At 68.5% G+C, this 57671-nt stretch carries 46 protein-coding genes (2 of these 46 only partly in view); 19 read left to right on the top strand and 27 right to left on the bottom strand.

Annotated features, from left to right (window positions below):
• From garR to ACP59X_RS17980, 4 genes are all read left to right on the top strand, one after another.
• On the top strand, positions 1-923 hold the 3' portion of the coding sequence (gene garR, locus ACP59X_RS17995; RefSeq protein WP_428561034.1) for a 2-hydroxy-3-oxopropionate reductase. 52 nt of this gene lie to the left of the window's left edge; 923 of the gene's 975 nt are visible here — the last part of the coding sequence; its start codon lies beyond the left edge, outside the window; the stop codon is at positions 921-923.
• A gap of 100 nt (positions 924-1023) precedes the next feature.
• Positions 1024-1506 (top strand): SH3 domain-containing protein, encoded by a 483-nt coding sequence (locus ACP59X_RS17990; protein ID WP_428561032.1) that lies wholly within the window; start codon positions 1024-1026, stop codon positions 1504-1506.
• Positions 1503-2420 carry a M48 family metalloprotease gene (locus tag ACP59X_RS17985; RefSeq protein ID WP_428561030.1) on the top strand — a complete coding sequence of 306 codons (918 nt, stop codon included), beginning with the start codon at positions 1503-1505 and terminating at the stop codon, positions 2418-2420. Before ACP59X_RS17990 ends, ACP59X_RS17985 begins: the two co-directional genes overlap by 4 nt.
• Positions 2421-2574: 154 nt before the next feature.
• Positions 2575-4806, top strand: coding sequence for a CHASE2 domain-containing protein (locus ACP59X_RS17980; RefSeq protein ID WP_428561027.1), 2232 nt, complete (start codon positions 2575-2577; stop codon positions 4804-4806).
• A 3-nt stretch (positions 4807-4809) separates the two neighbouring features.
• Here the strand turns inward: ACP59X_RS17980 and ACP59X_RS17975 are convergent, their stop codons facing one another.
• Both ACP59X_RS17975 and ACP59X_RS17970 read right to left on the bottom strand, forming a co-directional pair.
• On the bottom strand, positions 4810-5337 hold the full coding sequence (locus tag ACP59X_RS17975; RefSeq protein ID WP_428569954.1) for a hypothetical protein: 528 nt from the start codon (positions 5335-5337) through the stop codon (positions 4810-4812).
• Positions 5338-5487: 150 nt separating this feature from the next.
• Positions 5488-6105, bottom strand: a complete 618-nt coding sequence (locus tag ACP59X_RS17970; protein ID WP_428561025.1) for a hypothetical protein — start codon at positions 6103-6105, stop codon at positions 5488-5490.
• Positions 6106-6304: 199 nt separating this feature from the next.
• Between ACP59X_RS17970 and ACP59X_RS17965 the strand changes: the two genes are divergently transcribed.
• From ACP59X_RS17965 to ACP59X_RS17945, 5 genes are all read left to right on the top strand, one after another.
• The gene (locus ACP59X_RS17965; protein ID WP_428561023.1) at positions 6305-6508 is read left to right on the top strand and encodes a hypothetical protein; all 204 of its coding nucleotides are present in this window, start codon (positions 6305-6307) and stop codon (positions 6506-6508) included.
• Positions 6509-6787: 279 nt separating this feature from the next.
• A complete protein-coding gene (locus ACP59X_RS17960; RefSeq protein WP_428561021.1) occupies positions 6788-8488 on the top strand; it encodes an SAM-dependent methyltransferase in 1701 nt (566 codons plus the stop codon).
• A 143-nt stretch (positions 8489-8631) separates the two neighbouring features.
• Entirely contained in the window at positions 8632-9876 is a 1245-nt protein-coding gene (locus tag ACP59X_RS17955; protein ID WP_428561019.1) for an MdtA/MuxA family multidrug efflux RND transporter periplasmic adaptor subunit, read from the top strand.
• On the top strand, positions 9873-12962 hold the full coding sequence (locus ACP59X_RS17950; RefSeq protein WP_428561017.1) for a multidrug efflux RND transporter permease subunit: 3090 nt from the start codon (positions 9873-9875) through the stop codon (positions 12960-12962). Before ACP59X_RS17955 ends, ACP59X_RS17950 begins: the two co-directional genes overlap by 4 nt.
• 3 nt (positions 12963-12965) lie before the next feature.
• Positions 12966-16085 (top strand): efflux RND transporter permease subunit, encoded by a 3120-nt coding sequence (locus tag ACP59X_RS17945; RefSeq protein ID WP_428561014.1) that lies wholly within the window; start codon positions 12966-12968, stop codon positions 16083-16085.
• A gap of 170 nt (positions 16086-16255) precedes the next feature.
• Here ACP59X_RS17945 and ACP59X_RS17940 read toward each other — a convergent pair whose 3' ends face one another.
• From ACP59X_RS17940 to ACP59X_RS17915, 6 genes are all read right to left on the bottom strand, one after another.
• Complete coding sequence (locus ACP59X_RS17940; RefSeq protein ID WP_428561011.1) at positions 16256-17881, bottom strand: serine hydrolase; 1626 nt, start codon at positions 17879-17881, stop codon at positions 16256-16258.
• A 166-nt stretch (positions 17882-18047) separates the two neighbouring features.
• Complete coding sequence (locus tag ACP59X_RS17935; RefSeq protein ID WP_428561009.1) at positions 18048-19247, bottom strand: serine hydrolase domain-containing protein; 1200 nt, start codon at positions 19245-19247, stop codon at positions 18048-18050.
• A gap of 76 nt (positions 19248-19323) precedes the next feature.
• Positions 19324-20253, bottom strand: coding sequence for an SAM-dependent methyltransferase (locus ACP59X_RS17930; protein WP_428561007.1), 930 nt, complete (start codon positions 20251-20253; stop codon positions 19324-19326).
• 48 nt (positions 20254-20301) lie between these two features.
• Positions 20302-21879, bottom strand: a complete 1578-nt coding sequence (locus tag ACP59X_RS17925; protein ID WP_428561005.1) for a SpoIIE family protein phosphatase — start codon at positions 21877-21879, stop codon at positions 20302-20304.
• 8 nt (positions 21880-21887) lie between these two features.
• Positions 21888-22223, bottom strand: a complete 336-nt coding sequence (locus tag ACP59X_RS17920) for an STAS domain-containing protein (protein WP_428561003.1) — start codon at positions 22221-22223, stop codon at positions 21888-21890.
• Positions 22224-22393: 170 nt separating this feature from the next.
• A complete protein-coding gene (locus ACP59X_RS17915; RefSeq protein ID WP_428561000.1) occupies positions 22394-23836 on the bottom strand; it encodes an aminotransferase-like domain-containing protein in 1443 nt (480 codons plus the stop codon).
• A gap of 128 nt (positions 23837-23964) precedes the next feature.
• Here ACP59X_RS17915 and ACP59X_RS17910 point away from each other — a divergent pair, with 128 nt between their 5' ends.
• The 3 genes from ACP59X_RS17910 (at position 23965) to ACP59X_RS17900 (ending at position 28343) form a co-directional block, all read left to right on the top strand.
• Complete coding sequence (locus tag ACP59X_RS17910; RefSeq protein ID WP_428560998.1) at positions 23965-24327, top strand: DUF2917 domain-containing protein; 363 nt, start codon at positions 23965-23967, stop codon at positions 24325-24327.
• 493 nt (positions 24328-24820) lie between these two features.
• Positions 24821-26905 carry a methyl-accepting chemotaxis protein gene (locus ACP59X_RS17905; RefSeq protein WP_428560996.1) on the top strand — a complete coding sequence of 695 codons (2085 nt, stop codon included), beginning with the start codon at positions 24821-24823 and terminating at the stop codon, positions 26903-26905.
• Between the two features lie 100 nt (positions 26906-27005).
• Positions 27006-28343: an ATP-dependent 6-phosphofructokinase gene (locus ACP59X_RS17900; RefSeq protein ID WP_428560994.1), complete on the top strand. Its 1338-nt coding sequence runs from the start codon at positions 27006-27008 to the stop codon at positions 28341-28343.
• 107 nt (positions 28344-28450) lie between these two features.
• On the opposite strand, the gene ACP59X_RS17895 is transcribed toward ACP59X_RS17900, so the two are convergent.
• Both ACP59X_RS17895 and ACP59X_RS17890 read right to left on the bottom strand, forming a co-directional pair.
• Positions 28451-28606: a hypothetical protein gene (locus tag ACP59X_RS17895; protein ID WP_428560992.1), complete on the bottom strand. Its 156-nt coding sequence runs from the start codon at positions 28604-28606 to the stop codon at positions 28451-28453.
• 23 nt (positions 28607-28629) lie between these two features.
• Positions 28630-29154 (bottom strand): shikimate kinase, encoded by a 525-nt coding sequence (locus ACP59X_RS17890; protein WP_428560989.1) that lies wholly within the window; start codon positions 29152-29154, stop codon positions 28630-28632.
• Positions 29155-29341: 187 nt separating this feature from the next.
• Between ACP59X_RS17890 and ACP59X_RS17885 the strand changes: the two genes are divergently transcribed.
• Positions 29342-29905, top strand: coding sequence for an RNA polymerase sigma factor (locus tag ACP59X_RS17885; protein ID WP_428560986.1), 564 nt, complete (start codon positions 29342-29344; stop codon positions 29903-29905).
• Positions 29898-30302 carry a hypothetical protein gene (locus ACP59X_RS17880; RefSeq protein ID WP_428560984.1) on the top strand — a complete coding sequence of 135 codons (405 nt, stop codon included), beginning with the start codon at positions 29898-29900 and terminating at the stop codon, positions 30300-30302. The genes ACP59X_RS17885 and ACP59X_RS17880 overlap by 8 nt, the downstream gene beginning before the upstream one ends.
• A 34-nt stretch (positions 30303-30336) precedes the next feature.
• Here the strand turns inward: ACP59X_RS17880 and ACP59X_RS17875 are convergent, their stop codons facing one another.
• Entirely contained in the window at positions 30337-32880 is a 2544-nt protein-coding gene (locus tag ACP59X_RS17875) for an ABC transporter permease (protein ID WP_428560981.1), read from the bottom strand.
• A 205-nt stretch (positions 32881-33085) separates the two neighbouring features.
• Between ACP59X_RS17875 and ACP59X_RS17870 the strand changes: the two genes are divergently transcribed.
• The 3 genes from ACP59X_RS17870 to ACP59X_RS17860 all read left to right on the top strand — a co-directional run bounded on the left by ACP59X_RS17870 (position 33086) and on the right by ACP59X_RS17860 (position 37250).
• Positions 33086-35113 carry a methyl-accepting chemotaxis protein gene (locus ACP59X_RS17870; RefSeq protein ID WP_428569952.1) on the top strand — a complete coding sequence of 676 codons (2028 nt, stop codon included), beginning with the start codon at positions 33086-33088 and terminating at the stop codon, positions 35111-35113.
• 159 nt (positions 35114-35272) lie between these two features.
• The gene (locus ACP59X_RS17865) at positions 35273-36397 is read left to right on the top strand and encodes an aminotransferase class V-fold PLP-dependent enzyme (protein WP_428560978.1); all 1125 of its coding nucleotides are present in this window, start codon (positions 35273-35275) and stop codon (positions 36395-36397) included.
• Between the two features lie 22 nt (positions 36398-36419).
• Positions 36420-37250 carry a nucleotide-binding protein gene (locus ACP59X_RS17860; protein WP_428560976.1) on the top strand — a complete coding sequence of 277 codons (831 nt, stop codon included), beginning with the start codon at positions 36420-36422 and terminating at the stop codon, positions 37248-37250.
• A 78-nt stretch (positions 37251-37328) separates the two neighbouring features.
• On the opposite strand, the gene ACP59X_RS17855 is transcribed toward ACP59X_RS17860, so the two are convergent.
• Positions 37329-37880 carry a helix-turn-helix domain-containing protein gene (locus ACP59X_RS17855; RefSeq protein WP_428560974.1) on the bottom strand — a complete coding sequence of 184 codons (552 nt, stop codon included), beginning with the start codon at positions 37878-37880 and terminating at the stop codon, positions 37329-37331.
• A 297-nt stretch (positions 37881-38177) separates the two neighbouring features.
• Here ACP59X_RS17855 and ACP59X_RS17850 point away from each other — a divergent pair, with 297 nt between their 5' ends.
• Complete coding sequence (locus ACP59X_RS17850; RefSeq protein ID WP_428560972.1) at positions 38178-38960, top strand: hypothetical protein; 783 nt, start codon at positions 38178-38180, stop codon at positions 38958-38960.
• Here the strand turns inward: ACP59X_RS17850 and ACP59X_RS17845 are convergent.
• From ACP59X_RS17845 to ACP59X_RS17800, 10 genes are all read right to left on the bottom strand, one after another.
• Complete coding sequence (locus ACP59X_RS17845; RefSeq protein WP_428560970.1) at positions 38957-39718, bottom strand: NADH-quinone oxidoreductase subunit B family protein; 762 nt, start codon at positions 39716-39718, stop codon at positions 38957-38959. The two genes, ACP59X_RS17850 and ACP59X_RS17845, sit on opposite strands and share 4 nt — an antisense overlap.
• Positions 39719-39727: 9 nt before the next feature.
• Positions 39728-41206, bottom strand: a complete 1479-nt coding sequence (locus ACP59X_RS17840) for a hydrogenase large subunit (RefSeq protein WP_428560968.1) — start codon at positions 41204-41206, stop codon at positions 39728-39730.
• Positions 41207-41209: 3 nt separating this feature from the next.
• Entirely contained in the window at positions 41210-42685 is a 1476-nt protein-coding gene (locus ACP59X_RS17835; protein ID WP_428569948.1) for a proton-conducting transporter transmembrane domain-containing protein, read from the bottom strand.
• A gap of 10 nt (positions 42686-42695) precedes the next feature.
• A complete protein-coding gene (locus tag ACP59X_RS17830) occupies positions 42696-43337 on the bottom strand; it encodes a hydrogenase-4 component E (RefSeq protein ID WP_428560966.1) in 642 nt (213 codons plus the stop codon).
• 2 nt (positions 43338-43339) lie between these two features.
• On the bottom strand, positions 43340-44239 hold the full coding sequence (locus ACP59X_RS17825; protein WP_428560964.1) for a respiratory chain complex I subunit 1 family protein: 900 nt from the start codon (positions 44237-44239) through the stop codon (positions 43340-43342).
• A gap of 3 nt (positions 44240-44242) precedes the next feature.
• Complete coding sequence (locus ACP59X_RS17820; RefSeq protein ID WP_428560962.1) at positions 44243-46237, bottom strand: proton-conducting transporter transmembrane domain-containing protein; 1995 nt, start codon at positions 46235-46237, stop codon at positions 44243-44245.
• A 364-nt stretch (positions 46238-46601) separates the two neighbouring features.
• Positions 46602-48134 carry a methyl-accepting chemotaxis protein gene (locus tag ACP59X_RS17815; protein WP_428560960.1) on the bottom strand — a complete coding sequence of 511 codons (1533 nt, stop codon included), beginning with the start codon at positions 48132-48134 and terminating at the stop codon, positions 46602-46604.
• Positions 48135-48442: 308 nt separating this feature from the next.
• Positions 48443-50584 (bottom strand): glycoside hydrolase family 44 protein, encoded by a 2142-nt coding sequence (locus tag ACP59X_RS17810; RefSeq protein ID WP_428560958.1) that lies wholly within the window; start codon positions 50582-50584, stop codon positions 48443-48445.
• A 487-nt stretch (positions 50585-51071) separates the two neighbouring features.
• Positions 51072-51338, bottom strand: coding sequence for a DksA/TraR family C4-type zinc finger protein (locus ACP59X_RS17805; RefSeq protein WP_428560955.1), 267 nt, complete (start codon positions 51336-51338; stop codon positions 51072-51074).
• Positions 51339-51529: 191 nt separating this feature from the next.
• Positions 51530-51967: a DUF6941 family protein gene (locus tag ACP59X_RS17800; RefSeq protein WP_428560953.1), complete on the bottom strand. Its 438-nt coding sequence runs from the start codon at positions 51965-51967 to the stop codon at positions 51530-51532.
• 374 nt (positions 51968-52341) lie between these two features.
• On the opposite strand from ACP59X_RS17800, the gene ACP59X_RS17795 reads away from it, so the two are divergent.
• Positions 52342-53550, top strand: a complete 1209-nt coding sequence (locus ACP59X_RS17795) for an IS256 family transposase (RefSeq protein ID WP_428558936.1) — start codon at positions 52342-52344, stop codon at positions 53548-53550.
• 819 nt (positions 53551-54369) lie between these two features.
• Here ACP59X_RS17795 and ACP59X_RS17790 read toward each other — a convergent pair.
• The 5 genes from ACP59X_RS17790 to ACP59X_RS17770 all read right to left on the bottom strand — a co-directional run.
• A complete protein-coding gene (locus tag ACP59X_RS17790; RefSeq protein WP_428560951.1) occupies positions 54370-54561 on the bottom strand; it encodes a hypothetical protein in 192 nt (63 codons plus the stop codon).
• Positions 54562-54630: 69 nt separating this feature from the next.
• Positions 54631-54918, bottom strand: coding sequence for an immunity protein (locus tag ACP59X_RS17785; RefSeq protein WP_428560949.1), 288 nt, complete (start codon positions 54916-54918; stop codon positions 54631-54633).
• A 478-nt stretch (positions 54919-55396) separates the two neighbouring features.
• Positions 55397-56383, bottom strand: a complete 987-nt coding sequence (locus ACP59X_RS17780) for an ABC transporter substrate-binding protein (RefSeq protein WP_428560947.1) — start codon at positions 56381-56383, stop codon at positions 55397-55399.
• 26 nt (positions 56384-56409) lie between these two features.
• Positions 56410-57204 carry an ABC transporter ATP-binding protein gene (locus tag ACP59X_RS17775; protein WP_428560945.1) on the bottom strand — a complete coding sequence of 265 codons (795 nt, stop codon included), beginning with the start codon at positions 57202-57204 and terminating at the stop codon, positions 56410-56412.
• Positions 57194-57671: the 3' portion of an ABC transporter permease gene (locus ACP59X_RS17770; protein WP_428560943.1), read on the bottom strand. It continues 335 nt past the right edge of the window; the window shows 478 of its 813 coding nt (coding positions 336-813); the start codon falls outside the window, past its right edge; the stop codon is at positions 57194-57196. Before ACP59X_RS17770 ends, ACP59X_RS17775 begins: the two co-directional genes overlap by 11 nt.

The raw sequence follows: 57671 nt of genomic DNA, 5'->3' as shown, positions 1-57671 counted from the left end.
CTGGTCGCCGAAGGCTTTCTTACAGAGGTATCCCTATGAAAAAAATCGGGTTCATCGGCCTTGGCATCATGGGCAAGCCCATGTGCCGCAATTTGCTCAAGGCGGGCTACGAGCTGACGGTGTTCAGCCGCACGGCCGAAAACGTCGCGGCGGTCACGAGTCATGGGGCGATCGCCGCCCCGTCGCCGGCCGCCGTGGCCAAGGCCTGCGAACTGGTCATCACCATGGTGCCGGATTCGCCGCAGGTGCGCGAGGTGGTCCTTGGTGAAAACGGCGTCCTCCACGGCGCCGCCCCCGGCCTGTACGTGGTGGACATGAGCTCCATCGCCCCCCTGGCCAGCCGGGAGATTGGGGCCGAACTGGCCAAGGCCGGCGTGCGCTTTCTCGACGCGCCGGTCAGCGGCGGCGAGCCCAAGGCCATCGAGGGGACGCTCACGGTCATGGCCGGCGGCGACGCGGCCGATTTCGAGGCCGTCAAGCCCGTGCTGTCGGCCATGGCCGCCTCGGTCACCCGGGTGGGCGAGGTCGGGGCCGGCAACGTGGCCAAGCTGGCCAACCAGGTCGTGGTGGCCATAAACATCGCGGCCATGTCCGAGGCACTGGTGCTCGCGGCCAAGGCCGGGGTCGAGCCCGAGCTCGTCTACCAGGCCATTCGCGGCGGCCTGGCCGGCAGCACGGTCCTCGACGCCAAGGCGCCGCTGGTCATGGACCGCAAGTTCGATCCGGGCTTCCGCATCAGGCTCCACGTCAAGGACCTGGCCAACGTCATGCAAACGGCCAATAATTTGCATGTGCCCCTGCCACTTACGGCCTCGGTCATGGAGGTCATGCAGGCCATGCTGGCCGATGGCTGCGGCGAGGACGATCACGGCAGCATCATTCGCTATTTCGAGAAGCTGGCCCATGTGACCGTTTCGCGCTGATCGGCGTTTTGACGAATAGTGGTCAAACACACGGCCGCGCCCGCCCGTTTGCGGGGCGCGCGTCTGCGGCGGCGCGCCCCGCGCCGCAAAGGAGATCGTCGTGGGCATACGCAAATCGGTCGTGGCCCTGGCCCTGGCCGTCAGTCTCGGTTGTGCCGTGGCCCTGGCCGCCAAGGTCATGAACGTGTCGGTACGCGACGGCCAGGTGCGGCAGACGCCGTCGTTTTTCGGCAGCATCGTCGGCAAGGCGACCTACGGCCAGAGCGTGACCGTGGCCGAGGAGCAGGGTGACTGGGCCAAGGTGACGCTGCCCGGCGGCGTGTCGGGCTGGATGCACCGCACGGCCTTGACCGAAAACAAGGTCGCCCTGTCCGGCGGAGCGGCCGGCACGGGCAATGTGTCCGGCAAGGAAATGGCGCTGGCCGGCAAGGGCTTTTCCGCCGCGGTCGAGGCCGACTACCGTCGCAGCCACGGCGGCGACTACGCCGCCATCGACGCCATGGAGCGCGTCAGCTACGATCCGGCGACACTGCTGGCCTTCCTCAAGCAGGGCGGCGTCACGCCCAAGGGAGGCGCCCGATGAAGCCGCGCTTCCTGCTTGCCCTGGCCTGGCTGGCCGTTGGCGGACTGTTCCTGTTTGGCTGCAACAATCCCGATGCCGTCTCCCGGGTCATCGGTTCCTTCGGCGCCAGCCTCGGCGGCGCGCCTGTGGGCGACTACGCCGCCTCGGCCGCCAAAAGCGTGCAGGCCGTGGCCCATGCCGCCGAGGATTTCACCCCCGAACAGGAATACTACATCGGCCGGGCCGTGGGCGCCTCGCTTTTGGGCAAGTACCGGCCGCTTAAGGACGCCAAGGCCAATGCCTACGTCAACGAGGTGGGCCAGGCCCTGGCCATGTTTTCCGACATGCCGCAGACCTACGGCGGCTACCATTTCCTGATTCTCGATTCCGCCGACATCAACGCCTTTGCCGCGCCGGGCGGGCTCATCTTCGTCACCCGCGGCATGCTGCGCTGCTGCGCCGGGGAAAACGCCCTGGCCGCCGTGCTGGCTCACGAGATAGGCCATGTCCAGGGCAAGGACGCTATGCGGGCCATCAAACGCTCGCGCACCACCGAAGCCCTGGCCATCATCGGCGGTGAGGCCGTCAAACAGGTCGGTGGTGCGGAACTGAGCCGGCTGACCGACATCTTCGCCGACTCCATCGGCGACATCATGTCCACCATGGTCAACAACGGCTATTCCCGCACTCTGGAATACCAGGCCGACAAGACCGCCATCGCCATCCTCACGCGTACCGGCTACGACCCGGCCGGGCTGCCGGACATGCTGGCCGAGATGCAAAAGCGCCTCACCCCGGGCGGCGCGGATTTCGCCAAGACCCACCCGGCGCCCCAGGATCGTATCACCGAACTGGCCAGCCTGGCCCGCGTGGCCGAGGTCAAGGAGCCCGCGGCGCGTATGGCGAGGTTCAAGGCGGCCTTGGGGAACATATAAGGGCGAAGAGGGAAGATGCCTCCGGCGGCCGGGGGGCATGATGCCCCCCGGACCCCCTCGTCTGTTCGGGCGCGATTGTCCCGGCCTCGCCGAGCGAGGCCGGGACAATCGCGCCCGAACAAGGGCCGTCGCCCTTCGGGCGAAGGGAAGAAGTATGCGCACATCATTCGTGCCCCCTTCCAGGGGGTCCGGGGGGGATGATCCCCCCCGGCGGGGAGGTCCAGGAGGGGCGGCGCCCCTCCTGGCCGCCGGAGGCCTCTTCCGCAAACGCCTTCTCCACGGCCTCATCGCCGGCCTGTCCGGCCTGTTCGTGGCCTGGCTGCTGTCGCTGACCGGCATCATCATTTCCTTCGAGGCCCGGACCTTCGACTGGCGGGCCAGGCTGCTTGCCCCCAAGGGGCCGCCGGTGGACGCCGTGCGCCTGATCCTCCTCGACCAGCCGAGCCTCGATTGGGGGGCCAGGGAAAACGGCCTGTCCTGGCCCTGGCCCCGCGAGGTCTACGGCGTGATCCTCGATTTCTGCCGTCGGGCCGGGGCGAAAGCCGTGGCCTTCGACGTGCTCTACACCGAGCCCTCGGCCTACGGCGTGGCCGACGACAAGGCCCTGGCCACGGCCGGCCAGGCCCTGGGCCGGTTCGTGCTGCCGATGTTTTTAGGCAAGGAGTCGGGCCAGGCCACGGCCTGGCCGGCGGACATGCCGGCCGATCCCCTGTCGATCCGGGGCCTCGACGCCTGGCTGTCCGGTGTCGACCCGGCCGAGGCCCCGGTCTTTCCCAAGGCGGCCTTTCCCGTGCCCGAGGTGGCGGCCGGGGCGGCACTGCTCGGCAACGTCAGCCAGGAGCCGCAGTTCGACGGCGTTTACCGCAAGGTCGGGCTTTTCGGCGTCTTTAACGGCCGGGCCGTGCCGTCGTTGTCCCTGGCCGCCAGGCTGCTGGCCGAGCCGGGCATGAAAGCGGCCATCGCCGGCCGGACGTTGCGCCTGGGGCCGGTGAACGTCCCCTTGGACGAGGCGGGGCTGGCCATTCCCCGCTGGCGGCGCTCGGCGGATTTCATGGCCGTGTCGGCGGCGGCGGTCATCCAAAGCGAACTGGCCCTGCGCGAGGGGGGGACGCCCGTCATCGATCCGGCCGTGCTGACCGGCCGCTACGTGCTGTTCGGGTTTTCGGCGCCGGGGCTGCTGGACATGCGCCCGTCGCCCGTGGCCGGGGTGACGTCCGGGGTGGAAATCCACGCCCAGGCCTTGCAGAGCTTGTTAACCGATGATTTCCTGCGGGTGCTGCCCCACTGGTCGGGCTGGCTCCTGGCCGCGGGCCTGGCCGTGGCCGGAGCCTTGGCCGCATCCCTGGCCCCGGGCGCGGCGGCCTCGGCCGTGGCGATCCTGGTTTTCCTGCCGCTGCCGCTCGGGCTGGCCCTTGGCGGCTATGCGCTCGGCTGGTGGCTGCCGCTGGCCCTGCCGCAAGCGGCCGTGGCCGGGGGCCTCGGCGTGGCCGTGCTCATCGGCTACGCCACCGAAGGCCGCCAGAAGCGCTTCATCAAGTCGGCCTTTCGCCAGTACCTGAGCCCGGACGTCATCGAGGCGCTGATCGCCCATCCCGAGCGCATGACGCTCGGCGGCGAACTGCGTGAACTGACGATCTTTTTTTCCGACCTCCAGGGATTTACCGGCATCTCCGAGGGGCTTTCGCCCCAGGAGCTGACGGCGCTTCTCAACAAATACCTCACGGCCATGACCTCCATCATCCTGGAGGAGGGGGGGACGGTGGACAAGTACGAGGGCGACGCCATCATCGCCTTCTGGAACGCCCCTCTCGACCAAGCCGACCATGCCGTGCGTGGCGTGCGGGCGGCGCTGCGCTGCCAGGACAGGCTCACCGAGCTGCGGCCGCTGTTCCGGGAGCTGTCCGGCCACGACCTTTTCATGCGCGTGGGGCTCAACACCGGCCAGGCCGTGGTCGGCAACATGGGTTCGGATTCGCGTTTCGACTACACCATGCTCGGCGACGCCGTGAACCTGGCCTCGCGCCTGGAGGGCGTCAACAAGCAGTTCGGCACGTTCACCATGATGTCGGCGGCCACGCGGGCGGCCGTGGGGGAGGAAATCGCCGCGCGGCGCATCGCCTGCGTGGCGGTAGTCGGCCGGGGCGAGCCGGTGGAGGTCTTCGAGCCGCTGTGGCCCGAGGCGGCGGCCGGCCTGGCCGCGCCCCACGCCGCTTTCGCCGCCGCGTTGGGCGCCTTTACGGCTGGGGATTTCAACACGGCCTTGGCGGGGTTTTCGGCCCTGGCCGCAAACGACGCGGCGGCCGCGTCCTATGAAAAACGCTGCCGCCGCCTGCTGGAAAACCCGCCCGAAACCTGGGACGGGGTCTGTGTCATGACCTCGAAATAGCGCCTAGACGCCTTCCTTGAGCCATTCGGCGAAATCGGACAATTCGCCCTGCCAGCCCTGGCCCAGCCGGACGTTGAGGAACTGGGCATACAGGGCGTCGAAAAAGCCGGCGCATTTCTCGATCAGGTAGAGCTTCTCCAGGACCTTGGCGTCCGGGTCCTCGCCTTCCTCGCTGCGCGTCTCCATCTTGGGCGTGCGCAGGGCGTTTAGGGTGAAGTCGTCGGCCTTGACCGTGACGGTCCAGGTCTCGCCGTCCTGTTCGAAGCGAATGAGCGAGCGGTCCACGCGCTTGCCGCTTTTGAGCCCCAGCCGGGCCTCGGCGAACTGGGCGTGGGGACCGGACACGGTGGCCGTCTCGGCGTCCTCGCCCTCGCCGCCGCGCACCGAGATCTTCTGCTCCAGGTAGACGTTGACCTCGCCGCCGTCGGGCAGCTTGAACAGCCAGCCGCTTTTTTCGCTCTTAAACCAGAGCCAGGTCAGGAAATCCTGCCCCAGCACCGGATTTTTCGCTTCCGCCATATTGATATCCATCATTTGCTCCCGCGTCTCGCGTGATGGGCCGGGCACGTCCGGCCCTTACCCGTCCAGGGGGTCCGGGGGGATGATCCCCCCCGGTGGGGTGGTCCAGGAGGGGCGACGCCCCTCCTGGCCGCCGGAGGCATTCTCTCCCCAACCCTCGCGCTACCCGGCGAACTGGCTGGGTTCCACGTGCTCCAGGGCCAGGGCGCGTTCCACGCCGAGGAGGCGTTCGGCCAAAAATGCCGGGGTCTGCGGTTCGAGGTGCAGTTCGAAGGTCATGGTGAAGAGGTCTTCGAAGAGCGTTTGCACCTTGCCGTTGGTGGAGGCCAGCCAGATGACCTGGTCCAGGGTGTTCCACACGGCCTCGAACACGGCCGGGATGGGCAGGGCCCGGGACAGGAGCGAGAGTTTGACGCGCTCGGCGATCTCTTTCTTGCGGTCCTTGGAGATGAAATTCTTGCCCGAGGCCTGATTGTGTTCCTTTTCCTGGTCGATGGCCAGGCGCAGGTACTTCTTGAAAACCGCCGGCGAGACGCGCCGGGTGTCCAGGCGCAGGGAGAAGGCCAGGTAGTGGCCTTTTTCCGGCGGCGCGCCGCGCCACTCGGCGTCCAGGTAGTCCTCGAAGGCCACCCAGCCGAAGGAACGTTCGTCGGCGGTGGTATCGATGTCGTTAAACGCGTATTTTTTCAGGCGATCCGGTGCTTCGCGCAGGATGTCCGGCTTGACTTCCCCCACGATCCGGTAGCGGGTGAACCCGCCGCTTGCTGCCAAAAGTCCCAAGGCGTCCTCCTTTGCCGGCGGCGGTGCCGGCCGGCGCGTGGCCTGGCCGGGGTGATAGATCAAATCCCGCCGCCGCGCCAGGGGCGGGGCGGGGGGTGAAAGGGCCGGGCAGATGGTTTTGATGGCAACATATTGGCAAAAAAGGCCGTTTTCCCTTGGCCCGGCTTATGCAATGACTTTGGAAACGGAGGTGACGACCATGGCCGTTATCCGCTTGGGCCACTCGGATGGCAGGATGCGCATCGGTTCGTTCACCCGCAAGGCCACCACGTCCTCCGGGTGCAACGAACCCTTCAAGAACGCCTACTGGTGCCCGAAACGAAAGTGGTTCGCCAAGGAGCCCTGTCCCTTTGTCAACCGTTTCGAATGCATGAGTTTCGCCCGTTTCAGCGGGGCCATCTGACGGGCCGCCGCCCGACCGGAAGGGGCCGTCCCCTTCCGGCCCCCTGACGGGGTGCGCCGCCCCCGTTGTTCTCGCGACACGTTCCACTCTTTTTTCCGCTGTCCGCCGCCCGCTGGCGTCACCGTCTTTTTCCAGGCAAACCCGGGGCGTACGGGCGTCACCTTTCGGACGTTTTCGAAAGGCCGGGCCACAAAATTGTCTTCCCGCCCGGGGATGATTATTCTGCTTGAGCCTGACGCCACGTCAGGGTTTAGGGTGGCCCGAAAGGAGGGCCGAACCATGTCGCTTCGTATCGGCGAACTCGCCAAACGCGCGGGTATCAGCGTGCGCGCCCTGCACCATTACGATGCCCTGGGGCTGCTGCGCCCGTCGCAGCGCTCCGAGGGCGGCTACCGGCTCTACGGCCAGGCCGACGTCATGCGGCTGCACACCATTTTGACGCTCAAATCCTTCGGTTGTTCCCTGGACGAGATCCGCCGCGCCCTGGACCAGGGCCAAACGGCCTTGCCGGGGATCCTGGCCCGGCAGGTGGCGGCCCTGGACGAGACCGCAAGGCAGGCGCAGGCCCTGCGCGACCGCATCGCCCGGCTGCTGGCCCGCATGGAGCGCCACGAGGCCACGGGCATGGGCGATTGGCTGGAGGCCCTGGGCATGATGCATGTGCTGCGCGGCTACCTGACCGAGGACGAGCTGTCGCGGCTGCGCCGGGCCGGGGGAAGGCAGGGCTGGCGGGAGGTGGCGGCGCGCATCGAGGCGGCCATGGCCGACGGTCAGGCTCCGGATTCGCCTCTGGGCCGGGAGCTGGCCGGGCTTGTCCGCCACATGGCCCGGGAAACCACCGGCGGCGATCCGGTGCTGGCCGTCAAGCTGCGGGGCATGGTGCAGCGCGAGGAGCGCGTGCGCGCGGCCACGGGGTTTCGCCTCGAATCCCTGGCCTGGGCCCAGGCGGCCTTGGCCGCCGCCGGCCCGGACAGTGGCCCGGACAGTGGCCCGGACAGTGGCCCGGACAGTGGCCCGGACAGTGGCCCGGACAGTGGCCCGGACAGTGGCCCGGACAGTGGCCCGGACAGTGGCCCGGACAGTGGCCCGGCCGCGCCCCCTGGCGCTGCCGCCAACGGCGCGACCGCGGCCGGACCCACGGGCACGGCGCTCGGCGTGGCCACCCTGCGCGCCGCCCACCAGTTCCTGGACGATCCGCCGGTGTTCGTCGATCCCCTGGCCCTGGCCATGGTCGGGCCGGGACGCGAAGCGGCCATCCGCAACGACCCGGCCCGGTTCGACGCCGGACCCTTGCGCGGGTTGCGGGCCTCGGTCGCGGTGCGCAGCCGCTTCGCCGAGGACGCCTGGGCGCAGGCCCACAGCCGGGGGTTGCGCCAACTCGTGCTCCTTTGCGCCGGCTACGACACCTTCGCCTGCCGCACGCCCGACCGGGAAAGCCGCCTCTTCGAAGTCGACCATCCGGCGACCCAGGCCAAAAAGCGCGCCCGACTGGCCGCGGCCGGGCTGTGCCCGCCGCAAAACTGCGCCTTCGTGCCCGTGGACCTCACGGTTGATTCCCTGGTCGAGGCCCTGGCGGCGGCCGGGTTTGCCCGCGAGGAGCCGGCATTTTTTTCGTGGCTCGGCGTGACCATGTACCTGCCCGAGGCGACGGTGTACGCAACCGTGGCCGGCCTGTCCGCCCTGGCCCCCGGGACAGAGCTCGTTTTCGACTATCCCGTTTCGCCGCAACTCCTGTCGCCGACCGAGCGAGGGGGGCGCGAGGCGGTCATGGCCCGGGCGGCGAAAAAGGGCGAACCGTGGCTTTCGGCCTTCGAGCCGGCGACGCTCGCCGGTCGGCTGGCCGCCCTGGGCTTTGCGGTGGTCGAGGACCTGGGTGGGCCGGAGCTCACGGCCCGCTACCTGTCCGGCCGGCGCGACGGCCTGCGCAAGTCCGGGGTCACGCGGCTGTTGCGGGTGCGGCTCGAGGCGGGCGGGAGCTGACGGTTTGGAAAGCGGGCCGGAGAACCCTGGCCGGCGGCGCGGGCCTGATGTAACCTTTCGCCCGCCGGAAACGACGTGGGACTCGCGACGCCGTCTCCGGCATTTGTTTTCCGGTCCCGTCAACCATGACAAGGAAGTCCGTCATGTCGCCCGACAAGAATATTCCGGCCCCACGCGGGGCCATTGGCACCTACGCCGTCGTGGCCTTGCTCCTTTTGGCCGGCGGCGCGCTCTGGTTTTTCGTCGAAAGCGACGGCCGGGCTCAGCCCAAGGGGCCGCCGCCGGGCATGCCCATGGTGGTTTCCGTTTCCGTGACCCGGGCGAAGCTGGGGGTGGCCCCGGTGACGCTGACCGGCATCGGCACGGTCACGCCGCTGAAAACCGTCACGGTCAAAAGCCGGGTGGACGGCGAGTTGACCGAGGTGCGCTTCCAGGAAGGTCAGCTCGTCAAGGAAGGCGAGTTGCTGGCCCAGATCGATCCGCGCCCGTTCGCCGCCCAACTCGACCAGTACCAGGGCCAGTTGGCCAAGGACACGGCCCTGCTGGAAAACGCCAAGGCCGATCTGGCCCGCTACGACAACCTGGTCAAAAAGGACATGCTGGCCGGCCAGACCAAGGACACCCAGGCTTCGCTCGTGCGCCAGTACGAAGGCGCCGTGCGCTCGGACAAGGCGCAAATCGACAACGCCAGGCTGCAAATCGAATACAGCCGCATCACCGCCCCCATCACCGGCCGGGTGGGGCTGCGCAAGCTCGACCCCGGCAACATGGTCAAGAGCTCGGACGATGCGGGGCTTTGCGTCATCACCCAGATGTCGCCCATAAGCGTCATCTTCACTCTGCCCGAGGACGATCTGCCCCGGGTGCGCAAGCGGCTTCTGGCCGGCGAAACCCTCGCCGTGGCCGCCTTCGACCGCACCCTGACCGAAAAGCTGGCCCAGGGCACGCTTGCCACCACCGACAACCAGATCGACACGGCCACGGGCACGGTCAGGCTGCGGGCGCTTTTCGACAACGCCGACGAGGCCCTGTTCCCCAACCAGTTCGTCAACGCCGAACTGCTGCTGGAGCGGCGCGAGAACGTGGTGCTTTTGCCGGCCGCGGCCGTCATGCGCGGCCCCAAGGGTGCCCATGTCTTCGTGGTGGGCGAGGGGGATACCGTGTCCATGCGCCCGGTGACCACCGGGCTGGCCGTGGGCACGGACCTGGTGGTCGATACCGGGCTGGCCTCGGGCGAGGCCGTGGTGGTCGAGGGCGCCGACCGGCTGCGCGACGGCGCCAAGGTGGCCGTGCGCCAGCCCGGCAAGCCGGCCACCGAAAAGGCGGCCAGCGACACGCCGGCGGCCGAAAAACCGGCGACCGACAAGGCGGCGGCCAACAAGTCATGAACCTGTCACGCCCCTTCATCCTGCGCCCCGTGGCCACGACCCTGGTCATGACGGCGGTCATCCTGGCCGGGGCCATCGCCTATTTCCAACTGCCGGTCTCGGCCCTGCCGCAAGTGGACTACCCCACCATCCAGGTGCGCACCTTCTACCCCGGGGCCAGCCCAGACGTCATGGCCTCGGCCGTGACCGCGCCGCTGGAGCGCCAGTTCGGCCAGATGCCGGGGCTGACGCAAATGACTTCCGTCAGCTCCTCCGGGGCTTCGGTCATCACCTTGCAGTTCGCCCTGAACCTGTCCCTGGACGTGGCCGAGCAGGAGGTCCAGGCCTCCATCAACACGGCCTACAGCCTGTTGCCCGACGACCTGCCCACGCCGCCGGTCTACAGCAAGGTCAACCCGGCCGACGCGCCCATCCTGTCCCTGGCCCTGGCCTCGGACGCCATGCCCCTCACCGAGGTCCAGGACCTGGCCGACACCCGCCTGGCCCAGAAGATCTCCCAGCTTTCCGGCGTGGGCCTGGTGAGCGTGTCCGGCGGCCAGCGCCCGGCCGTGCGCATCGACGCCAACCCCACCGCCCTGGCCGCCTACGGCATCACCCTGGAAGAGGTCCGCACGGCCATCGCCGCGGCCAACGTCAACCAGGCCAAGGGCGGTTTCGACGGCCCGCGCCAGTCCTCCATCCTCGGCGCCAACGACCAGCTTTTGACCAGCCAGGAATACCGGCCGCTGATCGTGGCCTACAAAAACGACCGGCCCGTGCGACTGTCCGACGTGGCCACGGTGTCCGACGGGGCCGAGGACGTGCGCCAGGCCGCCTGGGTGAACGGCAATCCGGCCATCGTGCTCAACATCCAGCGCCAGCCCGGGGCCAACGTCATCGACGTGGTGGACCGGGTCAAGGCCATCCTGCCGAGCCTGCGGGTCTCGCTGCCGGCGGCCGTGACGCTGGCCGTCCTGGCCGACCGCACCGTCACCATCCGCGCCTCCATCGACGACGTGCAAATCGAGCTGGCCCTGGCCGTGCTCCTCGTCGTCGGCGTCATCTTCGTCTTTTTGCGCGACGGCCGGGCCACGCTCATTCCGGCCGTGGCCGTGCCGCTGTCGCTGGTCGGCACCTTCGGCGTCATGTATCTGCTGGGCTACGGCCTCAACAACCTCACGCTCATGGCCCTGACCATCTCCACGGGCTTTGTCGTGGACGACGCCATCGTCATGATCGAAAACGTGGCCCGCCACGTGGAGGAGGGGGCCTCGCCCCTGGAGGCGGCCCTGGCCGGCGCCGGCCAGATCGGCTTCACCATCCTGTCCCTGACGGTTTCGCTGGTGGCCGTGCTCATTCCGCTGCTGTTCATGGGCGACGTGGTGGGGCGGCTTTTCCGGGAATTCGCCGTGACGCTGGGCGTGGCCATCCTGCTGTCCGCCGGCGTGTCGCTGACGCTGACCCCCATGATGTGCGCCCGCATGCTCGGCCATGCCGGCCTGGCCGGCAAAAGCTGGTTTTTCCGGGCCACCCAAGGGCTTTTCGACCGGGCCATCGCCGGCTACGGCCGCAGCCTGACGGTCGTCCTGCGCCACCAGGGCCTGACGCTGCTGGTGGCCGTGGCCACGGTCGTGGCCACGGTGCTGCTCTACATCGCCGTGCCCAAGGGCTTTTTCCCGGTCCAGGACACGGGCCAGCTCTCGGGCGTGACCCAGGCTCCGGCCACGGTCTCGTTCGCCGCCATGAGCGAGCGCCAGAAGGAACTGGCCGACCTGCTTGCCACCGACCCGGCCGTGGTTTCGGTGGCCTCCTCTGTCGGCGTGGACGGCATCAATCCCAGCCTCAATACCGGCCGGCTGTCCGTGACCCTTGTGCCCAAGGCCAAGCGCGACGCCGATGCCGCCGCCGTGGCCCGCCGGCTCCAGGAACTGGGCGCCGGCGTGGCCGGCATCAGCCTGACCCTGCAGCCCGTGCAGGACCTGACCGTGGACGCCCGGGCCGGCCGGGCCCAGTACCAGTACGCCCTGGGCACGCCCAGTTCCGCCGAACTGGCCCTGTGGACGCCGCGCTTCGTGGCCGCCCTGGCCAAGCGGCCCGAGGTGCGCAACGTCGGCGACAACATGGTCACCGACGGCCTGCGCTTAAACGTGGCCATCGACCGGGTGGCCGCCGCCCGCTACGGCCTCACCCCGGCCGATATCGACAACATCCTCTACGACGCCTTCGGCCAGCGGCAGGTCTCGACCATGTTCACGGAACTGAGCCAATACCGGGTGGTGCTGGGGTTGTCGCCGGATATGGCCGACGGCGCGGCCGCGCTTTCGCGCATCCGCCTGCCCGGCAACGGCGGGTCCCAGGTGCCGCTGTCGGCCGTGGCCACGGTGACCGAGGGCGTGGGGCCGCTGGTGATCAACCGCCAGGGCCAGTTCCCGGCCGCGGTCGTCTCCTTCGACACCGCCCCGGGCTATTCCCTGGGCGATGCCGTGGAGGCCGTTGCCGCCGTCTCGGCCGGCCTCGGCATGCCCGAGAGCATCGTCGGCGGCTTCCAGGGCGCGGCCAAGGCCTTCATGGATTCGCTACGCAACGAACCGCTCCTTATTCTCGCCGCCCTGGTCACGGTCTACATCGTGCTCGGCGTCATGTACGAAAGCTTCATCCACCCGGTGACGATCCTGTCGACCCTGCCCTCGGCCGGCATCGGCGGCTTGTGGGCGCTGCTCCTTTTCCACGAGGACCTGGGCGTCATGGCCGTCATCGGCATCATCCTGCTCATTGGTATCGTCAAGAAAAACGGCATCATGATGGTGGATTTCGCGCTGAGTGCCGAGCGCGAGCAGGGCAAGGCCCCGGGCGAGGCCATCTACGAGGCCTGCCTGCTGCGTTTCCGGCCCATCATGATGACCACCTTCGCCGCGCTTTTAGGCGCCTTGCCCCTGGCCCTGGGCTCGGGCGTGGGCTCGGAGCTGCGCCGGCCGCTGGGCATCGTCATCGTCGGCGGGCTCATCGTCAGCCAGGTGCTCACGCTGTATACCACGCCCGTCATCTACCTCTTCTTCGAGCGCCTGGCCCGCCGCCGGGCGGGGGCCGGCCGGCCGGCCAAGGCCTAGCGTATGGCCAGTTTGCCTGAAATCTGCATCCGCCGGCCCGTGGGCACGACGCTTCTCACCCTGGCCCTGGTGCTGGCCGGGGCCATCGCCTTTCGCCTCTTGCCGGCCGCCGCCCTGCCGCAGGTGGATTTTCCCACCATCTCCGTCCAGGCCCAGCTGCCCGGGGCCGAGCCGCAGACCATGGCCACCTCCGTGGCCGCGCCCCTGGAACGCCAGTTCGCCCGCATCGCCGGCGTGACGGAAATGACCTCCCAGAGCAACCGGGGCTCCACGCGCATCAACCTGCAATTCGACCTCGACCGCGACATCAACGGCGCCGCCCGCGACGTCCAGTCGGCCATCAGCGCCGCCCGGGGCTACCTGCCCTCGACCCTGCGCCAGAACCCGACCTACCGGAAAATGAACCCGGCCGACGCGCCCGTCCTGGTCCTGGCGCTGACCTCGGAAACCGTGTCCCGGACCCAGATGTACGACGTGGCTTCCACCGTGCTCCAGCAGAAGCTTTCCCAGGTCGACGGCGTGGGCCAGGTGTTCGTGGGCGGCGGGGCGCTGCCGGCCGTGCGGGTCAATGTCGATACGGCCGCCCTGGCCGCCAAAGGCCTGAGCCTCACCGATGTCAGCACGATGCTGACCAAGACCACGGTCAACCTGCCCAAGGGCCGCCTGGAAGCCGGGGACCGCTCCTTCGAGGTGGAGACCAACGACCAGTTGCACGAGGCCTGGGAATACCAGCCGCTGATCCTGGCCTATAAAAACGGCGCGCCCGTGCGTCTCACCGACGTGGCCACCATCACGCCCTCGGTGGAGGATACCCGCACGGCCGGGCTCGTGAACGGCAAGCCGTCGGTCATGATCATCGTCTTCCGCCAGCCCGGGGCCAACATCATCGAGACCGTGGACAACGTGAAGGCGACCATTCCCCAGCTCGCGGCCGCCTTGCCGGCCGACGTGGGCATCTCCGTGGAGATGGACCGCAGTCCGCCCATCCGGGCCTCGCTGGCCGACGTGGAGCGCACGCTGCTGCTGTCGTGCCTGCTGGTCATCCTGGTGGTCTTCGTGTTCCTCGGCAGCCTGCGGGCCACCTGCATCCCGGCCGTGGCCACGGTGGCGTCGCTCGTTGGGACCTTCGCGGTCATGTACCTGCTGGGCTATTCGCTCGACAACCTGTCGCTGATGGCCCTGACCATCGCCACGGGCTTCGTCGTGGACGACGCCATCGTGGTGCTGGAAAACGTCTCGCGCCACATGGAGCAGGGCATGGCGCCGTACGAGGCCTCCATCGTCGGCTCCCGCGAGGTGGCCTTCACGGTCGTGTCCATGAGCGTCTCGCTGGTGGCGGTCTTCATCCCCATCTTGTTCATGGGCGGCATGGTCGGCCGGCTGTTCCGGGAATTCGCCATGGTGCTGTCCATTGCCGTCATGATTTCCCTGGTGCTGTCCCTTTCGGCCACGCCCATGATGTGCGCCGCCCTGTTGCGGGCGGGCAAAAACCATGGCCCGGGCGCCCGGCCGGGGCTTGGCGCCCGGGCCTACGCCGGGCTGCTGCGCGGCTATGACCGCAGCCTGCGCCTGGCCCTGGCCCACCCGCGCCTGATGCTGCTGGCCACCGTCGGCGCCCTGGCCGGGGCGGTCTGGTTCTATGTCGCCATCCCCAAGGGCTTTTTTCCGGAACAGGACACCGGCCGGGTCATGGGCTTCATCCAGGCCGCGCCGGACATCTCCTTCCAGGCCATGGAGAAAAAGATGGCGGCCATCGTGGGGATCATCGGCGCCGACCCCGACGTGACCTCGGTCACGGGCTTTACCGGCGGCGGCGGCGGGCCTGGCGGCGGCGGCACCAACACCGCCCAGATGTTCATCACGCTCAAGCCCGCCAAGCAGCGCCCGCCCATGGCCGTGACGCTCACGCGGCTGCGCAAGGCCCTTGCCGCCGTGCCCGGCGCGCCGGCCTTCCTCATGCCGGCCCAGGAACTGCGCCTGGGCGGCCGGCCGGGCAAGGCGCTGTACCAGTACACGCTGCTCTCCGACAGCTACGCCGACCTCGTCGCCGGCGCGCCCAGGGTCGAGCAGGCCCTGGGCAAGCTGCCCCTGCTCACCGACGTTAGCGCCGACCAGCAGGACAAGGGGCTCATGACCTCCATCGACATCGACCGGGATACGGCCTCGCGCCTGGGTGTGAGCACGGCCGCCGTGGACGCCGCCCTCTACAACGCCTTCGGCCAGCGCCTGGTCGGCGTGTCCTACACCGACCAGAACCAGTACCACGTGGTCCTCGAGGGGACGGCGCGCCTGCTCGAAGGCCCCGAAGGGCTGCGGGACATCTATGTCGCCGGCAAGGGCGGCAAGCAGGTGCCGCTGTCCGCCGTGGCCACCATCCGCCAGAGCGAAGCCGCGCTGTCCGTCAACCACCAGGGCCAGTTTCCGGCCGCCACCATCTCGTTTAACCTCTCGCCCGGGGCGTCGCTGTCCCAGGCGGCCACGGCCATCGAGGCCGCGGTGGCCACGCTCGGGCTGCCCACCTCCGTGCGCGGCTCCTTTGCCGGCACGGCCCAAGCCTTCGAGGCCACCACCCGGACCCAGCCGTTGCTGCTTCTGGCCGCGCTGGTCGCGGTCTACATCGTGCTCGGCATCCTCTACGAGAGCACCATCCACCCGCTGACCATCCTGTCGACCCTGCCGTCGGCCGGCCTCGGGGCCGTGGCGGCGCTGATGGCCTGCAAGCTCGATTTGACCATCATCGCCATCATCGGCGTGATCCTCCTGATCGGCATCGTCAAGAAAAACGGCATCATGATGGTGGATTTCGCCCTGACGGCCGAACGCGAGCGGGGGCTTGGCCCGGGCGAGGCCATCCACGAGGCCTGCCTCAAGCGTTTTCGGCCCATCATGATGACCACGCTGGCCGCCTTTCTCGGCGCGCTGCCCCTGGCGATCGGGCATGGCGAGGGCGGCGAGCTGCGCCGGCCGCTGGGCATCGCCATTTGCGGCGGGCTGCTCGTCAGCCAAGCCATGACGCTGTATACCACGCCCGTCATCTACCTCTCCCTCGACCGGCTGCGGCTGTGGGGCGCCACCCGGCGCAACCGGCGCCGGGCCAAGCGGGCTGCGGCCGCGGCCTCGTAAGTCGGGAAATCCCCCAGACAGGGGAATAATCCCCGGGCGGCCGGGAAGCGATCGGGTGTCCCGGGGGGGCGGGCGGCGAAGGCTGCGGCCGGCCCGGCCGTGGATGCTGCTGCCTTGCCACGGCCGGGCCGGGGGAGCGGCGGAACGCGTGCCGGTCCGCCGCCTCGGGTTCAGGAATCGCCGAGCAAAAGCCCCACCGGCGCCACGGGCCCGATGCGGGTGAAGACCGCGCCCTGGGGGAAGCCCATGACCGCGCCGAGCGTCATGGTCGCCGGCCCGGATTCGGGGAAGGCGAAGGTGAAGGGCAGGGTCAGGTTGGCGGCCGTGGGGTAGTCCCTGGGATAGGCGTAAAACCCGCTGTCGCCGGCGAGGAGGTCCGTCGTGTAGCCGTCCGGCCCCAGGGCGATGCGCAGGCCGCCGCCAGCCAGGCTGACGGTGAAGGCGCCGTAGGCCGGGTGGACGTAGGTGCCGCAGTATTGCTCCAAGGGGGGGGCGGCCCTGGCCGCGCCGGCCGGGGCGGCCTGGGGCGATGGCGCCTCGGCCTGGAGGGCGGCCAGGCGGGCCATGTTTTCCTCGAGCTGCCCGGCCGTGACGTTGCGGTTCATGTACAGGTCGTAGAAGTGGAAGACGATCTTGTCGGCCGTGGTCGGGCGGGCGTTGAGGGATTGCACGCCGGTGAAGTTGCCGCCGATGTTGGTGAGCACCACGACGGCGGCCTTGCTTCCCGGAATGAGCCCCATGCTCGCCTTGAAGCCCTGCAACGACCCGCCGTGCTGCAGGAAGGGCTGGGGCGAAAAGCCGAAATACATCCAGCCGCCGCCGTAGGAGACCGGCCCCCAGTAGTCGATGTCCTGCCCCTGGGCATAGTCCACCACCAGGGCCAGGGGGGCCTGCAGGAAGCGCATTTGCGCCGTGGACACGAGTTGCGTGCCGCCGAAACTGCCCAGGGACAGCTGGAGCCGCAGCCAGTTGGCGATGTCGTTGACGCTCGAGCGGATGGCCCCGGCGCCCAGGGCGTAGTCGGCCATGGCGTTGCCCGACCAGTCGGCGGGAATGGTCCACAGTCCGCCGTCGGCCAGCATCATGTGGCCCAGGGACACGTTTTGCAGAGAGTTCTTGGCGGCCTGGGTGGTGACGGTGCGGGTCATGCCGAGGGGCGTGAAGAAGGTCTCCCGCAGGGCCTCGCCCCAGCTTTGGCCGGTGAGGGGCTCGGCCAGCAGCGAAGCGGCCATGTACATGGCGTTCTGGTAGGCGAAGGCGGTGCGAAAGCTCGTGATGGGCTTTTCGTAGCGCAGGGCCGGCACGATGCGCTGCGGCGGGTAGTTGAGCACCATCATGCCCAGCAGGGACTGCATGGCCAGGCCGGAGTGGTGGACGAGCAGGTCCTGCACCTGGAACTGGCCGGACACCCAGGCGTCGTACATGGCAAAGGACGGCAGGCGGCTTCGGGCCAGGTCGGCCCAGGCCAGCCTGCCCTTGTCGACCTGGACGGCCAGGAGGGCGGCGGCGAAGGCCTTGGAGCAGGAGCCGATTTCGAAGACGGTGTCGGCGTCGACGGCCGCCGCGCCGACTTCCTGGCTGACGTTGCCGAAGCCGCCGGCATAGACCACCTGGTCGTCCACGACCACGGCCATGGCCATGCCGGGGATCTGGGCGGCCTGTCGCCAGGCCTCGGCGTCGGCGACGAGTTGGCTGAGCCAATCGGCCCGGGCCGGCCCGGGCGTCACGAGCCAGGCGAACAGGGCCAGGCCGAGCCACCAGGCACCGGCGCGCCAAAAGCGAGTGCGAAACGCCATGTTGCATCCCTCCTTCGGTCGGTTCGCACAGAGCCGTCGCTACGTCCCGGTTGCGCCGGCCGGTCGTCCGGTTCGGTCGCGGGGAGTCGGGGCCCTGCCCGTTCGTGCCGCATGGCACCCCTTCGTCTCGGCCCGGGAACGGGGAGCCGGGGCCGATGGCGGCGGTTTACGCGTCGAACAACAGGCCGTTGACCGCCGGCACGGCGGTCGGGGCCGGGAAATCCAGGTACGGCACGAGGGCCGTAAGGACGTTTTTGACCAGGGCCGTGGCGTCGACGCCCGCCGGGGCGTAGTCGAAACGGTTGGCCCCGATGAACAGGGTGCGCCAGGCCCGGGGGTAGTGCAGCAGGAAGGTCCGGGTGCCGCCGTTGCCGCCGCCGTGGGACCAGCAGGGCTGGCCGAAGAACTCGTCCGCGGTCCAGACTTCCGTGCCGCAGCCGTAGCCGACCTGGCCGGGGATGATGTCGGCGGCCTTGCCCGTGGGCGTGGTCATGACCGCCAGCGAGGCGGCCGAAAGCAGTTTTCCGGTGAAAAGCGCCCGCCCCCAGGCCAGCATGTCCGCCGCCGTGGACACCCCGGACCCGGCCGTCCAGTCCCAGGACATGTTCCAGTCGGTCATGACCCGGAAATCCCCGTCAGCCACCAGGCAGTAGCCGCCGGTCAGGGGGGCGGCGAGGGCGCCGGTGCGGCTGACGGCCGTGCGGGCAAGCCCGAGCGGCCTGAAGAAGCGCTGGGCAATGGCCGCCTCGAAGGTCTGGCCGGTGCGTTTTTCCGCGATCAGCCCGAGCAGGTAATAGCCGGTGTTGGAGTAGCCCCACTGGGCGCCGGGCGCGAAGGCCGGGCCGTGGGCGTTGGAGATGGCCAAGATCTCGGCCGCGGTCCAGTCCTTGGTGAAGTTTCCCGGGGAGAGGATGTCGAGGTCCGTGGATTCCTCGTGGTCGTAGACGCCGGCGGTGTGGTTGAGCAGCTGGGCCACGGTGATGGACGCGGCGTTGGGCACGCCGCAGTCCGGCAAAAGCGCGGCCAGGATGTCCCCGGTGGACAGCAGGCCTTCCTCGCACAGGCGCAGGATCAGCGCCGCGGTCATGTTCTTGGTGATGCTGGCCAGGCGTATCTGGTCGCCGGGCTCCATGGCCCGGGGGGCGGCCAGGTCGGCCTTGCCGGCCGCGCCCAGGAAGTTGCCGCGCGGGGTGAGCGCCCCGAAGACGAGGCCGGGCAGCCCGTCGTCGGACACGGCCGCGTCGAGCACGGCCTGGATGGCCGCCACGGGCAGGCTCCCCGCTTCGGCCAGGCCGCCCCTGCCGGCCGCGGCCCACGGCGAAAGGCCGGCCACTGCGGCGGCAACCAGGAATTGGCGTCGGTTCATGGCCCAATCCTCCCGGCGGTCTGCCGGCACGACGGCACGGCGGGCGGAACGTTACGGCGATGATCCCAGTATGACGTTAATCATTGTCGGCCGCAAGGAGTTCGCCCGCGGCCAGGCGCACGAAGGTCAGTTCGTGTTTGTTGTGGGACAGGTGCAGCAGCCGGCTGTCCGGCACGGCCCGGAACCTGTCCAGCAGCGCGAAATCCGTTTCCCCCTGGAGTTTGACCGTCAGCACGAAGCGGCGGCACTCGCCGAGTTCCAGCCAGCGGGAAAGCCAGTCGAAAAGCCGGTCAGGATAGCAGATCACGTCGGAAAAAAGCCAGTCCACCGCCCCGGCGTGGCGGGGGTCCAGGCCGAAGGCGCTGCCCTGGCACCAGGAGACGAGCGGATCGGCGGCGACGTTTCGGGCCAGCGGCGCCTTGTCGATGCAAAACACCCGCGCCCCAAGGCCCGCCAACACGAACGACCAGCCGCCCGGGCTGCCGCCCATGTCCAGGCACAGCTGCCCCGGCGACGGGGCGAAGCGCAGGCGGGTGAAGAGTTCCCACAGCTTGAGGTAGGCCCGGCTCGGCGGCCCGTCGCGGTCCTCGGCGAAGCGGTACGCGCCGTCCGGCACGGGTTCGCTGGTCGTGGGCGAGGCCAGAAGCAGGTTTTCCTCCCACAAGGTGAAGGCGCCGAGGGGAGCGTGCGGCAGGGGCTGGCCGAAAACCAGCGGCCTGGCCGCGACCTTGGGCAGTTTGTCGGCCACGAGCGTCGCCCGGCGGAAATGGCCGCTGGGTACCACCGACCAGTTGCGCTGGATGGCCTTGAGGGTTTTGGCGGCCTGGCCGATGGAGTCCATGGGAAGAAACGCCGGGTCGGTCCAGACGTTGGCGGCGAAGGCCGGCCGGCGGGGGGGGCCGTCGGCCACGACCAGGGGGTCGCGTACGGCCGTGACGGCGTCGCCCAGTTCGGCGACCAGTTCGGCCAGAAGGCCGGGGGCGGCATGATAGACGGCAAAGGGCATGGGGGAACCGGTGGCAAGGGTTGCGGGGAAACGGCCGTCGGCCGGGTATCAGGCGACGGCCAGGGCTTTTTCGCGCACGAATTCGAGGCCAAGCAGGCTCACGTCGTCGCGCGGCGGCGTTTCGCCGAGAAAATCCGAGGCGGCCCGGCGCAGGCCGGACAGGATGTCGCTTACGGGGTATCGGGCCAGGCGGCGCAGCACCTGCAAGGTCCGCTCGTCGCCGAAAAACCGGCCGTCGGCGGCTTGGGTGTCGGCCAGGCCGTCGCTGAGCACGACCAGCTTGTCCCCGGGGCGCATGGCCAAGGTGCCGGCGCAAAAGGGCAGGAAGCCCGACAGGCCGATGATGGTGCCGCAGCAGGGCAGGGCTTCGATGTCGCCGTTTGCGGCAATGCGAAAGGGCGCCGGGTGGCCGGCGTTGCAGTACTGGGCCTGGCCTGTGCGCACATCCAGGGTCATGTAGAAGATGGTGAAGAATTTCGAGAACTTCTCGAACGGAAATTCCTCGTCCAGCCGGGCCAGGACGATCTGGGGCGGCACTACGTCGATATGCCCGCCCGAGCGGTCGATGAGGGTGGAACGCTGGTAGTGCATGAAGTTGTAGACCGAAAGCGCCACCAGCGACGAGGCCACGCCGTGGCCGGACACGTCGAGCATGTAGAGGCCGACATGGTTGGGGCCCAGGGGGAAGACGTTGAAGATGTCGCCGCCGATGGTTTCGCAGGGCAGAAATTCCCAGGCGAAGCGCAGGCTCTCGGACATGGAGTAGCGCTTGGGCAGCAGACTGCGCTGGATCTCGGCCGCCGCCTCCAGGTCCTTCTGGTGCCGGCTGTGTTTTTTGAGAAGGTCTTCCTTCTGCTTGGCGAACAGGGTCACGTCCTCGATGTTCCAGACCAGTTCGCCGTCGGGCATGGTGGAAAAATGGAACTGGCAGGTCCGGCGCTGGCCGTTTTTGTCCGTAAACGGGCACTGCCGCCGCCAGACATGCCCCGGGGCCGGGCGGGAGGCCACGATGTCGGCCAGGTCGGCCCGGTCGGCCGCCTCGGGGAAGACCGCCGCGATGAAGCGGTCGGCCGTGGTATAGGCCTGCAGCGGCAGGCCGAACACCCGCTCCATGCCCGGTGAGACGAAGGTGAAGCGGCCGTCGCCGCCCACCACGGCGATGCCGTCGTGGGCGTATTCCAGGATGGCGGCCATGCGGTCCTTTTCGTCGCGCAGTTCCCGTTCCCGGGCCTTGCGGGCGTCGATGGCCTGCTTGAGGCGCAGGGCCGAGCCGACCCGGGCGGCCAGTTCGGCCCGGCGGGGGGGCTTGCGGATATAGTCCATGGCCCCGGCGGCGAAGGCCGCGGCCAGGTTCTCCTCGTCCTCGCTGACCGTGACCATGATGACCGGGATGTCGGCCAGCCGGGGATCGGCCTTGAGCCGCTTGGTGCCGCACAGGCCGCCCATGCCGGGCATGATGCAGTCCATGAGCACGAGGTCGGGCAGCGTGGCCCGGGGCTCGGCCAGGGCGGCCAGCAGCGCCTCGGCCGCAGGGAACGTGACGAGGTCGTCGTGGCCTTCGGCGCGCAGCAGGCTCTCCAGGTAGGTGCAAAAGCTGTCGGAGTCGTCCGCGATGGCGATACGCATGGCGCGGCTTACGGGGCCGGGCGGTCGGCGGGCGTTTGGGGCACGGCGAAATAGTCCGTCAGGCGCAGCGTCTCGAACAGTTTGCGGATGGGCGGGGCGGGATTGACGACCGCGAAACGTTTGCCCCGTTCCTGGCACTGCCGGCGCAGGCCGATGAGCAGGCCCACCCCGGAACTGTCCATGAAGGTCACCTCGGCCAGGTCCAGGGTGATGGCCGGGCCGTCGTATTCTTCCACGAGCCGGGCGACCTCGGCCTTGCGTTCCAGGACCATGTCCATGACGATCTCGCCCGAAAGGACGAGGATCATCTCCTGATCCGTGCGGCGCAGCGAAAGCCGTTGCATCGTGCCTCTCCTCTTCCCCCGGGCAATGTCCTGATCGCGGCGCGGCGGGCCGTCGCCGGCGTCAGGCGGCCCCAGGCCAGGCCGGAAATTGTCCGTGACGTCCGTGAACCGCCCGAGGACGTCCCCGTCAGGAATAGGGCAATCATCATACCATGGCAAGGGTCGGCCGCCTAGCCGTCGCATTGGGACCGGGCCAGGCGGCCCAATTCGGCCACCGCCCCTTCCACCGCCGGCGACCAGGCGTTGCCGTAACTGACGCGCAAAAAGCCGGCGAACTGGTCGCAACTGGAGAAGATGTTGCCCGGGGCCACGCCGATGCCCTTGGCCTTGGCCTCGTAGAACAGGCGGATGGAATCCACGCCCGGGGGCATCTGGATCCACAGCACCGTGCCGCCGCCGGGATGGGTGACGCGCGTTTCCTCGGGGAAGCATTCCAGCAGGCGCTGCTCCATCATCCGGGCCTGGCGTTCGAGCACGGCCCGGGTCTTGCGCAGGTGGCGCTCGAAGGTGCCCTGGGCCAGGTACTCGGCCACGGCCGCCTGGGTGGGCGTGGCGCAGCAGACGTTGGTGGTGGCCTTGATCTCGAAGGCCTTGGCCGCGTAGCGCCCGGGCAGGAGGTAGCCCACCCGAAAGCCCGGGGCCAGGGTCTTGGAAAAGGAGGAACAGTGGAGCACCTGGCCGCCGGTGTCGAAGGAGGCCAGGCAGCGCGGCCGGCCGCCCTCGAAATAGAGGTCGCCGTAGACGTCGTCCTCGATGATGGGCACGCCGCGACCGGCGGCCAGGGCCGCCATTTCGGCCTTGGCCGCGTCCGGGATGCGGGAACCGTCGGGGTTGTTGAAGTTGGGGGTGAGGATGATGGCGGCGATGCTGTAGCGGTCCAGGGCCGCGGCCAGGGCCTGCGGCCGCACGCCGCCGTCGGGGTGGGAGGGCAGTTCCACGGCCCGCAGGCCGAAATTTTCCAGCAGTTGCAGGAAGCAGTAGTAGGACGGCGCGGCGATGGCCACGTTGTCGCCTGGGCGGGTCACGCTGCGGATGGCGATATAGAGCGCCTCCATGGCCCCGGACGTGACCATGATCTCCTCGGGTCGGGCCTCGATGCCGGCCTCGGCCAGGCGCCAGGCGATCTGGCGGCGTAGGGCCAGGTTGCCGAGCACGCCCTCGTAGCCCGTGACGTGGTCGGACCCGGCCGTCTTGGCCAGCAGCCGCGCCATCTGGCGGGTGGGCAGCAGGGACAGGTCGGTTGTGGCCACGCCCAGGGGCACGATGTCGCGCCGGCCCATGCCGTCGAGGACCTCGCGGATCAGCGCCCCCCGGTTGACGGTCGTCGGCGGCTTGGCCGGCAGGGTCGAGGGCCGGGGGGCCGGCGACCGCTTGCCCGGGCCCTGGCGCACGAAAAAGCCCGATTTCGGCCGGGCCTCCACCACCCCGCGCCGCTCCAGGGCCAGATAGGCCTGGTTGATGGTGGACACGCTGACCCCCAGCCGGGCCCCCAGGGACCGCAGCGACGGGATGCGTTCCCCGGGCTTGAGGCTGCCGGATTCGATGAGCCCCAGAATGTGTTTTTCCACGCTCACGTAGCGAAAGACGCCCGGATCGGTTTCCGGCTGGGTCATGGCCGTTCCCTCCGCCCAATCTGTTATGCCCGTTTTTTTTAAAAACTGTGGCTGTCATGATAACAGTGAATCTGGTCCAAGGGAAGCGCGCCCGGACGGTTCCCGGCGCCAAGGGCAAGGAGGACGCCATGTTCGCTGACCGCATCAAGGAAGACAGACTGCTCGCCGCGGCCAAGCCGGGGCTTTTGGACGCTTTATTCGCGCGCCTTGGCGACAGCCGCCTGGCGCGCATCGCCGCCGAGGCCGGGCAGCGGCTTTTTTCGCCCGAGCGCAGCCTGACCGTGCGCCTGGGCCAGGGCAAGTACCTGAGCCTGTCCGGTACGCGCTACTGCCGGGTGGAATGCCGCCGCGGCGCGGTCTGGGTCACGGCCACGGGTGACGGCCGGGACCGGGTGCTGACCCCCGGGCAGCGGGTGACCCTTGCCCACGCCGGCAAGGTGGTCATCACGGGCCGGGGCGAATCGTCGGAAGCCGACGTCCGCTGGGATTAGACAGGCGGCTTTCCCGCCGGCCGGGCGTTGGCCCGGCGCAGACGGATGGCCGCTGTGGGGCGCCCCGCGCTTTTCTGGCGGGGCGCTTTTTTTGGTGTTTTTTTGGGGCGAAAAAAAGGCAATATAGTTATCTTGTAAAACATCTGGGCGCGCTGTAATTTCTTTAAAAAAAGCGGGATGATATCTTACCTGTTTGCCTGTATTCGTGAAAGTTTCCGTGGCCAGGGATGTTTTTGCTGTTTTGCCTCTCTCGTAAACGGCGTGTGACCAGCCAAGATCCTTGACACCACGTGCCTCTCCGGCGTGCATCCTTCCGGGCGTTGCAGACCTTTTCCCGATGTTGTCCGCGCCGGCGCGGCCCGCAGCCTCGCCGCACAGCGTCCGGGACCGCTTGCCCAGCCGGACAGCGTCCCATCCCCTGGTGTTTCCCGGCAGGCCGGGGGCGAGAACGTCCGGGTCACTTGGTTGCTTCACTGCCGCAAAGGAGCGCGCCATGTTCGCCAATCGTGGGATCGCCTTCAAACTCGGTATGGGATTTGGGCTGTGCATCCTGTTCACCCTGATCGTCTCCGGCGTCTATTGGACGGGGCTGACCGGCATCATGAAGCGGTCGGAGCTGGAGAACGAGGCCCAGACCCTGGCCGACGGCCTCAACGCCGCCCGGCTGGTCATGAGCCATTACGCCCAGGGATACGCCCAAAAGGACCTGGACGGCGTGCGCGGCAGGCTCAAGGAGGTGACCGCGAAGGCCAAGGCCCTGCGGGAGAGCGTGCACGAGGCGGCGCAGCAGGCGCTGCTGGACCGGATATTGGCCTCCCTGGACGCCTACGGCAAAACGGTCGAGGAATTTCATCAGGCCGCCGCCGCCCGGCAAAACGCGGTCAAGGTGCTGGGCGCCACCGGGGCCGCGGCCCTGCAACGCATCGAGCAACTGCGCCACAACGTCGCGGGCGCCTTCGAGGACATGGTGGCGGCCGGCGACCTGGCTGCGGCCTCCCGGGCGGCCAGGGTCAGCACCGGGGCCGGCGACCTGAGCCGCCTCTTCCTGGGGGTGCGGCAACAGATGACCCTCTACGCCTGGAACGGGGACAAGGAGGCCCTGGAGAAAACGCTGGCCGGCCTGCAGGCCTTGCGGACCCGCCAGGAGGCCCTGCGGGAAACGCTGACCCGGCCGGAGAACAGGGCGCTGCTCGAGGAGGTCGGCGGCAAGCTGGCCGAATACCGCCAGACCATCGACGAATTCAGCCGTTCCTCCGACAGCCTGGCCGTGGCCACCCGGTCCCTGGGCGAATCCGGCGAGCGCGTCAACGCCCTGTCCGACGAGGTCGTGGCCGCCCAGACCGCCGCCCGGCTGGACGAGGCCCGTTTCGCCAACCTGCTTTCCCTGGGCGTATCGGCCGTGGCCCTGCTGGTGGGGCTGGTGTGCGCCGTGGCCATCACCCGGGCCATCCGGGGCGGCGTGGCCCGGGCCATCGCCGTGGCCGAGGCCGTGGCCGCCGGCGATGTTTCCACGGACGTGGCCGTGGGCCGCCGCGACGAGATCGGCCAGCTCCTGGCCGCCCTGGGCCGGATGATCAAGGCCGAGCGCCAGGCCGCCGACACGGCCGGGCGGCTGTCCAAGGGCGACCTGACCGTGACCGTCAGCCCGCGATCGGACAGGGACGCCTTGCTGCTGTCCATGGCGGCCATGGTGGAAAGGCTGCGCGAGGTGGTGGGCGAGGTCCAGTCCGGGGCGGAAAACGTGGCTTCGGGCAGCGAGGAGATGAGCGCCTCCTCGGAATCCCTCTCCCAGGGCGCCTCGGCCCAGGCCTCGGCCGTGGAGGAGTCCTCCTCGGCCATGGAGCAGATGGTGGCCAGCATCAAGCAAAACGCCGACAACGCCAGGCAGACCGAGGGCATTGCCGCCAAGGCCGCGGCCGACGCCCGCGAAACCGGCCTGGCCGTGGAGAAGGCCGTGGCCGCCATGACCGAGATCGCCGGCCGGATCTCCATCATCGAGGAAATCGCCCGGCAAACCGACCTGTTGGCCCTTAACGCCGCCGTGGAGGCGGCCCGGGCCGGCGAGCACGGCCGGGGCTTCGCCGTGGTCGCCGCCGAGGTGCGCAAGCTGGCCGAGCGCAGCCAGGCCGCGGCCTCGGAAATCACCGGCATCTCCCGCACCAGCACCCAGGTCGCCCGGGATGCCGGCACGCTGCTTGCCAAGCTCGTGCCCGACATCCAGCGCACGGCCGACCTCGTCCAGGAGATCAGCGCCACCAGCCAGGAACAAAACCAGGGTGCCGGCCAGGTCAATAGCGCCCTGCAGCAGCTCGACCTGGTCATCCAGCAAAACGCCTCGGCGTCCGAGGAGCTGGCCTCCACCGCCGAGGAGCTCTCGGCCCAGGCCGAGCAGCTCCAGGCCAGCGTGGGCTTTTTCCGGATGCCGGCCGACCGCCGGGCGGTCGCGCCGCCGGCCCGCCAGGTGGCCGCTCCCCGCACCCCCGCTCCCCGCCCGGGGCTGCCCGCGGGCAAGGCCGGGCCGGCGAGGGGCAAGGCCGTGGCGGGGATCGACCCGGAGGGCGATTTCGAGCGGTTCTAGCCGGCCCGCCCGCCAAGGGCTCGCCGCACGTTCGTCGCCGGCCCGTGTTGCCCGGGGGGCGGGAAGCTGGTAACGGCTTGCCATCCCCAAGGAGACGGACATGACGGAAGCTTCCTGCGAAAAGGCGGCCGTGAACACGGCCATAACGGTGCTCGGGCCGGCCAAGATCCCTTCGCCGCTGCCCTATTGCCGCTTCGCCGACCACGCCCGCGCCCGCCTGGAACTCGACGCCGGGGAACTGGGCGAGGGAGCCGGGCCATGCTTCGTCGAGTTCGAGCTGGCCGGCCCCCGAAGCCGCATCTATTACGACTCCTCCAAGGTCAAGGCGGCCATCGTCACCTGCGGCGGCCTGTGCCCGGGCTTAAACGACGTCATCCGGGCCATCGTCATGGAGGCCCATCACAACTACCACGTGGCCGGCGTGCTCGGCATCCGCTTCGGCCTGCAGGGCTTCATCGAGTCCTACGGCCAGGCGCCGGTGGAGCTGACCCCGGACAACGTCTCGGACATCCACCAGTTCGGCGGCACGGTGCTCGGCTCCAGCCGGGGGCCGCAAAAGCCCGAGGATATCGCCGACTCCCTGGAACGCCTCAATGTGGCCATGCTCTTCGTCATCGGCGGCGACGGCACCATGAAGGCCGCCCGGCGCATCCAGGAGGAGATCGCCAAACGCGGCTCGAAAATCAGCATCATCGGCGTGCCGAAAACCATCGACAACGACATCAACCTGGTCACCCAGTCCTTCGGCTTCGACACGGCCGTGGAAAAGGCCACCGAGGCCATCCGCTGCGCCCACACCGAGGCTATCGGCGTTTTAAACGGCGTGGGCCTGGTCAAGGTCATGGGCCGGGAATCCGGGTTCATCGCCGCCCAGGCCACCTTGGCCCTCAAGGAAGTCAACTACGTCCTGGTGCCGGAATACCCCTTCGCGCTGACCGGCCCCCATGGGCTGTTGCCGTCCCTGGAGGCCCGGCTGCGCTCCCGGGGCCATGCCGTCATCGTGGCCGCCGAGGGGGCGGGCCAGCACCTGCTGCCCGACACCGGGCTGCGCGACGCCTCGGGCAACCCGGTGCTCGGCGACATCGCCCAGTTTCTGTCCGCCGAGATCGAGGCCTATTTCCGGCAGCGCGACCTGCCCATGACGCTCAAATTCATCGACCCGAGCTACATCGTGCGCTCGGTGCCGGCCAACGCCAACGACCGGGTCTACTGCGGCTTTCTGGGGCAAAACGCCGTACACGCGGCCATGGCCGGCAAGACGGGCATGGTGGTCTCCAAGCTCTACGGCCGCTATGTCCACCTGCCGCTGGACCTGGTGACCCTGCGGCGCAAAAAGCTCAACATCACCTCCGACTACTGGCGCTCGGTCATCGAATCCACGGGCCAGCACGGGGTGACGCCTTTTACCGAGAATCCCGAGGTTTTCTGCCCGGTCTAGGTCGTGTCCCTTCATACAGACAAAGTCTTATCCGTTTTGAGGACGCCACATTCGGGGGCGCGCCGGCCAGGCCGGCGCGCCCCTGCCGTTTGGGCCGACCGGGCGGGTCAGCCCTGGTGCTCCGGGAAGGCGTCGCCGGGGGCGGCCAGCAGGATTTCGGGGATGCCGTCATAGGGCAGGCCGACCCGGTCGCGGGCGCGCCCAACCGCCGCCGCGTCCGGGGCCATGGTCGGGCAGAAGGCCCGGCCCGCCGCATAGCCCACGGGCAGACGCAGGGGAATGGCCGCTACCAGGCGGCCAGGGCGCGCAGGGCGAATTGCAGCAGCTCCTCGGGGCCGCGCTCGGGCAGGCAGGCGTGGGCGCAGGACAGGTAGAGGGGTTCGCGTTCGGCCAGGGTGGCGGTGATCTCCTCGCGAAGCCCCAGTTGCGTGAGTTTGGGGCGTTGCGCCTCGTTCATGTCGGCCATGAGCCGCTCGGCCAGCCGCTCGGGCTGGGCCTGAAGATAGAAGACCAGCCCCCGGGCCAGGACCGCCCGGTTCTCCGGCACAAGCACCGCCCCGCCGCCCGTGGCCACCACCTGGCCCGGCGTCTGCTCCGTTTCGGCCAAAATGGCGGCCTCGGCCCGGCGGAAGGCCTCCCAGCCTTCGCGCCCGACCAGGTCGGCGATGGTCTCGCCGTGCTTTTCCACGAACCGGGCGTCGAGGTCCACGAAGGGCCGGCCCAGGTGGTCGGCCAGCAGCCGGCCCAGGGTCGTCTTGCCCGAGGCCCGGGGGCCGATCAGGTAGATGTTGCGGTCGTTTTGAGGGGACATGGCGCGCTCCGCAGGGGGCTGGCGGCCGCATTTGGCCGCCGCGACCGGGAAATAGCCTTCGAGGGCGGGAATGTCGAGCCGGTGGTGTAACCCGGGGGCCGCTTCCCGCGCCTGAACCGTCGGTACGGGGCGCCGCCGGCAGGCGGCGCCGGCCGAAAGACGTTTGGCACGACGGTGGTTGGCGGACATGGCTGGCAGCGAAGTACGAGGGGAAGGGTGCGACGACGCCGTCCTGACCAGGGCGGCGGCCGCGGGTGACCAGCGGGCCTTCGCGGCCCTGGTCGCCAGGCACCAGTCCGGCGTGCTGCACCTGGTCTCCCGGTTTTGCGACGACCCGGGCGGCATGGAGGATCTGGCCCAGGAGATCTTCGTCAAGGCCTACCTCAATCTGGGAGCGCTGCGCAACGGCGCGGTCTTTCGTGGCTGGCTGCACCGCATCGCCGCCAACACCTGCATCGACTGGCTGCGCCGGCGCAAGGCCGAAGACGGCCTGGTGGCCGGGCTCGACGACAGCCTGGCCGACGAACGCGACCAGGAACGCCTGGAGGCCCGGGAAGCCCGGTGCCGGCTGGAATCGGCCATGACGGTCCTTGGGGCCAGGGACCGGGCCCTGCTCGTGCTGCTGGGTATCGAAGGCAAAAGCGTCGAGGAGGTCGCGGCCTTAACCGGCCTCACCCCGGTCAATGTCAAGGTGCGGGCCTTTCGCGCCCGGCGCAAGCTCAAGGCGTTTCTGGAGAAGGATTATGCATAAGCCGCGCGGGTTGGGGCACTGGCTGGGGATCGGCGGCGTGTTCGCCCTGGGGTTGGGGCTTGGTTTTGCCGGGGCGACCTACCGGGCCACCCACGAAATGCGGGCCCGGGACGTGGCCGATTTCGATGCCGCCCACAGCCGGGTCGAGGCCGAGGAGATGCGCTTGCTCGACCTCGATCCCGGGCAACGCCAGGTCTTCCTGGCCGCCCGGGAACAGGCCCGGCAGGAGATGCTCCGGGTACTCGGCCGCAACCGCCCCGAACTCGACGGCATCCTGCGTCAAAGCGACCGCAAGATCCGCCCCATGCTTTCCCCCCGGCAACTGGCCGTCTACGACCGCCTGGAAAGCTCCCTGCGCCGCAGCCTGCCCGAACGCGCGGCCGGCGCCGACGACTGACCGAACCAGTCAGGCGGGATAGGCCGGCCGGCGTCTATTCGTTGCGCAGCCACGGCCAGGCCCGGCCCGACAGGGCGCGCACCACGCCGGCCAGGCCCAGGACCAGGGTGGCGGCCGCGGCCAGCCCCACGGCGCCAAGGGCCGGACCCGCGAAAAAGCGGAACGGCAACTCCATGAAAAAGGTCACGAAGGCCATGGCCAGGGCCGTGCCCAGCCCCAGGGCGGCCAGACCGGACAAGACGCCCAGCAGCACGTTTTCCGTCAGCAACATGGCCAGCACCTGGTGCCGCCCCGCCCCGCACACCTTGCAGATGATCGCCTCGTAGAGCCTGCGCCGCAGGCCGGCGGCCATGGTCTGCACGAGCACCAGCATGCCCACGGCCAGGGTCGCCCCGGCGGCCACGGTCACGGCCGTGGCCACCTTGTCGGCGATGGCCAGGACCTCGGTTAGGGCGTCGCCGATGCCGATGGCCGTGACGTTGGGAAAGCGGTCGGTGACGGCGGCGAAGACCGCCTCGTCGCTGCCGGGCACGGCCGGGTCGGTGTAGGCCGTGGCCAGGAAGGTCACGGGCGCGCCGTCGAGGCTGCCCGGGGAAAAGACGAACACGTAATTGATGCCGAGCGTCAGCCAATTGACCCGGCGCAGGCTCGCCACCCTGGCCGTGATCTCCCGGCCCAGGACATTGACCGTGACCGTGTCGCCGACAGCCAGCCCCAGCCCCTTGGCCACAGCCTCCTCCACCGAGACCAGCGGCGGCCCGGCGTAGTCCCGGGGCCACCAGGCGCCGGCCATAAGGCGCGTGCCCTCGGGCATGTCCGTGGCGTAGGTCAGCCCCCGGTCGCCCTGCAAGGCCCAGCGGACGTCCTCGTCGGCGGTCACGGCCTCGGCCGGGACGTCCTTGACGCGCACGATCCGTCCCCTGGCCATGGGCGAGGTCTCCAGGCGCGTCACGCCCGGCACGGCCGCGGCCGTGGCCAGGAAGGCGTCGCGCTGGTCGGGCTGGATGTCCACGAAAAAAAAGGCCGGTGCGGTGCGGGGGATGTCCTCCCGGGCCGCCTGGCGGAAGTTGGCCTCGACCAGGGCCATGGCGCACAGGATCGAAAGCCCCAGGCCCAAGGCGGCCACCACCGGCCCGACCCGGTTGTCCGGTCGGGTCAGGGCGCGCAGCCCCAGGCCCACCGGGCCGTGGCGGCGGCCGGGAAGTTTGGCCAGCAGCACGGCCAGGCGCGACAGCAGGCGCAGCAGCGCCGTGGCGCCGATGACCGCCACGACGAAGCCGATGCCCAGGCGCCGGTTGGGCGAAACGAGGACGGCCAGGGCGGCCAGGGCGGCCAGGCAGGCCAGGCCCGGCAGCCGGGCGGCAAACCCGGCGCGCGGCAGCCCCGGGGCGGCGTAGCCGCGAAACAGCAACAGCGGGGGCGTGCGGCCGGCCATGGTCAGGTGGGGCAGGGAAAAGCCCAGGGTGGTCAGGGCGCCGCAGGCCGCGGCCAGGGCCAGAGCGCCGGGGTAGGGGCCGGGCGAAAAGGCCACGGGCAGGTAGCGCGACAGCAGCGGCCCGGCCAGGGGCGGCGCCGCCGCGCCCAGGGCCAGGCCGGCCGCGATGCCAAGGCCCGCCAGGGCGGCGATGACCAGCAGGTAGGTGGCCGTGACCAGGCGCCTGGGGGCGCCCAGGCATTTGAGGGTGGCGATGGCCACGGTGCGGCCGTCGAGATAGCCGGACACGGCCTGGGAGACGCCGATGCCGCCGAGCAGCAGCGAGGCCAGGGCCACTAGGCCCGTCACGGCCGTGAGCCTGTCCATGAAGCGGGCCAGCCCCGGCTGGGCGGCGGTGGCGTCGCGCACGCGCCAGCCGGAGGTGGGAAAGGCCTGGCGCAGTTGCGCGGCCAGGGCGGCGGCGTCGGCCCCGGCGGGCAGCTTCACCCGGTAATAGTGGCGGGTCAGGCTGCCGGGGCCGGCCAGGCCGGTTTTCTCCAATTGGTCGGCGCCAACGAGCAGGCGCGGCCCCAGGGAGGAGGCCAGCCCGGCCGAGGCGTCGGGTTCGCGGCCGAGCACGGCCCGTATTTCGAACAGCCCGTCGGCCACCCGGATGCGCTCGCCCAGGCCCAGGCCCAGGCGGGCGAGGAGTTCCGGTGCGGCGGCCGCTCCCGGCAGTCCGTCGCGTACGGCCAGGACGTCGGCCAGGGGCCCGGCCGGCGTCAGGCCGACCGTCCCGTAAAGCGGGTAGGCGCCGTCCACGGCCCGCAAGGTGGCCAGGGCCCGCTTGGCCGGCCCGGACGTCCCACGGGCCATGACCTGCATGGAGACGAGGTGGGAGGTCGGGCCCAGGGCGCGCAGGGCGGCCAGTTCCTCGGGCGTGGCCGGACGCTGGGAAAGCGCCGCTTCCAGGTCGCCGCCCAGAAGCGCCGCCGCGTCGCGGGCCAGCCCCTGGCGGTGGGCGGCGGCCAGGCTGCCCACCCCGGCCACGGCGCCGACACCGATGGCCAGACAGGCCAGAAAGACGCCGAAGCCCCGGATGCCGACACGAAGTTCCCGGCGGGCCAGGCGCACCGCCAGGGCGAGATCGTCAAACAATGCCATACGACTTCCTTCCCCGGGTGCATTTGTAGGGGAAAACAGTCCGATGGTCTATCCGGCGCCAACCGGGGCAGGCTTTTACATTGCAAGCCTCGGCAAAATAGTCCAATTAGAATGACGGGCGCGAAACATGCCCATTCGCCCGGAGCAGAACGTCTCGCGCCGGCCGGGCGCCGGGAAAAGCAACGCCAGACGGGGGGAGCAGGCCGTGAAGAACATGAAACTTGGGGTCAAGATCAGTATCGGCTTCGGACTATTGATCGTCATCGCCTGCGCCCTGGGCGGCATGGCCGTGATCAGCATGCATGGCGTGGAGGGGCAATCCACGCGACTGGCCAAGGAATACGTTCCGGAAATGGCCATTGCCAACAGCATCGAACGGGCCACCTTGCAAACCATGGTCGAAATGCGCAGCTACGGCTACAGCGAGGACAAGAAGCAGTACGACGCCGGCATGCGCAATTTCACGGAGCTCAAACGGGCCCTGGTCGAAGCCAAGGCCCATTCGGACAAATATCCCGCTCTGGTCAAGCTGCGGGAGGACGTGGGCAAGGCCCAGGCCAAGACCAACGAATACGAGCGCCTCCTCACCGAAACGGCCTCGCGCCTGGAGGCCGTGGCCGGCGTGCGCCGCAGCCTGGATATGGCCGCCGCCGATTTCGTGAAAAACTGCGAAGCCTATCAGGACAGCATGGGCAAGACCCTTCTCGAGGAAATCGGCAAGGGCGTCGGCCCCGACGCCTTGCGGGACCGCGCCGAGAAGGTCAACCAAATCGGGGATATCATCAACCTCGGTACCGGTATCCGGGTGGGCAACTACCGGGGCCAGCTGTTCCGCGACCCGCGGCACATCGAAGAGGCCATCAAGAATTTCGGTTCCCTGGAGCAGGAACTGGAGTCGCTACGGTCCAAGACGCGCAACGACGCCAACCTGCGCCAGTTGGCGGGCATCAAGGAGGCCGCCCAGAAATACCGTCAGGCCCTGCTGGATTTCCTGGATAATTTCAGGGCGGTGCAGGAACTCAACGCCAAGCGTATCGAGACGGCCAACGCCGTGCAGGATGCCGCCGAGGAAACGGCCAAGGCCGCCCTGGACGGGACCCAGAACATCGCCAACACCGCCGTGACCAGCCTGTCGAGCGCCTCGTCGATCATGATCGGCGGCCTGGCCGTGGCCCTGGTGCTGTGCATCGTCGTGGCCGTGCTCCTGACCAAGGCCATCACCGGGCCGGTCATCAAGGGCGTGGGCTTTGCCAAGGGCATGGCCGAGGGCGACTTCACCCGCCTGCTCGACATCGACCAGAAGGACGAGATCGGCATGTTGGCCGCCTCGCTCAATGAAATGGTCGGCAAGCTGCGCGAGGTGGTGGCCGAGGTCCAGTCGGCCTCGGAGAACGTGGCCTCGGGTTCCGAGGAACTGTCCGCCTCGGCCCAGAGCATGTCCCAGGGGGCCACCGAACAGGCGGCCAGCGTGGAGGAAATCTCTTCGTCCATGGAAGAGATGAGTTCGAACATCAAGCAGAACGCCGAAAACGCCCAGCAGACCCAGGCCATCGCCGTCAAGGCCGCCCAGGACGCCCGCGAGGGTGGCGAAGCCGTGGTCTCGGCCGTGGCGGCCATGAAGAACATCGCCGAAAAGATCTCCATCATCGAGGAGATCGCCCGGCAGACCAACCTGCTGGCCTTAAACGCCGCCATCGAGGCCGCCCGGGCCGGCGAGCACGGCAAGGGCTTCGCCGTGGTCGCCGCCGAGGTCCGCAAACTGGCCGAACGCAGCGGTTCGGCCGCGGCCGAGATCTCCGAGCTGTCGGCGTCGAGCGTCCGGGTGGCCGAGCGGGCCGGATCCATGCTGACCAAGATGGTACCCGACATCCAGCGCACGGCCGACCTGGTGCAGGAGATCGCCGCCGCCAGCCAGGAGCAGAATTCCGGGGCCGACCAGATCAACCGGGCCATCCAGCAGCTCGACCAGGTGGTGCAGCAAAACGCCTCGGCCTCCGAGGAGATGGCCTCCACTTCCGAGGAACTGTCCAGCCAGGCCGAGCAGCTCCAGAGCACCATGGCCTTTTTCCGGGTCGACGGCACGGGCCGCGTCCATGTCCGCGCCATCAAGGCCCTGCCGGCCAGCGGCCACCGCCGCCCGGCGGCCCGCATGGCCCGCCCGGGCGCGCCCAAGGCCCAAGCCGGCGTCGGCATCGACCTCGGCGACAAGGACGACGATTTCGAGCGGTTCTAGCCGCTTCCCAGGAATCGCACCCCTTGGCCGGGAAGCCGAACCACGCGGCTTCCCGGCTTTTTTTACCGTTTGCCCGGCCGGGGCGGGGTTGCCCTGGCCGGTTTTCCCCCGTATCCACGTTGCCACGCGGCCGCGGTTTGCGGCCCCGCGGGAGGCGCCATGGAACACGAGGCCTTGCGGAAAGAGTTCCCGGTGGTGGCCGAAACGGCCTTTTTCAACCACGCGGCGGTTTCGCCCATGCCCCGGCGGGCCTGCCTGGCCGGCCAGGCCATCTTCGAGGACCGCTGCCGGCGCGCCTCGGCCGACTACTTCCGCTGGATGGGCACCGTGGCCCAGGCCCGGGGCCGGGCGGCCCGGCTGCTTTGCACCGAGGCGGGGCAGGTGGCCTTCACCGGCAACACCTCCCACGGCCTGGGGCTGGTGGCGGCCGGCCTGCCCTGGCGCGCCGGCGACAAGGTGGCCGTGACCTGGCCGGATTTCCCCACCTTGCGCTTTCCCTTCGACAACCTGGCCGGGCGCGGCGTGACGGTCGTGGAGCTGCCCAAGCACGACGGCCGGCTGGACCTGGACGCCGCCAGGCGGCTCGTGCCCGGCTGCCGGCTGGTGGTGGCCTCGACCGTGGACTGGGCCACGGGCGTGGCCGCGCCCCTGGCCGAACTGGCCGCCCTGTGCCGGGAGGCGGGGGCGCTTTTTTGCCTCGACGCCATCCAGAGCCTGGGGGCGCTGCCCCTGGACGTGACGGCCCTTGGCGTCGATTTCCTGGCCGCCGGCTGCCACAAATGGCAGCTTGGCCCCATGGGACTGGGGATCTTCTACGTCTCGCCCGCCTCGGGTGGGCGCCTCGACACGGTGTTGGCCGGCTGGCGCTCCATGCGGGAAGCCGAGGCCCTGGGCACGGACTTCCGGCTGGCCGACGGCGCCGGCCGCTTCGAGCCCGGCACCCAGGACATCGCCGGCATCGCCGCCTACGACGCCGCGTTGTCGCTGCTGGAGGACATCGGCCCGGAAAGCGTGCGGGAGCGGATCTTCGCCGCCGGCGACGGCCTGGCCGCCGGCCTGCAGGCGCGTGGCCTGGCCGTGGCCTCGCCCCTGGCCGGGCCAGAGCGCTCGGGCATCCTGGCCTTTGACCACCCCGACGCGCCCGGGCTCTACGCCGCCCTCATGCGGCAACACGTGCCGGTGTCGCTGCGGTCCGGCCGCATCCGGCTGTCGCCCCATTGCTACAACGACGCCACGGACGCCGCCCGGCTTTTCGCGGTCGTGGACGCCTTTGACGGCCGCTAACCCCCGCTTCGAGGAGGATGTGTTGAAACGGGCTATTTTCATCCTGAGCCAGAAGGGCGGATCGGGCAAGACCACCTTTTCCCGGGCGCTGCTCGATCATCTGCGCCAGGGGCATGGCTTGGCCGTGGCGGCCTTCGACGCCGACGGCGCGGTGGGGCAGTTGGTGCAGTACTACGGAAGCCGCGACGCCGGGGGGCAGCTTGACCAGCCGCAAAACCCCATGACCGGCGTGGGCGTCTTCGACCTGCGGCGCAGCGAGCAACGGGGAACCGTGGTCGACGCCTTGGACCTCGGCGCGGACACGTTGCTGTTCGATTTCCCGGCCGGCTGCCTGGAGGATCTGGGCCGGGTGGTGGGCCAGGCCGGGGTGGGGGCGCTGCTTGACGAATACGAGCGGGAGGGCTTCCGGGTCACCGTGGCCGTGGTGGTTTCCAACGTCCAGTCCTCGGCGGGCAACGTGCTGGCGGCCATGGAGGTTTTTCGCGACCGGGTGGATTACGTGACCGTGAAAAACCTCTTCTACGGCAAGCCCGAGGATTTTCTGTTTTTCGACGGCTTCACCGGGGCCGACGGCCGGCTGTACGGCGGCCAGGCCCTGGGGGCGCTTTCCCGGTACGGGGGAAAGGTGATGCACATGCCGGCCTTGCCCGGGCGGGAATACGCCCTGTGCGACATGTACTGCCTGGGCTTTTCCGAGGCCTTGTCGCATCCGGCCCTGCGGCGTTCGCAGCGGGGGGCCATCGCCCATTTTCTGCGGGAGTTCGGTACGGCCGTGGACGGCGCCGCCCCGTTTTTCGGGTACGCGCCTGAGGCCGTCGATCACGCCTTCCCGGCCGGCCGGACCGGTCCCTGAACCGGCTTTCCCCCGTGCGGGGTGGCCCAGGAGGGGCCTGGAGCCCCTCCTGGCCGCCGGAGGCTTTTCCCCTTCTCCCTACGGGAACGACCGGGCGAACAGGTCGGCGATGGCCGCCTTGCCGTTTTCCTCCAGGAAGCGGGTACCGGTACCGGTGAAATGCGTCTGGGTGATGGCCGGCGCGGGCACGGCGACCCAGGCCTCGTTTTCCCAGGTGAACCAGCCGTTTTTTTCCTGACAGAAGACGAAAAGCGGCTTGTTGCAGATCTTTGCGAATTCCGCGCCCCAGCCTGTGCCGCCCTTGACCGTGCCGTCGTCCTGGATGGCCCCGACCACGAAGACCTCCAGGCCGGCGTCGACCTGGTGCATGATGGTGCGCAGGACCATGCGGATCTGCGGCCCGTTGCTGAACTTGCGCGACAGCAGTTTGGAGACGTAGCTTAAGCTCACGTCCTTTTTGGCCAGTTCCTCCTGGGTCAGGACGCGGATGCCGCGGGTGCGTTCGATGCGGTGGCCTTCGAAGGTGAAGTTGACTTCCTGGACGCCGCGCAATTCGGCCTGATGCCCGAACTGCGCTTCGGCGCCCTGGGCGCCGCCGCTGAAAAGGGTGAAGTTGGTGGCGGTGGGCATGGAGACTCCTTGACGTTTGTTGCGGCGCTCACGACGCGGCGCGCCGAAAAAGCATCCATTTTTGCCATAATGCCCGTTTTGCGGACGGCGCGCAAGACGAGCGGTCGGGGATCGGTCCAGCATTCGTGGTGCGTTCGGACGATTTTCGGCCCCATATCGACAGTGGCCCCTGTTTTGCTTATAACAGGCAAAACCACGAAAGGGGCGTGCCGCAACGGCGGGCGGCCGGCGGTGTCGGACCGCGGACCTGCCGCATAGTCCGGGTCGGTGCGGCCATACCGCCAAGGAGGTTCCAGCATGCGTTGCCTCTTTGCCGTCCTCGGCCTGACCATCGCGAGCCTGGGGCTGGCCGCGCCGGGCAGTGCCCTCGTCATCGACCATCGGGATGTGGCTTCGTTTACGGCCCTGCCGGCCTGGGTGCCCGGGGCCGTGCGGACTCGCCTGCCCATCTACTACAACCACACCTCCCACGGCAGCCAGCTCGTGACCGGCCTGGACATGCTGGCCACGGAAGGGCTGCCCGGGCCGACCCTGGACGACCACTACGAGACCGACCTCGGCAACGACGACTGGCCGACCATCACCCGCGACTACCTGGCCGAACATCCGGACACGGCCGTGGTCCTGTGGTCCTGGTGCGGTCAGCTGTCCTGGTACGACACCGCCGCCGTAACGGGCTACCTGGACCGGATGGCCGCCCTGGAGGCGGACTATCCGCACATCCGCTTCGTCTACATGACCGGCCACCTGGACGGCTCCGGGCCGGCCGGGACACTGGCGGTCAACAACGAAGCCATCCGGGACTACTGCCGGGCCAAGGGCAAGATCCTGTTCGATTTCGCCGACATCGAGACCTACGCCCCGGACGGCACGGCCTCCCCCGACGGCAGCGACGCCTGCGAGTGGTGCCAGGACTGGTGCGCGGCCCACACTTGTCCGGCCTGCGGGGACTGCGCCCATTCCCACTGCTTCAACTGTTATCGCAAGGGCCGGGCCTTGTGGGTGCTGCTGGCCCGGCTGGTCGGCTGGTCGCCCGGGGGGCCGGCGGTCGGGGGCTTGCTGTTGGAGGGCGGCCCCTAGGGCGTCGGGATGCCCAGAAGCCGCAGCAGGCCGTCGAGGATGGTCAGGGGGTGCGGCGGGCAGCCCGGGATGAACAGGTCCACCGGCAGGTGGGGCGTGGCGCCGTGGGCGGCGTCGCCGCCGGCGGCGAACAGCCCGCCCGAGATGGCGCAACTGCCGATGGCGATGGCCACCCGGGGATCGGGCACAGCCTCAAAGGTGGCGATGGTGGCCGCCAGCATGTTGCGGGGCACGGGGCCGGTTACGGCCACGCCGTCGGCATGGCGCGGCGAGGCCACGAAATCGATGCCGAAGCGGCCGAGGTCGAAGACGATGGTGGTGAGCACGTTGGTGTCGGCCTCGCAGGCGTTGCAGCCGGCGGCGCTAATTTCGCGAAGCTTGAGCGATTTGGCGAAAAGCCGGCGCCGGCCGGGCTCGAGGGGCGTGACCTGCGGCCGCCTGCCCGGGCGCACGATCAGGCCCTCCCGGCTGGAGGAGGCCAGGCGGTGGTCCCGGCTGAAGGTCACCATGCCCTTGGGGCAGTCGCGCTCGCAGGCGCCGCACAGGATGCAGCGGCCGAGGTCGATGAAAAGGCTTTCGGCGTCGACGCCGAGCGCCCCGGTGGGGCAGACGCCGGCGCAGGCCGTGCAGCTTTCCAGGCAGGGATTGTCGGCCAGCACGGGCAGGCCGCGGTAGCGCGGCGGCAGGTCCGGGACGTTTTTGGGAAAGGCGACGGTGCGGCGTCCCTGGCGCAGGCGTTCGGCGAGGATGTCGAGCATGGGCGGCTCCTACAGGTCGTGGCCGCAGTAGGACAGGTTGAAGCTCTTGTTGCACAGGGGAAAATCGGAAATCTGCTGCCCCCGCAGGGCCACGGCCAGGCCGAACCAGTTCATGAACGACGGGTCCACGATCTTGTAGGCGGCAAACCGCCCGTCCGGGCCGGTTACGGCCACGTGGCGGACCTCGCCGCGCCAGCCTTCGATGAGGCCCACGGCCAGGCTGTCCGGCGGCAGGCCCTCGGGCAGGGCGACGCGCGTCGGGCCCTTGGGCAGGCCGGCCAGGCTGGCGTCCAGGAAGTCGAGGGAGGCTTCCATCTCCAGGCGGCGCACCAGGGCCCTGGCATAGACGTCGCCGAAATCGTGCAGCTTGAGGGGAATGTCCTTGGGGCCGGCCCCGGGCTGGGGGAAGGAGCGCCTGGCGTCGCGGGACAGGCCGCAGGCCCGGGCCGGCGGGCCGACCAGGCCGAGGTCCAGGGCCGTTTCCGTGGTCAGCCGCCCGGTGCCCTCGAAGCGGGCCAGGACGGAGCTGTCGGCGAAAAGGAGCTGGGCCGCGCCGAAGGCCGCCCGCCGGCCGGCTTCCAGGCGCCCGGACAGCACCCGGACAGCCCCCGTGTCCAAATCGAAACAGGTCCCCCCCGGCCGCACCAGGCCCCGGCCGAACCGGTTGCCGCACACGATGGCCGTCATGTTGAGGAAATCCCCCCGGATGCGGCCGCAGTAGGACATGGTGGGCAGATAGCCCACGTCGCCGGCCAGGGCGCCGATGTCGCCGGTGTGGTTGGCCAGGCGTTCCAGCTCCAGGGCGACGCGGCCGATGGCCCGGCCGCGCGGCGGGGCGTACTGGCCGGTCAGGGTCTCCAGGACGGCGGCATGGGCCAAGGCGTGCCCGATGCTGGTATCGCCGGCGGCGGTTTCCATGAAATGGGGCGTGCGCACGTCCGGGCCGCCGGCAAGCAGGTCCTCGATGCCCCGGTGCTGGTAGCCGAGGCTGATTTCCAGGTGGAAGACGTCCTCGCCGAAGCACTGGAAGCGGAAATGGCCGGGCTCGATGATGCCGGCGTGGACCGGCCCCACGGCCACCTCGTGGACCTCCTCGCCCTGGACGCGGAAATACTCCGTCACACCCGGCTCGGGGCGCGGGCCGCCGTCGGGGCGCGGGAGGAAGCGGATGGGCTTGAGCCAGGGATGGCCCTCGGGCAGGAGGCCGTGGCGCTCGTGGATCTCCCGCTCGAACCAGTGGCACTGGGGGCACTCGGGGGTCAGCGAAAGGTAGCGCGTCGTCGGCTGGGAGCGGCAGCAGGCCAGGCGGCCGTCGCGGTCGCGGCCGAAAAGGGCGACCAGGCCGACGCCGGCCCCGGTCGGCAGGCAAAACAGGCACAGCACGCGCCAGCCGTCGGCCACCCGGGCGAGGACCTCGCGGCGAAAGGCGGCCACATCCAGGGTCGGGACCCGGGCCAGGCGGACGGCTTCGGTATGGGAAAATTCCACGGCCTAGCCTCCCACCGCCAGGGTTTGGGCCGCCTTGGCCAGAAAGGCGGTCAGGGGGCCCGGCAGGTACACGCCGAAGACCAGCACCGCGGCAAGCAGTACCAGGGGCGGCAGCACGGCCAGGGGGCTCTCGGGGCCGGGCCGCTTGACGGCCGGCGGCAGCGGCCCCTGGACCATGCGCAGGACCGGCACGGACATGCCGACGAAGATCACGGCCAATAAAACGAGGAACAGCGTGGCGGCGATCCCGTGGCCGCCGGCCAGCATGGCTTTGAGGATGGTCAGTTCGCTGACGAACAGGCCGAAGGGCGGCGAGCCGCAGATGGCCAGGAAGCCGGCCAGCCACAAGGCGGCCGTCACGGGCAGGGCGCGCGAGACGCCCCGGGCGTCGTGGCAGGAGCGGGTGTGGTAGACGGCCAGGATGTTGCCGGACAGCAGGAACAGGGCGCCCTTGGTGAGCGAATGGTTGACGGCGTGGAGCATGGCCCCGAAGACGGCGCCGCCGCCGATGCCCACGCCCAGGGCCAGGATGCCCATGTGCTCGACGCTGGAGTAGGCCAGAAGCCGCTTGTAGTCGCCCTGGCCGACCACGAACACGGCGGCCGTGGCCAGGGAGATCAGGCCGAACAGCACCAGCAGCTCGCCGCCAAAGGCGGACAGGCCGGCGGCGGCCAGGACTTGGTCGGCCCGCAGGATGCCCAGGAAGGCGCAGTTGAGAAGTGCGCCGGATAAAAGCGCCGACACCAGCGACGGCGACTGGCTGTGGGCGTCGGGCAGCCAGTTGTGCATGGGGGCCAGGCCCATTTTCGAGCCGTAGCCGACCAGGACGAAAATAAACGCCGCCCGCAGCCAGGGCTTGGCCGCCTCCGGGGCGCGGGGCAGCATGGCCGCCAGGTCCATGGAAGCCAGGGGGCTGGCCGGGTCGAAAAAGGCCACGGAGAAAAGGATGTTGCCCAGAAGGGCCAGGGCGATGCCCACGGAACAGATGACCAGGTACTTCCAGGTGGCTTCCAGGGACCGGCGGTGGCGGTGGAAGTAGATCAGCGGCGCGCTGGAAAGGGTCGTGGCCTCGATGCCCACCCACAGCACGGACAGGTTGCGCGTGGCGCACACCACGGTCATGGCGCCGAGAAACAGGCACAGGCACATGGTGAAGATGCGCTCCGGGGCGTTTTTGAAGGCGGCGCCGTCCTGGAAATCGCGCTTGGGGCCGGAGCCTTCGTGGCGCAGGTAGCCGGCGGCGTAGACGGCGGCGGCCGCGAACAGCAGGCTGGCCAGGGCCAGGAACAGCTGGCCGGGCGCGTCCAGGGCCAGCAAGCCGCCCCAGGCGGGCTCGGGCGGCCAGAGGAAGGTGGCGGTTGTGGCGCAGGTGTGGAGCGCGGCGGCGGCAACAAGGACCAGCCGGCGCGGGCCGTCGGCCGGGATGGCGAGCGTCGCCAGGGCGGCCGCAAGCGGGATCAGGGGAAGGGCGGCGAGCAGCATGGCAGTGTCAGTCCCTCAGGCTGCAAAACCGGCCCACGTCGATGGAGTCGAAGGTCTTGCTGATGTGGTGGATGGCGATGCCCATGACGAAGACGGCCACGAAGACGTCGAGGAGCACCGAAAGCTCCAGCCAGACCGAGCCCTGGCCGGACAGGGGCGTGCCCAGCAGGAAGATGCCGTTTTCGGCGGCCAGGTAGCCGATGACCTGGGTCAGGGCCTTTTGCCGGGCGACGACCAGGGTGAGCCCCGTGAAAATGGTGGTCAGGGCGGCCGGAAACAGCAGCGGCGGGAAAAGCCCGGGCGGAAACGGCAGCCGCGTCTCCAGCCACAGGGAGAACAGCAGCCCCGACACGCCGGCCAGAAGCGACAGGTTGAAGCCGAGGTAGGGCTCGACCACGGGGTTGACTTCCAGGCGCGACAGGGTGCGGGCCAAGAGCCAGGGGAAGCCGATGCCCTTGATGGCTAAAACGGCCAGGGACAGGGGCAGCATGTGGCCGGCCGTGCCCGGTGTGGCGGAGAGTAGCGGCACCAGGGCCAAAAGCGCTCCCTGGATGGCGGTGATGCGCGTGAGCGTGCGCAGGCGGGTGACGGCGAGCAGCGCCAGATTGACGCACAAAAGCGCCACCATGACGGACTGGAACAGTTCCACCGCTACCTCCACACCGAAAGGACCAGGGACAGGGCGACCAGCGCCCCGGCCCAGCCGAGCAGTCGCGGCACGCGCAGCAGGCGCAGCCGGGCCATGGCCGATTCCACCAGCCCCACGGCCACGGCCACGGCGACCATGAGCCCGCCGAACACGCCCCAGGCGGCCAGGGGGGACAGCCCCGAGGCCGGCGTCAGGGACAGGGCCGTCAGGGCGCAGAAAATCCACAGTTTGAGCGTCGCGCCGTAGACAACGGCGGCCAGGTCCGGGCCGCTGTGGTCGAGGACCATGACCTCGTGGATCATGGTCAGCTCCAGGTGGGTGTTGGGGTCGTCCACCGGGATGCGGCAGTTTTCCACCAGCAGCAGCACGAACAGGATGGCCGGCACGAACAGCCGTTCGGCGGTCACCGGCCCGGGCACGGGCAGGCCCAGCATGGCCGACAGGGAAAGGCCGGAACTGCCGGCGGCCAGGCTTAAAAAACACAGGAACAGCACCGGTTCGGCCAGGGCGGAGAAGACGGCCTCGCGGCTGGCGCCCATGCCCTCGAAGCTCGAACCCGTATCCAGGGCGGCCAACACCAGGCTCAGGCGCGAGAGCCCCAACAGGTAGGCCAGGAACATGAAGTCGCCGCCAAAGGCCACGAGGGCGGGCGTTCCCGGCCCGGGCACAAGGAGCAGGCCGCAGGCCACGGCGGAAAGCGACACGATGGGGCCGGCCCAGACCACCCAGGAGGCGGTTTCGCTGACAACCACGCCCTTGCGCACGAGTTTGGCCAGGTCGAAATAGGTCTGGAGGACGGGCTTGCCGGCCCGGCCGGCCACGCGGGCCTTGACCCGGTTGACGATGCCGGGAACGAGCGGTGCCAGGACCAGGGCCGGGAGGAGGTGAAGGAGGGCGCGCATGATTTAGAGCTTCCAGGCCAAAAGCAGGACCACCGTCGCCAGGACGTAGAGGATATAGAGGTGGACCCGGCCGTGCTGCACGACTTTCATGGCGTCGCAGGCCTTGCCCACGGCCTCGAACAGCGGGGTGAACAGTGTCAGGCGCAGCCGGTCCGGGGCGGACACGACGAGCCGGGCCTTGGCCGGAAAATAGCCGGCGTCCATGTCCAGCCGGGTTCGCAGCCCCATGGCCGGGCCAAGGACCCGGGCGGCCGGTTCGATAAAGGAGCCGGGGCCGTACTGCATGCGGGCGTTGGGGGCCAGGTAGCCGCAGCCCCAGGTGGGCTCCCGGCGGCAGCCGCTGGCGGCGGTCAGGCGGCGGCGCAGGAAGCAAAGCGCCGCGACCAGGGCGGCCAGCACGAACCCGACCTGGCCGATGGCGGCCAGGATGTCCGTGGCCTTGGCCAAGGCCGCCCGGGCCGGGGCGGGGTCGAGGCCGGGAAAGGCCAGGGCCGCCTGGCCGGCCAGGGAAAAGAGGAACGGCGCGCCGGCCGCGGCGATGACGATCACCCCGGCCAGGAACAGGAGCGCCGCCCGGGAGGCCGGCCCCGGGGGGTCGGCCTTGGCCGCGGCCGGGGTGCGGGGGGCGCCGAGGAAGGCCAGCCCGCCGGCCTTGGCAAAGGCGGCCAGGGCGCAGCCGCCCACGCCCGCCACCACGGCCAGGGCGGCGGCCATGGCCACCCGGGGCAGCAAGCCCGGCAGGAAAAGCCCTTCGAGCAGGGCCAAGGCCAGGGCTATCTCGCTGGCGAAGCCGGCCAGGGGCGGCAGGCCGGTGATGCCGGCGGCGGCCAGCAGGAACGTCCCCCCGACCACGGGCAGCCGCTTGCCCAGCCCCCCCAGGTGGCCCAGGCGCACGGAGCCCACGGCGTGGAGCACCTCGCCGGCGCACAGGAACAGCAGGCCCTTGAAGGCGGCGTGGTTGCACACGCCAAAGACCGCGCCGGTGAGTCCCAGGGCGGCCATGGTTTCATTGCCGTTCGACCGTCCGACCAGCCCGAGCCCCAGGCCCAGGCAGGCCAGGCCCATGTTCTCCACGCTGGAATAGGCGAGCAGCCGCTTGAGGTTGGCCTGGGCCAGGCCCTGGAGGATGCCCATGGCGGCCGAAGCCAGCCCCACGGCCACAAGCGCCCAGCCCCACCAGGCCGGCCCCGGGCCGAGCAGTTCGACGGCCCGCCACAGGCCGTAGATGCCGGCGCTGAGCATGGCCCCGGACAGCAGGGCCGAGACATGGCTCGGCGCGGCCGGATGGGCCTCGGGCAGCCAGACGTGGAGAGGGAAAAAGCCGGCCTTGGCCCCGAAACCGGCCAGGGCCAGCAGAAACAGCAGCGACGGCGCGCCCAGCCGGCCATCGGCGGCGGCCTGGGCCAGGGCATCAAAGCCGGTGGCCCCGGCGGCGGTGAAAAACAGGCCGAAAAAGGCCAGCAGGCAGACCGCGCCCAGGTGGGCGGCCACGAGGTAGACCCAGGCCGCCTCGCGCACCTCGGCCTCGTCGTCATGGAAGGCGATCAGGAAAAACGGTGCCAGGGACATGACCTCCCAGGCCAGCAGAAAGCAGACGGCATCGCGGGCGGCCATGACCAGGGACAGCCCGACAAGGAGCGCGTTGCAAAAAAACCAGTGGGCACCCAGGCGGCCATGCCCGCCGCCGTCGTGGCCGTGGCCGGCCAGGCTGGCCGCGCCCGACACGGCGCAGGCCGCGCCGAGCAGGGAAACCGGGAGCAGGAACAGGCGGCTGGCCGGATCCAGGCCGAGCGTCAGGCTGCCGATGGGCAGCCCCCAGGGCAGCACGACCACGACCTGGGCGCTGGCCGGCGTCAGGCAAAAGGCGGCCAGTCCGGCCAGGGAACCCAGAAGCGCCCCGGCCGCGCCCACCAGGTTGGCGGCCCCTTCGCCCCTTTGGCACAGGGCGGCTATCCCCCCCAGCGCGAACAGCGCCAGGGATATGCCGAACCATTCCATACGCGGCAATCCTTCCCACCGGCCCGCGCCGGAAGGCGCGGCGAACCTTGCGATGTGGCCCGCTGCTATGCCGAACGGGCCGTGATGTCAATGCGGCCGCGCCGGCCTTGCCGTGTTCGGCTGCCGGTCGGGCCAGGCCTTCACCGCGATGGGCTGCCGGCCGGGCTTCGCCGTGGCGGCAAGCCGGGCCGCGCCCCTTGGCCACGGACCCCGCGTGGCGTGGCGTTCCCGGTTCGGGGCACCGCCGCAGGCATTTTCCTGCGCCGGGGGCCTGCGGGGCATGGCCGTGGCCAGAAGGCTGGGGCCAGAAGGCTGGGGCCAGGAGGCTGGGGCCAGGAGGCTGGGGCCAGGAGGCGCCGCCCGCCTACTCCAGGTGCATGCGGGTCATGGAGGTCTTGAGGTCCGAGGCCAGGTGGGCTAGGTTGGACACGGCCGAGGAAGCTAGGGACATGGCTTCGGCGGTATCCTCGGCGATGCGGTTGATCTGGTCCGTGGAGCGGTTGATCTCCTCGGAGGTGGCCGACTGCTGTTCGGCGGCGGTGGCGATGCCGCGCACCTGGTCCGAGGTCTTTTCCACGTAGGCGAGTATCTGGCGCAGGGCGTCGCCGGCCTCGTGGGCCAGGGTGTCGGCCTCCTCGATGCCGTGGGAGGTCTCGTCCGTGGCGGCCATGTTGCGCCGGGCGCTTTCCTGGATGGCCTGGATGTAGTTGCTGACTTCCTTGGTGGCGGTCATGGTCTTTTCGGCCAGCTTGCGCACTTCGTCGGCCACCACGGCGAAGCCGCGCCCGGCCTCGCCGGCCCGGGCCGCCTCGATGGCGGCGTTTAAGGCCAGCAGGTTGGTCTGGTCGGCGATGTCGGAGATGACCTGCATGATCTGGCCGATGCCCTGGGCCTGGCCGCCGAGGTCCTGCATCTCGGTTTTGAGCCCGGCCGCCTTGACGTTGACCGATTCCATGACGGTAATGACTTTTTCCACCAGGCCGGCGCCTTTGGCGGCCATGGTATTGGCCTGGCCGGCGGTGGCGGCGGCGTCGCCGGCGTTTTTGGCCACTTCGAGGATGGTGGCGTTCATCTCCTCGATGGCCGTGGCCACCTCGGCCGTGCGGGAGCGCTGCTCCTCCATGCCCTCGGTGGACTGGGCGATTTGGGCGGTCATGTGGTCGGCGGCTTCGGCCAGGCTTTCGGACACGGCCGTGGCCTCGGCCACGCCGTTGGCGATGCGGTGGTTCTGGTCGGTGATGGTGCGTTCCTTGAGCACCACGCCGGTGAAATCGGCTACGGACACGAAGGCGCCGATGAGCTTTTCGTCGAAATCGAGGATGGGTGTGGAAAAGATGCTGATGAACTTGTGGTGGCCCTTGCGGGTATCGAATTCGGTCTTGAGGGACTGGCGGGTGCGCTGGCGGATGGTGGTATCGGCCAGGGTCTCGCGGGCGTCGCCGTAGAAGAAGCGGGCGAAGTTGTGGCCCTCGTGCAGGGCCGGTGCGCCCTCGTTTTCGGTCAGGCGCACCATGTGCTCGTTGAGCCACTTGATTTCGCCCTTCTCGCCGACGATGGCCATGGGCGTGATGATGTTGCCGAGCATGGCTTCGTCCTTGCTGAGGCGTTCCTTGATGGCGGCTTCGTGCGGGGCGAGGGCCCGGGCCAGTTCGCCCGTGCGCAGCAGTGGGTCGTCCTCGAAGGTGCAGTCGAAGGTGGCCGAGGCCACCGAAGCCAGGAGCTGCTCCGTGCAGGCAAAGGCCGCATCCACCCGCCGGCTCGTCCAGACGAGAAAACCCGTCAGGCTGGCGAAGGCGACCACAAGCAGGCAAAGGGAGGCGATCCCGTCCGCGAGGGCCGATCCGGCCAGCAGCAGGCCGTTGATTGCAACGATAGCGATAAGTATCTGACGTTTCATGGTACACCTCGAACGGGTTTGGCGCGGGATCGCGGGCAGGGCGGTTCTATAGTGCAATCGACATCAAATCGCAACGGATTGGTGATGCAGGCCCCGAATCAAGGGGCGTCTCGGGGAAAGGTGTTGTCGATCCGGGGAATGTTTGCGCACAGCGACGGGGCCACACGTGGGCCCTGCCGCCATGTCGTATGGGGTCGGTATGGGATGAAGGGCCCGGTTTCCCGTGCGTTATTCGGAAACCGGGCCCATGGTACGGTGGCGTGAATGGCCGGGCTTTGACGGCTCGTTGGCTCGTTGCGGTCGTCGGGTTATTGCAGCAGCAGGGGGAGCCAGGTGGCGATGCCGCCGCCGGCGGCCGGCACGACGAACAGGGTGATGGAACTGGCCGGCAGCAGGCTCGTCCAGCCGGCGGCCGTGACGGCCTGGTCGTCCAGGCGGCGGATGGCTGTCAGGTCCGTGGCGTCGTAGCGGTAGGCCGCCGCCGGGCCGGCCGGCGTGAAGCCGCGTAAGGCAAGGGTGGCGGTTTGGGCGGTGGTCGCCTTGTTGATGACCATGACGGTCAGGGCGCGGTCGGCGGCGCGCCGGGCGGCATAGACGGAAACGACGCCCTGGTCGGCGCTGGCCGCGGCCAGGGCCGTCTCGCCGAAGCCGTGGCCGGCGCCGTCGTAGTTGCGGTAGAGGCGAAAGGCGAAGGCGCCGGGCTGCTCGATGGACGGCGGGCTCCACAGCGTGGCCAGATCGAGGCCTTCGCGGCCGAAAATGCCGAGGATGTCGGCCTGGGCCAGGGCGCCGTTGATGTGTTCCAGGCCGCCGAAATTGTATTCGGTCACGGCGAGCTTGGTGCCCGGGTAGTTGTCGGCGACCCACTGGCGCATGCGGGGCAGGAGCTTGACGGGCTGGTTGATCCAGCTTTCGTCGGTGTAGGCCGGGTCCCACAGCGAGCGCGTGGCCCGCAGCCGCAGGGCCTGGACGGCCGTCGAGCCGGCCGTGGACAGGGCCACGCCCGAGGCTTGGGGATAATAGTGCAGGTCCAGGTAGTCGAGGATGCGGTGGCCGTTTTCGGTTTCGTACCGGCGCAGGCGCTGGAGGTACCAGGCCGTGAAGTCCAGGTCGTCGTGGGCGGCCTGGTCGGTGCCGGGAGAACAGCCGTCCACGGCCGAATGGAACCAGGCGCACCAGCCCCAGGTGGCCGGGCCCAGGGTGGCGATGCCCGGATCGGCCGCCTTGACCGCCGCCCCGTAGGCCATGGTGCGGCTGGCCAGTTCGTCGTAGCTCGTGGCCGAGGGATGGACGTCGCGGTGGGTGCTGTTCCAGAGCATGGGTTCGTTGTCGAAATCGAGGTAGGCCACACCTCCCGAGGCGGCGCTGCCGAAGGTGGCCTGCAGGTGGGCGATCCAGTCGGCGGCGTCGGCCGGGGTGAAGGCCAGGCTCGTATCCGTGGGGGCGTTGCTGGTGATGTTGCCGCCGCCGGCGGCCACGCCGTTGCCACAATCCGGGTCCCAGGGGTCGGTGGCCTGCTGGGCGCCGTAGACCGAGACCTTGAAGCCGCAGTCGTAGGGGTGGCTTTCCAGGCGCCGTTTGGCCACGTAGCCGAGCATGGGGATGGTCAGCAGGCTGCGTGTCCCCGTGCGCCGGTCCTGGTCCACGAAGCGGTCGGCGGCGGAACCGTCGGGTAGCCGCGACGGGTCGGCGTTGTCCGAGGCGATGTTTTCGAAATACCAGTCGCTGCCGGTGTTGTAGGCATCCACCCGCCAATTGTAGCGGCTGGTGGCATTGCCGCCGTTGCGGCGCACGGGCAGGCGCAAGGCGGCGGCAAGCGCCTCGTCGGCGAAATTCATGCCGTAGATGTCGGGGCTGATGGGGCCGAGGGCGGTCGCGGCGTCGACGGTCAGGGCCGGGGCCGGGGTGGGGTCGGGCGCGGGGCCGGTGGCTGCCGTCAGGCTGATGTCGTCGAGATAAAAGACGGGCTGGGCCGTGCCCGAGGCGTCCTGCCAGACGATGTCGCCGATCTGCGCCGGAGAGCCCAGGGAGGAAAGGGGAATGACCACCTCGGTCCAGGCGTTGGCCACGGGGGTGACGGCCACGGCGTTGGCCGTGTCGCCGCCGAGCACCACCTTCAGGTTTTGCCCGCCGCTTGGGCCGCCGTGGATGAAAAAGCGCAGGTTGGCAAAGCCGGAGGCGGCCAGGGGGGCGTCGGCGTGAAGGTACAGCCCGGCCCAGGCGGTGTTGAGGGTCGCGGCGATGGCGGCCACCCCGGCATGGGCCGGGGCGGAAGCCGCCAGGTCGACCGTGGCGCCCCAGGACCAGTTGGCCCAGCCCTGGGCCAGGGTTTCGGCGTACAGGATGGTGTCCGCCGCCCGGGCCGGGGCGAGGCTGGCGCACACAAGGGGCAGGGCGATGGTCAGGGCGAGGAGGAAGCGAGGGCGTCCAAGGAATCGGGTCGCGGGCATGGAACTCCTTCATGGGGCGCGGCGGGATCGACCGGGCCGGTTTCGGCTGTCTTTTGCAAATTGCGGTCCGTTTATGGGCGCCGGGCCAGGAGGAACGGAGCGGTCCCGCAATCGTGGAACAGCGATCGCCGACCAGTGGATTGGCCCGGGGGGAGAGGGATGCGGGCAGGCGGCCGTGGCGTAGCGGGCCAAGCCGGTGCGCCGGGTGCGGCCCGGCAACGGGGTGCGGGCCGCTTGGGGCCGTTGCCGCCAAGCGGCCGGAGGCCCGGCCGGTGTCGCGATGCCCGGCTGAGGCGAGCCCGAGGCCTGCGGGGCGCAAAAAGGGCGGAAAGTATGCAAGATACCGTCCGCCCGGGGTGATGTCAGCGCCCAAGCTGAATCACGCTTTTTATATAGGGCGTGATCGTGGATACGTCCAGTCCGTTTTTCGGGGCCAGTCAGCCCCGCTTCTCCCGTGACCGGGCAGGGAAACGGGGGCGAAGGCCTGTTAGCGCAACTGGCTGTCCTTGTTGCCACGGCGGTTGTAGGGTGAGCGCGCGGCCTGGTCGCGGTCATGTTCCGATTGGCAGGCCACGCACAACCGGACGCCGGGAAGGGCCTTGCGCCGGGCCTGGGGGATCGGCTCCCCGCATTCCTCGCAGGCCGTGCGGCTTTCCCCCGTGGGCAACAAGCCGCGGACCCGGGCGACCTCATCGGCAAGGGAATCGGCAATTTGGTCTTGCACCGCGCCGTCACCGGCCCAGCCGCTCGCCATGATCGTTTCCTCCGCGCCAAAGGCCACGGCCGTGTTTCCCAGCGGAAACGGCCGCTCGATCCCTTGGAGATACGATGGGCCGCCCAAAAGTCAAGATTTTGACCGAAGCCGGGAGGCCGGGCCGGCAGCCGTCGCGGCAGGCTACACCCGCCGCACGTCCCCATATCCGCTGGGGCAAGGGAGCGCGGCCTTTACTGCCGCATCATACTCGGCGTGCCGGCGGTTTGTATCTGGCTGGCTGCGACAAGCACCGGCAGCGAGGCGGCGGCGAGCCACAGCCCGTTGATCTTCGCTTCGATCGTGAACCGGCTGATGCCGGGCTCGTCGAAAGCGAAGCCGTTTAAAACGAAATTCATGCGGTGCCTGTGGCTCTGCACCGCCAGGTCGCCCGTTTCGACAAGGGTTTTTGCCTTTCCTCGCGGGTTGATGGCGATGATGCGGATGGCGAAATTCTCGACGACATCATAGCCGGTGTCCTTTTCCCAGGACGTGCCGATGGCCAGGAACGGTATTTTGGCCGGGAATTCCGGGGCCATGATATTGTCTATGGTTATGATGTAGCTGACCACATTGGTTTCGGCGTCGGTGATGATGTTTTGACAGAGTATGGACCAGCAGTGTTTGATCATACGGTTCGTTCCTTCGTTTGGGCCGGGAGGATTGCCGGGGCTTGGGGCCTTTCGCCCGCGCCGTGTCCAACCATGCCGTTGCTGGTGTATGCCAACCTTGCGCGGCCATGGCAACGGGCCGCGGGCGGCCGTGCCCCGGGCGATTTCCCCGTGATCGGCTGGGCCGGCCGCGGGGGCACGGGTTGTGTCGGGCGGTTCGGGGGCATGGTCACATGGGGTGGCGCCGGGTAGCGTCCACGGAGGTGGTGTAAATTCTGAAGTCGTCCAGGCCGGGGGAGAGCCTCCGGCCCGGACGGAATGGGCGAGGTGGCCATCGGGTCAATTGGCTGTAAGGTGAAGTTACGACGCCGCACCTGCAACCAAAGGAGACCACGATGGCCGAGGACAGCATGGCATTAATCGAGCTGATGCAAAAGGCCGACGGCGGCGATTTTCTCCGCTCCCTGGCGGAAGCCGTCCTGCAGCTTCTCATGGAAGCCGATGTGGACGGCCTCATCGGGGCCAGCCGCCACGAGCGAAGCCCCGAGCGAGTCAGCTACCGCAACGGCTACCGTGACCGCAGCCTTGATACCCGCATCGGCTCCTTGCAACTGCGCATCCCCAAGCTGCGCCAGGGCAGCTACTTTCCGCCCTTCCTGGAGCCACGCAAGACCAGCGAACGCGCCTTGGTGGCCGTCATCCAGGAAGCCTGGATCGGCGGCATCTCCACGCGGCGCGTGGATGATCTGGTCCAGGCCATGGGCCTTTCCGGCATCTCCAAGTCCCAGGTGTCCAAGCTGTGCAAGGACATTGATGAACGGGTCCATGCCTTTCTTTCTCGGCCGCTGACCGGCGAATGGCCCTATTTGTGGCTGGACGCAACCTACCTCAAGCAGCGCGAAGGCGGCCGGGTGGTCAGCGTCGCCGCCATAATCGCCGTGGCGGCGAACACCGAAGGCCGCAGAGAAATCGTGGGACTGCACATCGGCCCCAGCGAGGCCGAGCCGTTCTGGTCTTTTTTCCTCAAAAGCCTTCTTCGTCGGGGACTTGGCGGCGTGAGGCTTGTCGTCTCCGACGCCCATGAAGGCCTCAAGGCCGCCATGGCCAAGACGTTCGGGGCCACGTGGCAACGCTGCCGGGTCCACTGGATGCGAAACGCCTTGGCCCGGGTTCCCAAGTCCCAGCACGCCATGGTCTCGGCCGCCCTGCGCCAGGCCTTTTTACAGCCGGATGCGGCCAACGCCAGCCAGACCTGGCGGCATGTCGCCGATCAGCTTCGTGGAAAATGGCCACGGCTCGCCAGCTTCATGGACGAAACCGAGCACGACGTGCTGGCCTACATGACCTTCCCGGCGCAGCATCGGGTCAAGCTGCACAGCACCAATCCGCTGGAAAGGCTCAATAAAGAAGTGAAGCGGCGGGCGGACGTAGTCGGCATCTTCCCCAACGAACAGTCCATCATCCGGCTCATCGGGGCCATCTTACTGGAGCAAAACGACGAGTGGCAGCTGCAAAGCCGCTACATGCAGGTCGAGGCCATGGCCGAACTCAACACCCAACCAAACGAGGCGCAGCCAGCCCAAATTCCACCAAGAGCAGCCTGACCGAGGGCCACCTCAAGCACACCAGAATTTACACCACGTTGACGGACGTGACCTGGCGCCGCAGCCGTGGGCGAACCAAGGGTGAGGGCAGGGGGACGTTTGGAACCTTTGTTGCGGCCCGTGGTGGAGGGGCCTGGGGCGTTGCCGCCAAGGCCTGCCGTTGCACCATGTCACTGAGGACATGAGCAAAATAAAAGAAATTCTTTTGAAAAATAAGTCAAAGGTTTTAAGACAAATATTGATATTTATAGTAATAATATAAAATGGTTATGTGAAATATGCGCCAGATGGCACCAACAGTTTGGCGAGTGACCTCGCCTTCGGCAAGGTGGCGATCTATTGGGTTGGCGCGCAAGATTTAGGGTCGATGAATCGACTTCGCCAAAGACGGTCCTGGGGAACTTTTCCGCATCAGCTTCCAGGTGGAGCTGGTCGATAAACCCTTCCAGAAGGGTGGCCAGGAGCTCTTCGAACATCGGCCGCGACATGCCAGACTTCTTCCAGGGCCGGACGGTTTCATATTGCCGGCGGCTGATCTTGAGGATTGCCCAAGGCTTGTTTTTAGAGATGCAGGGCGGACCTTTACCCATGGGAATCCTCTAATAACTCTACGGCTCCCGCCTGCCGACTCAGGTTGACGGCACGTCGCAGGCTAATCAAGGCGAAAGCGAACAACTGCAAGCGGGAACATGCGCGGCTTCCCTTTTGCTCTCCGCACCTTCACCGGAATATCTTGTTATTCTCACAAGAGAAGAGTATAAATTCCGGTGAAAGCGCGGAGTTGTCACCTCCCTACCAGGCAGGCATTACCGGGGCAAATCACCCTGCCTTCAGCAATGCGACAAACGTATTGAGGGTCTCCTTCAGCGAAAGCGTGGCCGCGCATAGAGCTTTCTCGCGAGGCGAGGGAGGCTCTGCGCCATTTGCGACCTTCAGTTCACACATCGACAACGCCTGACTCACCAGCTTCTGCGCTTTCGCTTCAAACTCCTGCACGTCCAATCGAGACACGCATTCACCTCGGCGTTGGGGGGAAGCCAACGACGCACGGCCTCAGTCACTGTCAGCCAAAGCGATACGTTATGATGCCTGGCGCCTGGCGTTTTCCTTGGCGACGGCAAGAAGGTACGTCAAGTCCTCCCCCAAGATTTCCGCCATACGCTCCGCATCCGATACAAGTACGCCTTGTGGTTTGCCCGTGTTTGTCGCCTTTCCGCGCATGGCTGACCATTTTGCCGCTGCCGCCTTGGCAGGTGCGTCCGGCCAGACCATTTTGGCAAACTCGCCCTTTTTCCAGCCTCGGGCGTAAGCCCGTTCGGCGACGAGTTCCACAAAGGACCGCTCCAGTAAGGTTGCGAAATCGTCCATGATTGCCTCCGGCCCTTCAATTTTAGCGGAAATTCCTTCCTTATCTAGTGGAAAATTCTTGTTGTGTAAAGAAGGAAATTCTTATAAAATTCCTTCAAGGATAACTCGATGAAAGATCTCTTCGATTTGCTCCTCCGCCGAATGGGTTCGCACACCGCCGTAGCCAGGGCTGTGGATACACCGCAAGGCAGTCCCGGAATATCGGGAAAAAGTTGAGGACTTACATGGCAAACATGGGCTCAAGCAGGTGAAGTCCCTGTTGGAACAGGTGATCGACCGGGTAGCCAAGGTGAGAGCGGATGGACATCAACGAGTCCTGGATCAAGAAGAGGCGGCTATCGGCCAGTTCAAACAACCATAAATATTTGCGCACTGACAGGTCACGTCCAGTAAATGACTTCGTTAAATCTTCAGTAGTGCCACAGGGAGTGTCTGGATTGCCCCTTTCGGTGAAATCATGACACTCCCCAAAAACAATTTACGGCTGTAAGAAATCCGGTCTCGAATGGGCTTTCACATCCGGTATCTGCTTCAACTTGCCGATACTGTGCAAAAATGCCGCTGTCTTATTCAAACTGTCGAGCGTTTGATCATCCAAGCGAACCTTCCAATCCATCTTGCGGAACATGTCGGCTTCAACCGAAGCCGGAGCCCCGGTGACGGCAGCCGTAGCGGCCCCGGCGGCGTCGGGATCGGCGTTGATCCAGTCGACAGCCTTCCGTGTCCCTGCGACAATGGCCCGGATAGCCTCGGGATGGGCCTCGGCAAAGGCCTTGCTCGCCACGAGGAGCAGCGGATAGTCGTTGCCAAGGCCCGAGAGGACCGCGACCTCGTATGCGCCCGGAACCTTTTTCAGGGCAAGGGTCGGCGTCGGCTCGGACGCGGCCAGGGCATCGATGGAGTTGCTCTGAAGACCTTCGATGAGATCCTTTTGCGGCATGTTGACCAGCTTCACGGATGCGGGGGCGATGCCGTTATGCTCCAGGTAGAGATATACCGCCCCATGGGTGCTCGAACCGAACTGGACGCCGAGGCGTTTGCCGACAAGGTCAGCAGGTTTGGTGATGCCTGCTTTTTCGGAAGCGATGATCGAATGCATCTTCTCGCCACCACCATAAGCCGCGACAAGAACGCAGTCCCGGTTGCTGGCCAGGGCGATGAGGGCTGGGACGTCTCCCATGACAGCCACGTCGGCGCTGCCGCTGACCAAGGCCTCGGCCCCGGCAACCCCGGCGCTCATCCCCAGGGGAACATCCTGTACAGTCACGCCCTTGGCCTCGAACCACCCTTTGCGGGAGGCCAGAAACTGCGGCGCGTAATAGCCCTTGGCCGTATAGGCGAGCCGGCAGACGGTGTTTTCCGCCTTTTGCTGGGGTGGGGAGCTCTCGCATCCTGTGAGGAAAAGGAGAAGCAAGGCAGAAAGGATTTGAAGCAGGACAAGGGGTTTTCTCTTTCTTTCACGCATGAGGTCTCCCGTATTGTTTGTTGTCTTTAACTGTGGTCACTTTCAGCGTTTAACGCATCAAGATAACCATCCATTCTGGCTTTCAGTTCTTCCGTTTGCTGTGTGAGCCGCGCCTCCAGACGATTTCTCGGTCGCGGCAGCATGATCCGTTCGATGGTGCGTAATCCTGATGGCGGACGATCCAGGATGACGACCCTGTCCGCCAGATAGACGGCTTCGGAGAGAATGTGCGTGACAAAGAGCACGGTCCAACCGAAGCGCAGCCACAGCTCGGTCAGTTCGTCCTGCAAGCGCGAACGGATTACGGCATCCAGGGAGGCGAACGGTTCATCCAGCAACAAAATGTCGGGGCGCAGAATGAGAGCCCGGGCCAGGGCCACACGCTGCCGCATGCCGCCGGAAAGTGTCGCCGGATAGGCGTGGGCAAAGTCCGAGAGTCCGACCTGGGCAAGGGCTTCCCAGGCAAGCTCCCCGGCCTGCCGGCGTCGCATCCCTTGTCGGCGCAGCCCATAGGCGACATTATCCAAAGCCGTGTACCAGGGGAAAACGGCATGGTCCTGAAAGACCACGACGCGGTCCGGTCCGGGCGTGAGAACCGGTTTTCCCTTGACCGTCACCGTACCGGAAGTGGGTTGCGCGAATCCGGCGACAAGGTCGATCAGGGTCGATTTGCCGCTGCCGCTGGCCCCGACAATGGCCACGAATTCTCCGGTAGTCAGGGTCAGGTCCAACCCGTCGAGGGCGACGACGGCTTCCTGCCGTCCTTGTCCAGGGAATACCTTGCGCACCTGGCGGAGTTCGAGGATCGGGTCATTGATCATGGCTTAATCCCCATCGCTCCACGGTCCGGCGCTCCAGCGGCAACAGGACCAACCGTTCCATTCCCAGGCCAAGCGTGGCGATGATGGCGATGCAGGCAAAGGCCGAGGCATAGTCCATGGTCCAGCGCGACTGGATGATGGCATAGCCGAGTCCGTCGCCGGACCCGACGATCATTTCCGCCGCCACGAGGACACGCCAAGCGGCTCCAAGCGCAATGCGCAGGCCACTGAGCAGATGCGGCAAGGCTCCCGGCAAAAAGACGGTGGCGAAAAGCGCCCAAGGACCGGCTCCGCACATACGGGCTGCCCGCACATACCGCGCATCCACGCTGCGAACGCCCATGACTCCGGCGATGGCCACGGCCGGAAAGGTCGTGAGTGTGATGATGGCCACGGTCGCCGCCTGGTTCAGTCCGAAAAGCAGGATGGCCACCGGAATCCAGGCCAACCCCGGGATGACCTGCAAC

The organism is Solidesulfovibrio sp. DCME (assembly GCF_049995385.1).
GTDB lineage: Bacteria > Desulfobacterota > Desulfovibrionia > Desulfovibrionales > Desulfovibrionaceae > Solidesulfovibrio.
The sequence above is the reverse complement of the archived record's forward strand: the minus strand, read 5'-3'. Positions and strand labels throughout refer to the sequence as shown.

Excerpts from the sequence above, each read along its gene's own strand:
- ACP59X_RS17945 (WP_428561014.1), top strand. The coding sequence starts at position 12,966 with ATGGCCAGTTTGCCTGAAATCTGCATCCGCCGGCCCGTGGGCACGACG.
- ACP59X_RS17935 (WP_428561009.1), bottom strand. The coding sequence starts at position 19,247 with ATGAACCGACGCCAATTCCTGGTTGCCGCCGCAGTGGCCGGCCTTTCG.
- ACP59X_RS17800 (WP_428560953.1), bottom strand. The coding sequence starts at position 51,967 with ATGATCAAACACTGCTGGTCCATACTCTGTCAAAACATCATCACCGAC.
- ACP59X_RS17955 (WP_428561019.1), top strand. The coding sequence starts at position 8,632 with ATGTCGCCCGACAAGAATATTCCGGCCCCACGCGGGGCCATTGGCACC.
- ACP59X_RS17865 (WP_428560978.1), top strand. The coding sequence starts at position 35,273 with ATGGAACACGAGGCCTTGCGGAAAGAGTTCCCGGTGGTGGCCGAAACG.
- ACP59X_RS17855 (WP_428560974.1), bottom strand. The coding sequence starts at position 37,880 with ATGCCCACCGCCACCAACTTCACCCTTTTCAGCGGCGGCGCCCAGGGC.
- ACP59X_RS17875 (WP_428560981.1), bottom strand. The coding sequence starts at position 32,880 with ATGGCATTGTTTGACGATCTCGCCCTGGCGGTGCGCCTGGCCCGCCGG.
- ACP59X_RS17880 (WP_428560984.1), top strand. The coding sequence starts at position 29,898 with ATGCATAAGCCGCGCGGGTTGGGGCACTGGCTGGGGATCGGCGGCGTG.
- ACP59X_RS17915 (WP_428561000.1), bottom strand. The coding sequence starts at position 23,836 with ATGACCCAGCCGGAAACCGATCCGGGCGTCTTTCGCTACGTGAGCGTG.
- ACP59X_RS17850 (WP_428560972.1), top strand. The coding sequence starts at position 38,178 with ATGCGTTGCCTCTTTGCCGTCCTCGGCCTGACCATCGCGAGCCTGGGG.
- ACP59X_RS17980 (WP_428561027.1), top strand. The coding sequence starts at position 2,575 with ATGCGCACATCATTCGTGCCCCCTTCCAGGGGGTCCGGGGGGGATGAT.
- ACP59X_RS17890 (WP_428560989.1), bottom strand. The coding sequence starts at position 29,154 with ATGTCCCCTCAAAACGACCGCAACATCTACCTGATCGGCCCCCGGGCC.
- ACP59X_RS17885 (WP_428560986.1), top strand. The coding sequence starts at position 29,342 with ATGGCTGGCAGCGAAGTACGAGGGGAAGGGTGCGACGACGCCGTCCTG.
- ACP59X_RS17900 (WP_428560994.1), top strand. The coding sequence starts at position 27,006 with ATGACGGAAGCTTCCTGCGAAAAGGCGGCCGTGAACACGGCCATAACG.
- ACP59X_RS17805 (WP_428560955.1), bottom strand. The coding sequence starts at position 51,338 with ATGGCGAGCGGCTGGGCCGGTGACGGCGCGGTGCAAGACCAAATTGCC.
- ACP59X_RS17920 (WP_428561003.1), bottom strand. The coding sequence starts at position 22,223 with ATGCAACGGCTTTCGCTGCGCCGCACGGATCAGGAGATGATCCTCGTC.
- ACP59X_RS17925 (WP_428561005.1), bottom strand. The coding sequence starts at position 21,879 with ATGCGTATCGCCATCGCGGACGACTCCGACAGCTTTTGCACCTACCTG.
- ACP59X_RS17905 (WP_428560996.1), top strand. The coding sequence starts at position 24,821 with ATGTTCGCCAATCGTGGGATCGCCTTCAAACTCGGTATGGGATTTGGG.
- ACP59X_RS17950 (WP_428561017.1), top strand. The coding sequence starts at position 9,873 with ATGAACCTGTCACGCCCCTTCATCCTGCGCCCCGTGGCCACGACCCTG.
- ACP59X_RS17930 (WP_428561007.1), bottom strand. The coding sequence starts at position 20,253 with ATGCCCTTTGCCGTCTATCATGCCGCCCCCGGCCTTCTGGCCGAACTG.
- ACP59X_RS17780 (WP_428560947.1), bottom strand. The coding sequence starts at position 56,383 with ATGCGTGAAAGAAAGAGAAAACCCCTTGTCCTGCTTCAAATCCTTTCT.
- ACP59X_RS17815 (WP_428560960.1), bottom strand. The coding sequence starts at position 48,134 with ATGAAACGTCAGATACTTATCGCTATCGTTGCAATCAACGGCCTGCTG.
- ACP59X_RS17775 (WP_428560945.1), bottom strand. The coding sequence starts at position 57,204 with ATGATCAATGACCCGATCCTCGAACTCCGCCAGGTGCGCAAGGTATTC.
- ACP59X_RS17985 (WP_428561030.1), top strand. The coding sequence starts at position 1,503 with ATGAAGCCGCGCTTCCTGCTTGCCCTGGCCTGGCTGGCCGTTGGCGGA.
- ACP59X_RS17910 (WP_428560998.1), top strand. The coding sequence starts at position 23,965 with ATGTTCGCTGACCGCATCAAGGAAGACAGACTGCTCGCCGCGGCCAAG.
- ACP59X_RS17810 (WP_428560958.1), bottom strand. The coding sequence starts at position 50,584 with ATGCCCGCGACCCGATTCCTTGGACGCCCTCGCTTCCTCCTCGCCCTG.
- ACP59X_RS17965 (WP_428561023.1), top strand. The coding sequence starts at position 6,305 with ATGGCCGTTATCCGCTTGGGCCACTCGGATGGCAGGATGCGCATCGGT.
- ACP59X_RS17820 (WP_428560962.1), bottom strand. The coding sequence starts at position 46,237 with ATGGAATGGTTCGGCATATCCCTGGCGCTGTTCGCGCTGGGGGGGATA.
- ACP59X_RS17975 (WP_428569954.1), bottom strand. The coding sequence starts at position 5,337 with ATGGATATCAATATGGCGGAAGCGAAAAATCCGGTGCTGGGGCAGGAT.
- ACP59X_RS17845 (WP_428560970.1), bottom strand. The coding sequence starts at position 39,718 with ATGCTCGACATCCTCGCCGAACGCCTGCGCCAGGGACGCCGCACCGTC.
- ACP59X_RS17785 (WP_428560949.1), bottom strand. The coding sequence starts at position 54,918 with ATGGACGATTTCGCAACCTTACTGGAGCGGTCCTTTGTGGAACTCGTC.
- ACP59X_RS17825 (WP_428560964.1), bottom strand. The coding sequence starts at position 44,239 with ATGCGCGCCCTCCTTCACCTCCTCCCGGCCCTGGTCCTGGCACCGCTC.
- ACP59X_RS17960 (WP_428561021.1), top strand. The coding sequence starts at position 6,788 with ATGTCGCTTCGTATCGGCGAACTCGCCAAACGCGCGGGTATCAGCGTG.
- ACP59X_RS17940 (WP_428561011.1), bottom strand. The coding sequence starts at position 17,881 with ATGGCGTTTCGCACTCGCTTTTGGCGCGCCGGTGCCTGGTGGCTCGGC.
- ACP59X_RS17795 (WP_428558936.1), top strand. The coding sequence starts at position 52,342 with ATGGCCGAGGACAGCATGGCATTAATCGAGCTGATGCAAAAGGCCGAC.